The organism is Shewanella sp. SM55, from assembly GCF_025654025.1.
Lineage (GTDB): Bacteria > Pseudomonadota > Gammaproteobacteria > Enterobacterales > Shewanellaceae > Shewanella > Shewanella oncorhynchi.
Genome location: NZ_JAKKRS010000013.1, coordinates 115,343 through 160,258 on the forward strand (window position 1 = coordinate 115,343; position 44,916 = coordinate 160,258).

45 protein-coding genes, 1 tRNA gene and 1 rRNA gene (1 of these 47 running past the window's edge) are annotated in these 44,916 nt (G+C 46.7%); 19 read left to right on the top strand and 28 right to left on the bottom strand.

The annotated features are described in order from the left end of the window. Window positions 1-1,600: the 3' portion of a glycerophosphodiester phosphodiesterase gene (locus tag L5L91_RS16145; protein ID WP_263237114.1), read on the top strand. The gene continues 224 nt to the left of window position 1, outside the view; only the last 1,600 of its 1,824 coding nucleotides appear in the window; its start codon lies off the left edge, out of view; its stop codon occupies window positions 1,598-1,600. A 7-nt stretch (window positions 1,601-1,607) separates the two neighbouring features. On the opposite strand, the gene L5L91_RS16150 is transcribed toward L5L91_RS16145, so the two are convergent. Then, entirely contained in the window at window positions 1,608-2,039 is a 432-nt protein-coding gene (locus L5L91_RS16150) for a hypothetical protein (protein ID WP_263237116.1), read from the bottom strand. 381 nt (window positions 2,040-2,420) lie between these two features. Here L5L91_RS16150 and mtnC point away from each other — a divergent pair, with 381 nt between their 5' ends. Then, window positions 2,421-3,101 (top strand): acireductone synthase, encoded by a 681-nt coding sequence (mtnC, locus tag L5L91_RS16155; RefSeq protein ID WP_263237118.1) that lies wholly within the window; start codon window positions 2,421-2,423, stop codon window positions 3,099-3,101. Window positions 3,102-3,199: 98 nt separating this feature from the next. Here the strand turns inward: mtnC and L5L91_RS16160 are convergent, their stop codons facing one another. The 6 genes from L5L91_RS16160 to L5L91_RS16185 all read right to left on the bottom strand — a co-directional run bounded on the left by L5L91_RS16160 (window position 3,200) and on the right by L5L91_RS16185 (window position 6,939). Beyond that, a complete protein-coding gene (locus L5L91_RS16160) occupies window positions 3,200-4,291 on the bottom strand; it encodes a hypothetical protein (RefSeq protein WP_263173715.1) in 1,092 nt (363 codons plus the stop codon). Window positions 4,292-4,560: 269 nt separating this feature from the next. Then, entirely contained in the window at window positions 4,561-4,947 is a 387-nt protein-coding gene (locus L5L91_RS16165) for a carboxymuconolactone decarboxylase family protein (protein WP_263237119.1), read from the bottom strand. Between the two features lie 211 nt (window positions 4,948-5,158). Continuing rightward, window positions 5,159-5,509 (bottom strand): MerR family transcriptional regulator, encoded by a 351-nt coding sequence (locus L5L91_RS16170; RefSeq protein ID WP_263142256.1) that lies wholly within the window; start codon window positions 5,507-5,509, stop codon window positions 5,159-5,161. A 3-nt stretch (window positions 5,510-5,512) separates the two neighbouring features. Further along, a complete protein-coding gene (locus tag L5L91_RS16175) occupies window positions 5,513-5,908 on the bottom strand; it encodes a GFA family protein (protein ID WP_263142257.1) in 396 nt (131 codons plus the stop codon). 25 nt (window positions 5,909-5,933) lie between these two features. Next, window positions 5,934-6,512 carry an NAD(P)H-dependent oxidoreductase gene (locus tag L5L91_RS16180; protein WP_263142259.1) on the bottom strand — a complete coding sequence of 193 codons (579 nt, stop codon included), beginning with the start codon at window positions 6,510-6,512 and terminating at the stop codon, window positions 5,934-5,936. A 67-nt stretch (window positions 6,513-6,579) separates the two neighbouring features. Further along, window positions 6,580-6,939 (bottom strand): MerR family transcriptional regulator, encoded by a 360-nt coding sequence (locus tag L5L91_RS16185; RefSeq protein ID WP_263142261.1) that lies wholly within the window; start codon window positions 6,937-6,939, stop codon window positions 6,580-6,582. Between the two features lie 197 nt (window positions 6,940-7,136). On the opposite strand from L5L91_RS16185, the gene L5L91_RS16190 reads away from it, so the two are divergent. Together L5L91_RS16190 and L5L91_RS16195 are read left to right on the top strand one after the other, a co-directional pair. After that, window positions 7,137-7,565: an acyl-CoA thioesterase gene (locus L5L91_RS16190; RefSeq protein ID WP_259528795.1), complete on the top strand. Its 429-nt coding sequence runs from the start codon at window positions 7,137-7,139 to the stop codon at window positions 7,563-7,565. 61 nt (window positions 7,566-7,626) lie between these two features. After that, window positions 7,627-7,890: a GNAT family N-acetyltransferase gene (locus L5L91_RS16195; RefSeq protein WP_263237121.1), complete on the top strand. Its 264-nt coding sequence runs from the start codon at window positions 7,627-7,629 to the stop codon at window positions 7,888-7,890. A gap of 21 nt (window positions 7,891-7,911) precedes the next feature. Here L5L91_RS16195 and L5L91_RS16200 read toward each other — a convergent pair whose 3' ends face one another. From L5L91_RS16200 to L5L91_RS16230, 7 genes are all read right to left on the bottom strand, one after another. Next, the gene (locus L5L91_RS16200; RefSeq protein WP_105250927.1) at window positions 7,912-8,460 is read right to left on the bottom strand and encodes an HPP family protein; all 549 of its coding nucleotides are present in this window, start codon (window positions 8,458-8,460) and stop codon (window positions 7,912-7,914) included. 123 nt (window positions 8,461-8,583) lie between these two features. Continuing rightward, the gene (locus L5L91_RS16205; protein ID WP_173497266.1) at window positions 8,584-8,994 is read right to left on the bottom strand and encodes an acyl-CoA thioesterase; all 411 of its coding nucleotides are present in this window, start codon (window positions 8,992-8,994) and stop codon (window positions 8,584-8,586) included. A 125-nt stretch (window positions 8,995-9,119) separates the two neighbouring features. Next, complete coding sequence (locus L5L91_RS16210; protein ID WP_263237123.1) at window positions 9,120-11,576, bottom strand: toxin-antitoxin system YwqK family antitoxin; 2,457 nt, start codon at window positions 11,574-11,576, stop codon at window positions 9,120-9,122. Window positions 11,577-11,718: 142 nt separating this feature from the next. Continuing rightward, entirely contained in the window at window positions 11,719-13,527 is a 1,809-nt protein-coding gene (locus tag L5L91_RS16215) for an AMP-dependent synthetase/ligase (RefSeq protein WP_263237125.1), read from the bottom strand. 192 nt (window positions 13,528-13,719) lie between these two features. Continuing rightward, window positions 13,720-15,036: an ABC transporter permease gene (locus L5L91_RS16220; protein WP_263142265.1), complete on the bottom strand. Its 1,317-nt coding sequence runs from the start codon at window positions 15,034-15,036 to the stop codon at window positions 13,720-13,722. Next, window positions 15,033-15,896 carry an ABC transporter ATP-binding protein gene (locus L5L91_RS16225; protein WP_263237129.1) on the bottom strand — a complete coding sequence of 288 codons (864 nt, stop codon included), beginning with the start codon at window positions 15,894-15,896 and terminating at the stop codon, window positions 15,033-15,035. Before L5L91_RS16225 ends, L5L91_RS16220 begins: the two co-directional genes overlap by 4 nt. A gap of 42 nt (window positions 15,897-15,938) precedes the next feature. Next, window positions 15,939-16,310, bottom strand: coding sequence for a GntR family transcriptional regulator (locus L5L91_RS16230; protein ID WP_168826852.1), 372 nt, complete (start codon window positions 16,308-16,310; stop codon window positions 15,939-15,941). Window positions 16,311-16,403: 93 nt separating this feature from the next. On the opposite strand from L5L91_RS16230, the gene L5L91_RS16235 reads away from it, so the two are divergent. From L5L91_RS16235 to L5L91_RS16250, 4 genes are all read left to right on the top strand, one after another. After that, complete coding sequence (locus L5L91_RS16235) at window positions 16,404-18,035, top strand: alpha/beta hydrolase (RefSeq protein WP_263237130.1); 1,632 nt, start codon at window positions 16,404-16,406, stop codon at window positions 18,033-18,035. Between the two features lie 3 nt (window positions 18,036-18,038). Further along, window positions 18,039-18,773, top strand: a complete 735-nt coding sequence (locus L5L91_RS16240; RefSeq protein WP_063881864.1) for an ATP-binding cassette domain-containing protein — start codon at window positions 18,039-18,041, stop codon at window positions 18,771-18,773. A 94-nt stretch (window positions 18,774-18,867) separates the two neighbouring features. Next, a complete protein-coding gene (locus L5L91_RS16245; RefSeq protein WP_263179449.1) occupies window positions 18,868-20,016 on the top strand; it encodes an ABC transporter permease in 1,149 nt (382 codons plus the stop codon). A gap of 79 nt (window positions 20,017-20,095) precedes the next feature. Continuing rightward, window positions 20,096-20,344 carry a hypothetical protein gene (locus L5L91_RS16250; RefSeq protein ID WP_263142283.1) on the top strand — a complete coding sequence of 83 codons (249 nt, stop codon included), beginning with the start codon at window positions 20,096-20,098 and terminating at the stop codon, window positions 20,342-20,344. A 73-nt stretch (window positions 20,345-20,417) separates the two neighbouring features. Here L5L91_RS16250 and mog read toward each other — a convergent pair whose 3' ends face one another. The 6 genes from mog to L5L91_RS16280 form a co-directional block, all read right to left on the bottom strand. Beyond that, window positions 20,418-20,951, bottom strand: a complete 534-nt coding sequence (gene mog, locus L5L91_RS16255) for a molybdopterin adenylyltransferase (RefSeq protein WP_106648670.1) — start codon at window positions 20,949-20,951, stop codon at window positions 20,418-20,420. 318 nt (window positions 20,952-21,269) lie between these two features. After that, window positions 21,270-21,734, bottom strand: coding sequence for an NlpC/P60 family protein (locus L5L91_RS16260; RefSeq protein WP_105250911.1), 465 nt, complete (start codon window positions 21,732-21,734; stop codon window positions 21,270-21,272). 135 nt (window positions 21,735-21,869) lie between these two features. Then, window positions 21,870-22,607, bottom strand: a complete 738-nt coding sequence (locus tag L5L91_RS16265) for a sulfite exporter TauE/SafE family protein (RefSeq protein ID WP_198573895.1) — start codon at window positions 22,605-22,607, stop codon at window positions 21,870-21,872. Between the two features lie 231 nt (window positions 22,608-22,838). Then, window positions 22,839-24,083 (bottom strand): MFS transporter, encoded by a 1,245-nt coding sequence (locus tag L5L91_RS16270; RefSeq protein WP_198573896.1) that lies wholly within the window; start codon window positions 24,081-24,083, stop codon window positions 22,839-22,841. 107 nt (window positions 24,084-24,190) lie between these two features. Continuing rightward, window positions 24,191-24,922, bottom strand: coding sequence for a LytR/AlgR family response regulator transcription factor (locus L5L91_RS16275; RefSeq protein ID WP_006083764.1), 732 nt, complete (start codon window positions 24,920-24,922; stop codon window positions 24,191-24,193). After that, complete coding sequence (locus tag L5L91_RS16280) at window positions 24,916-26,589, bottom strand: sensor histidine kinase (RefSeq protein ID WP_006083765.1); 1,674 nt, start codon at window positions 26,587-26,589, stop codon at window positions 24,916-24,918. The genes L5L91_RS16275 and L5L91_RS16280 overlap by 7 nt, the downstream gene beginning before the upstream one ends. A gap of 585 nt (window positions 26,590-27,174) precedes the next feature. Here L5L91_RS16280 and L5L91_RS16285 point away from each other — a divergent pair. The 7 genes from L5L91_RS16285 to L5L91_RS16315 all read left to right on the top strand — a co-directional run bounded on the left by L5L91_RS16285 (window position 27,175) and on the right by L5L91_RS16315 (window position 34,776). Further along, window positions 27,175-28,098, top strand: coding sequence for a pirin family protein (locus L5L91_RS16285; RefSeq protein ID WP_263237131.1), 924 nt, complete (start codon window positions 27,175-27,177; stop codon window positions 28,096-28,098). Between the two features lie 268 nt (window positions 28,099-28,366). Beyond that, complete coding sequence (locus tag L5L91_RS16290) at window positions 28,367-29,413, top strand: ATP-binding protein (RefSeq protein ID WP_113941211.1); 1,047 nt, start codon at window positions 28,367-28,369, stop codon at window positions 29,411-29,413. After that, window positions 29,414-30,097, top strand: a complete 684-nt coding sequence (locus L5L91_RS16295) for a response regulator transcription factor (RefSeq protein ID WP_263180213.1) — start codon at window positions 29,414-29,416, stop codon at window positions 30,095-30,097. It begins immediately after the preceding gene. A gap of 32 nt (window positions 30,098-30,129) precedes the next feature. Beyond that, entirely contained in the window at window positions 30,130-30,831 is a 702-nt protein-coding gene (locus L5L91_RS16300; protein WP_263237132.1) for a potassium channel family protein, read from the top strand. Window position 30,832: 1 nt separating this feature from the next. Continuing rightward, a complete protein-coding gene (locus L5L91_RS16305) occupies window positions 30,833-32,197 on the top strand; it encodes a TrkH family potassium uptake protein (protein ID WP_263237133.1) in 1,365 nt (454 codons plus the stop codon). Between the two features lie 431 nt (window positions 32,198-32,628). Further along, window positions 32,629-34,407, top strand: coding sequence for an LA2681 family HEPN domain-containing protein (locus L5L91_RS16310; protein ID WP_263237135.1), 1,779 nt, complete (start codon window positions 32,629-32,631; stop codon window positions 34,405-34,407). Window positions 34,408-34,503: 96 nt separating this feature from the next. After that, window positions 34,504-34,776, top strand: coding sequence for a hypothetical protein (locus L5L91_RS16315; protein ID WP_263198644.1), 273 nt, complete (start codon window positions 34,504-34,506; stop codon window positions 34,774-34,776). Window positions 34,777-34,981: 205 nt separating this feature from the next. Here L5L91_RS16315 and L5L91_RS16320 read toward each other — a convergent pair whose 3' ends face one another. From L5L91_RS16320 to L5L91_RS16335, 4 genes are all read right to left on the bottom strand, one after another. Continuing rightward, window positions 34,982-36,166: an NAD(P)/FAD-dependent oxidoreductase gene (locus L5L91_RS16320; protein WP_263237136.1), complete on the bottom strand. Its 1,185-nt coding sequence runs from the start codon at window positions 36,164-36,166 to the stop codon at window positions 34,982-34,984. 310 nt (window positions 36,167-36,476) lie between these two features. Further along, window positions 36,477-37,493 carry an NAD(P)H-dependent glycerol-3-phosphate dehydrogenase gene (gene gpsA / locus L5L91_RS16325; RefSeq protein ID WP_173497252.1) on the bottom strand — a complete coding sequence of 339 codons (1,017 nt, stop codon included), beginning with the start codon at window positions 37,491-37,493 and terminating at the stop codon, window positions 36,477-36,479. 4 nt (window positions 37,494-37,497) lie between these two features. Next, on the bottom strand, window positions 37,498-37,983 hold the full coding sequence (gene secB, locus L5L91_RS16330) for a protein-export chaperone SecB (protein WP_006083777.1): 486 nt from the start codon (window positions 37,981-37,983) through the stop codon (window positions 37,498-37,500). Between the two features lie 295 nt (window positions 37,984-38,278). After that, a complete protein-coding gene (locus L5L91_RS16335; RefSeq protein WP_105253030.1) occupies window positions 38,279-38,713 on the bottom strand; it encodes a rhodanese-like domain-containing protein in 435 nt (144 codons plus the stop codon). Window positions 38,714-38,980: 267 nt separating this feature from the next. Here L5L91_RS16335 and gpmM point away from each other — a divergent pair, with 267 nt between their 5' ends. The 4 genes from gpmM to L5L91_RS16355 are packed head-to-tail and all read left to right on the top strand — an operon-like array spanning window position 38,981 to window position 43,675. Continuing rightward, window positions 38,981-40,525, top strand: a complete 1,545-nt coding sequence (gene gpmM, locus L5L91_RS16340) for a 2,3-bisphosphoglycerate-independent phosphoglycerate mutase (protein ID WP_105250842.1) — start codon at window positions 38,981-38,983, stop codon at window positions 40,523-40,525. 10 nt (window positions 40,526-40,535) lie between these two features. Continuing rightward, on the top strand, window positions 40,536-41,669 hold the full coding sequence (locus tag L5L91_RS16345; protein WP_113941204.1) for a murein hydrolase activator EnvC family protein: 1,134 nt from the start codon (window positions 40,536-40,538) through the stop codon (window positions 41,667-41,669). A gap of 32 nt (window positions 41,670-41,701) precedes the next feature. Continuing rightward, window positions 41,702-42,910, top strand: a complete 1,209-nt coding sequence (locus tag L5L91_RS16350) for a S41 family peptidase (protein WP_263237138.1) — start codon at window positions 41,702-41,704, stop codon at window positions 42,908-42,910. Between the two features lie 9 nt (window positions 42,911-42,919). Further along, window positions 42,920-43,675, top strand: coding sequence for a divergent polysaccharide deacetylase family protein (locus L5L91_RS16355; protein WP_263237140.1), 756 nt, complete (start codon window positions 42,920-42,922; stop codon window positions 43,673-43,675). On the opposite strand, the gene L5L91_RS16360 is transcribed toward L5L91_RS16355, so the two are convergent. From L5L91_RS16360 to rrf, 4 genes are all read right to left on the bottom strand, one after another. Continuing rightward, window positions 43,650-44,105 (bottom strand): Rrf2 family transcriptional regulator, encoded by a 456-nt coding sequence (locus tag L5L91_RS16360; RefSeq protein WP_105250838.1) that lies wholly within the window; start codon window positions 44,103-44,105, stop codon window positions 43,650-43,652. The genes L5L91_RS16355 and L5L91_RS16360 overlap by 26 nt on opposite strands. 22 nt (window positions 44,106-44,127) lie before the next feature. Beyond that, window positions 44,128-44,382 (bottom strand): YkgJ family cysteine cluster protein, encoded by a 255-nt coding sequence (locus L5L91_RS16365; RefSeq protein WP_113941201.1) that lies wholly within the window; start codon window positions 44,380-44,382, stop codon window positions 44,128-44,130. 336 nt (window positions 44,383-44,718) lie between these two features. Further along, window positions 44,719-44,795: transfer RNA gene (locus tag L5L91_RS16370), tRNA-Asp, on the bottom strand. 36 nt (window positions 44,796-44,831) lie between these two features. Beyond that, window positions 44,832-44,916, bottom strand: a 5S ribosomal RNA gene (gene rrf / locus L5L91_RS16375); the annotation flags it as partial.

Genomic DNA, 44,916 nt, shown 5'->3' on the forward strand with positions numbered 1-44,916 from the left:
TATGGTCATTACTCTATTCAGCAGCTTTACCGTGTTTTTTACCCAACGTGCTGGAGTCACTATTCTCGCAGCATCTGGCTTATACGATATTCCCATTGGCCCAGTGCGGGCGCTGATTTTCGCGACAGCGCGCTTACCCGTATTTATTCGCCTTGGTAGCATTTATGCAGCTTGCTTATTGCTGCTCAGCGTACCTTTTATCGGGTTAGGATATCTGATTTTCAGCGTGTTTCTACAGGGACACGACATCAATTACTACTTGTATTTCAAGCCTATAGACTGGTATCTCGCCTTAACGAGTATGGCGTTCTTAGCGATAATCTATGTCCTTGTTGCCTTATATCTGTGGGCCAAAGCGGCCTTTTCACTAACAATTATTGTGAGTGAAACGACCGATGCTTTGACGGCACTCAAACGCAGTTGGCAATTAAGCGCAGGCAATGAACGCCCGATTATGTGGCACGCTGCGGGTTGGTGGTTGAGGATAGGTGCTTTGGTGTATCCCTTAATACTGCTGATCTCCTGGGGTGCCGATAGCTTACTCGATAGGGTTACGCTGACACTTTCGACAGAATTAGCCATATTGGCCCTCGTCTCTGCACTGATTTTTATGCTCAGCGCGGCATGGTCCTTACTCGGAATGTTTGGGGAAGCCTTTATCATATTGCTGTTATACCGCCAACTGGGAGAAAAACCCGCAGGGTTAGAACGCCTTGGGCGACAAACGGTAAAAAGAACGTCTGAACTGTCGATTTATACGATAAGCGGGGTGTTGATCGGCACTTTTTTAATCATGTTGGGGTTAGGGGTATATGCCCTCAATAGTGAACCACAAAGGGATGACATCCTGATTACTGCCCACCGTGCTGGCGCTGCTAGGGCACCAGAAAATACCCTTGCGGCTTTGCGTTTAGCGATTGCAGAAAAGGCGGATTATGCCGAAATCGATGTGCAAACGGCATCCGATGGCACCTTAATGGTATTGCACGATGCTGATTTAATGCGCATAGCGGGCGATTCTAGGCGAGTTGCCAACCTCAGTGCGAGTGAAATACAACAACTCGATGCGGGGAGTTGGCACAGTGCCGCCTTTGCAGGTGAATCCGTACCAACACTACTAGAGATGCTTAATGAGGCACGCAACAAAATCGGTTTGAACATTGAGCTTAAATATAATCAAGCCGATCCCAGCTTGGCACAGGCCGTTGTCGCCTTATTGCAACAAGAGAAAATGACACAACAAGTCGTCATTACATCACTCGAAGCAAGAGCCATTGAAGAAGTGCAACGACTCGACCCTTCCATTCACACAGGCCTTATCGTAACTCAATCCATTGGCGATCCCATTAAGGCGAATACACAATTCTTAGCGGTCAATCAATCGATTACTAACGAAAAATTTATCGCCCGTGCACACAAAGGAGGTAAGCAAGTGCATGTATGGACAGTAAATAATCCGCGGCAAATGCTGCGCATGTTGGCGCTGGGAGCCGATGTGCTCATTACCGACTATCCGCAGGAAGCCGTGGAAATCCGAGAACAGTGGCTCGCGTTATCCCCTGTTGAACAAACGGCGCTGCGCCTACGCTATGTTCTGTAAATTCTGCTTATTTACTCAACCTCGCCTCGAAGCGCTTAGCTCTGCGTTGAAGCAACCAAAAGAGGCTTAACACCCCAAATGAAGCGGCTAAAGTGGTCAACGTTAGAGCAAAACCTTTGAATGAAAACAGGTTTAAAGTAAAACCATCTAACACCAGTACCGCCAAGCCAAGGGGCATTTGGATAAGCACAGCGGTAAACCAATCGAAGGGAAGTTTAGGAAAGATCCTGTGGTAAGCATAAAGCACTAAACCTGCAAGCAATATCAGCAAACTCGCATCGTGAGCCGCCAACAAAAGATACTCCACACTGTTATGCGAGATGTGAGGCACCGTACTCAACATGTCCAACATATAACCCGCGCTGGCGACCAATGAGAAGCTGATAAAACTCAATAAGGCTAATAGGATACCAAAGCCAAGTGCGGGTAAATATTTCATGTAAGGTCTCTCTATTCACAGGTGAAATATACTGTCTCGTCTCCCGAAAACCACAGCATGCAAGGTATAAAGGAGTAAAGAGACTTTAACTACAATAGCAGCCTAAATTTCCCTTAGCTATTAAGACCATAGTCTTATGTCTACCACAAACTTGTGCGCAATAAACCAGATGAAATCCAGTAACAAGTTAGTGTTTTCTCAGATAATCAGTGGATAAGCTTTTAAAATTACTAGATTAATCAAATTTCAATCTTATCGCTTAGTGATATTACCCACAATTTGCCCATGTGTTTGGGTGAAATAGACTAGCCAATTTCACCAATAACGCTTAGGATCGGAGTTGCATTTTTTAGCCAACATATTGTGGAGTATCAAAACATTATGGGTATCAGAGCCATAGTCGTAGACACAGCAGGCACCACGACAGACCTAAACTTTATCCAAGATGTACTATTCCCCTATTCTGTCAAAGCCTTGCCAGACTTTTTAGAACAGAACCAACACAATGTATTGGTTGAAAACTGTATTTGTGACACTAAAGATATCGCCCTAGAGCCCGAGGCTGACTTAGCGCGTGTAACTAAGATCCTGCAACAGTGGGTCAACGAAGACCGTAAAGCTACGCCACTTAAAACCTTACAAGGGTTAATTTGGAAACAAGGCTATGCCCATGGCGAATTTAAGGGCCATATCTTCCCGGACTTTATTGAAGCGGTGAAACGTTTTAGCGCACAAAACCTGCGTATTTACAGTTTTTCATCCGGCTCAGTCGACGCGCAAAAACTGTTGTTCGGCCACAGTGACGGCGGCGATTTAACTGAAATGTTTAACGGCCATTTCGACACCCGTACGGGCAACAAATTAGATAAGCAGGCTTACTGCAATATCCTCAACACTATCAGCTTAAGCCCCAAACAAGTGCTGTTTGTGTCTGATGTTATTGAAGAATTAAAGGCTGCTGACGCTGCGGGTATGATGACCTGCCAAATGGTTCGCGACAGCAAGCAACGCACTGGCGAGTTCCGCAAAATCAGCAGCTTCGATGAGCTGCTGATTGAATAATGCGATTATTGAATAGCACGATAGTCGACTCAGTCAGCTCAAGCTGATTTAGCCGATAAAACGAAAGCGACCTTGTGGTCGCTTTTTTATTAATTGGCTCAATTGCCCTTCACCGCCAGCGGAAACGCGGCCGAGATACATTTTTCCACCTCAAAACGATAACCATAATCCGCATTCTTATCGGGTGTGATCAACAAAATCTCGTAATCATTTAATTCAATCACATTCGACTCGGCAGGCTTTTTACAACGCGAGCGGCCATTGGCTTCAAGTGAAAATGCGAACGTAGCTAGCCATTGCCGCACTAAGTACTGATATTGAGTTCGCACTGAGGCGTAGGCCTTTTTGCGATCTTCCTCTTCCAGCTCGCTGTCATCATTACTATTCTCAGCCTTGCTCGATTTATCGCTTTCAGAGTCAAGAGCAGTCTGAGTTAGCTCTACAATCGGTACCGTCAGCACATCGGTCGCATCCGGCAACCGTCCCGATTTAGGCTCGCGAGGCGCATGCTTAGCGGCTTCTTGGGGAGAGGTAATAAAGCTGCCAAATGAGGTTTCAATGCGAGTCTCTAAATCAATTAACAGGCTCAAGTGATACAAAACCACAGTCGCTAGCACGATACGGATCAAAAAAGTCGTTTTACGGAATGAAGTATGCGAGGTAAGCCGTAACGACTTGACACCCAAAGGTTTAAGCAAAAAAATCAATATTAAATAGATAGGAATAATCAACTGCAATGCCAGCAGCACGATCGCGCTTACCATCAAAAACCAAGCGGGCATATAGAGTAGAATCGCTAAGTTATGGGTGTAATTGAGATCGCTTGCTGAGACCCCAACCACTTCGTTGACTATCGCGCCAGACCAGCCCAAAGCAAAGTTGGCAATCATCGCATAAAACAGCAACAACACAGCTTTGCCCGCCAAACTGTGCCAAACCCGCTCGAACACAGGCCAAAACTCGATGGCCATAGCGATTACGGCAATCACAGCGACCAACCCCATTAACTCGCTACTAAAAGCCAATATCAAAGCAATAAGATACAGCTTTTGCGCAAAGGATAACTTAGCAACCCCTAGGATAAGACAGCGCCAGAACTTGCCCAAACCTAAACGGATGTCACTCAGTGATGGTAAACTGAGCTTTCGCAAGTATTGGCGAGCCGCCCCAATGTAACCGATTAAATTCATTATTATTTTACATTCCATTGAAATAGTAAGACGGGCAACATTTGCCACTGTAATGTGCAAAGCACAGTGATGGCAACTGTGCCACTCAATCTCGGTACATTGGTCACTTTGGCTATCTCTAGCCAAAGTCGAACGCTCTGCTTAGAGTCGAATGAAAGCCCTGCAACACCCAAACGCCAGTTTAAATCCAATTAAAATGAACTTGAGAGAGGAAATCAGAGCGGCCTTATGGTCACTTTTACAAATCGATAAACCTGACTCAGGATTAACTATACGACACTTAACTTCTGCTCGGAAAATACGGTTTTAGCGACAAACATGCCATTAAGTGCAGCAGGAAAGCCAGCATAAACCGACATTTGCAATATCACCTCAACAATTTCCTGCGGCGTACAACCGACATTCAATGCGCCATTAATATGTACGTTTAACTGTGGCTGGCAATGCCCTAGCGCCGTGAGTGCGGCAACTGTCACTAGCTCCCGCGTCTTAAGGTCGAGCCCTTCACGCTGATAAATATCCCCAAAAGGATATTCAATAATGTACTTGCCTAAGTCAGGGCAAATATCGGCAAGACTGCGGATGACTTTCTCCCCCGCCTCACCGTCGATTTCAGTCAGTTTAGCGAGGCCCTGCACATATCTTTGATTACTCATTTTTAGCTCCTGTTGGATTAAATCACAGTAAGCAGCCTAAACCTTAGAGTTAACTCTAAGTCAATGGTTCATTGATGGATGACACAGGCAATGCGGATCAGTAAAACTAACCCTCTGTTTAACTCGCCGACTAGAGGCGCAAGCAAATAGAAAAGTAAATAATATTAGCTTTTTAGCATTTAACCAAAATGTTAGCGACTGAGCTTAGCCACTAAAAATGAGTTTGGTAATAGTGAATTTTTTGCTTAAGGGCAGCCAAATGCTCCTGCTCTTGGCGAATACGCTCAGCCAATTGTGTTGCATGTTGCTCGAGCAACTGCTGTCGCTGGCCAGCGGTTGCATCGCCTTGGACACGCAACTCGGCATAGGTCAATATCTGCTTTAACGACATGCCCGTTTCTTTTAAGCGATTGATAAACCCAATCCATTCCGCTTCTTTCGCCGCATAATCACGATGCCCGCTGCCATTTCGCACGACAGACTGCAGTAGGCCAATTTTCTCGTAATATCTGAGCGTATGCGCCGACAGCCCTGTGAGTGCAGCAAACTGACCTATGTTCATAATCTAACGATCCGCAGGATGGTTAACGCCATCATTCGTGGGCACATTTTCGAGATCGAATGGATTGACCCCTTCGAGGCAACCAATGTTGTAACCATACTCATGGGGATTGGAACGCCGCTGGTGATGGGTGTAAATACCGCAGATAGAGCAGAAGTAGTGTTTGGCAGTTTTGGTATTGAATTCATAGAGTTTCAGCACTTCCTCACCCTTGAGGATCTTAATCCCCGCCAGCGGCACAGAGCCAACCATTGCGCCCTTACGACGACAGATAGAGCAATCGCAACGGCGTGGATTTTCGATGCCATTAGGCAATGACAACTCCAATACCACGGCACCGCAATGGCAAGACGCTCTGTGTTTTGGCTGAATAAGAGTATTGCCCACTTGTTTAATCACACCCCACTCCTTGTTTCACTAGATTCTATAAACCTAAATTCCCCAGCCGCTGCACCAACGCTCGCCATTGTTGCAATTGCGGCTCCTTAGCACTCATCACTGGCCCCAACATATTGGACTTAGCCCGCTTAAAACCACTAAATACTAAGGTGGCGGTATCAAGCTGTTTGAGCGCGGGAGCACCTTGAAACCACTTGTAATACCAAGGCGGCGTGTCCATAGTCATGATAATTCGCGAGGTTTTATGGCGCAGCAACTTAGCGGGTATCAATTTACCTTTCTCATATTTAAATGCAAACCCAGATAAAAATGTCCTATCGATTAAGCCTTTAAACTTAGCAGGAATACCGCCCCACCAAATCGGGGTGACAATCACCACATGCTCCGCCCACTGGATATTCGCTTGAAACGTCTGCAAATCGGCTTCGAGTGGCTGAGGTTGACGATAACCATAGCTCAGATTCGGGTCAAAATTCAGCTCAGCTAGTTTGACGATTCTCACTGAGTGTTTATCTGCCGCCGCTTGGGCATAGGTTTCAGCCAGATGCTCACAAAAACTCTGCGCCTTAGGATTACCACAGATCACTAAAATCTTTTTTGCCACGATGAAACTCCATAACAGTCACTGTGACAAATAGCATAAACTCTGCCCCTAAGGGGAGAGTCAAGACCTAAGGTAACAGCTGCGACTCACAGGAGGTGAGCCCATCAATACAGGCATCTAACTGAGTGACTTTATGTTCTAACTCACTTATCTGGCGTAAAAAATCTGCTTTTATACCCAACAAAAAAGCCTGTACTGTGGCTAACTGAGCATGCTTATCGCCTTGTTCGAGTAAATCTTTTAGTTGGACAAGCTTAATGCCGAGGGCTTTGGCCTCTTTGATCAGCAACAACAGCCTAATATCCGCCGCACTATAAATACGATAACGCCCCTGACGTGCGGGAGTGTCAATAAGCCCCCACTCCTCATACAAGCGAATCGCTTTTATCGACAGCCCAGTTTGCTTTGCCACTTGTCCAATATACATAGCTCAACCTAACCCTTTAAAGACATTACTCATATCTGCATTGCTTGCCATTATCAGCCACAGTATCAGCTTAGGCCAAGACTTGTCGCAGCAATCTTATGCTGCTAGTCTGGCCGCTTAAACGAGCGTTTTAACTTGGGATTTTTATCATGGGATTTAAACAAGAACAGTTGCAAGAAGGTGTACAAGAACAGGCAATGGAAAAGTTTCTCGCACAGCACCCCATAGTCACAGAAATCCCCGTTGCATGGGGTGAAATGGATGCCCTACAACACGTAAATAATGTGGTGTATTTCCGCTATTTTGAAACGGCACGTATCGACTTTTTCAATCGCCTCTTCCCGCTAGATACTCTGTATAAATCCGGTATTGGCCCCGTAATCAGCGAAAATCAGGCTCGCTATAAACGCCCAGTGACTTTCCCCGATACTTTATTGGTGAGTGTCAGTATTAGCGATATTCACAGCGATAGATTTACCATGCATTATCAGGCTTTTAGTAAACAGCAGCAGGCAGTGACCACCTTAGGTACTTCAGTCGCGGTGATGTTTAACTTTAAAACGGGTAAAAAAGCCGAGTTACCGACAGAACTGCTGGCGATTCTCAAACAGCACGAAGTCGCTTAAGCTATTCAAATCGATAACGAATTGCCATCACACTTTAGGCCATACCTTGAGGGAAGCATGTATGTCAGATAACGAAAATATCGAAATAGCCATCGAACATCAACAGGATAGACAGCGTTTTATTATCCCTGTCGACGGCTATGAAGCCGTGTTGGGATACCGATTATCAGGCAAGGATATCGATTTTAGCCGCACCTTTGTCCCCAACGAACTGCGCGGTAAAGGCCTTGCCGAACGCTTAGTACGCCACGGCTTAAAGTGGGCTAAAGGCCAAGACTTTACTATCCAAGCCAGCTGCTGGTATGTACAGAAGTTTTTAAAATAGGCAGATTTAAAAACGAGTTCGCTAAATCCAATACACAGGGTAATGGCGCTTGGGATCGGTGGAAAGGTTATTGACCACCAGCGCGACCAGTAAGAGTAATACTGAGCCGAGGAACACTGGCATTAACGCGTAAAGAAAGCCGAGTTGATGCACGTTTTCACCGCCAATCACGGCAATCAATGCCGTTGCGCCGCCCGGAGGATGAAGAGTCCGAGTCAGGTACATGAATGCGATAGATAGGGATACCGCTAAGGCGCTGGCCAGCACCACATAATCGCCACACACTTGGTACACTGCGACCCCAATTAAGGCCGATAACACACTGCCACCAATCAAGTTACGCGGCTGAGAAAACTCCGCTAGCGGTGCACCGTAGACTAGCACAGCCGACGCACCAAACGAGCCAATGACAAACATAGTGTCGACGAGGTTTTCACTCATATAATTTGCGAGACTCGCGACCAAGTAAATGCCACAGAAAGCCCCAATCCATGACCACACAATCTTTTTAAGTGGCTGTCTTGGTGGACAAATGTCTTTCGATCGCATGCGGGTAAAATAGAATCTCATGGTTAATCCGAACCGATAAAAATTAAGCGATACAGACAAGTGATCTGCATCACAGTTAGCGGGTCGACAAATTAACCCTTCAGCAGCGCAATTGCAATTACGCTGACCGAAAGAGTAAGCAGACTAAGCGCTTTCACCACTCAGATTAGCGAGCATTTCGCGGATATCTTCAGGAATCGGGCGGCTTTTTTCACTGCTGTAATCGTAATGTACGAGTGTGGTTTTTACTTCGGCGGTCTTGTTGCCCGCTTGCCAACAGGTTTGGGTCAGCTCGAAGCTGCTATTACCGATACGGCTGACATAGGTTTTTACTGTGACACTCTTGCCATAGTAAGTCGGCGCGATAAATGCCACGGTAAACCCCGCGACGATTAAGTTCCACTGATGCAAATCTAACTCGGGATTAAAAATCTCAAAGATTGGCGTGCGCGCCGCTTCGCACCATACGGGGATCACAGTGTTGTTGATATGACCTAGGCCGTCGGTTTCAGTAAATCTTGGATTGATTTCGAGACTGTATTCTGTGGCTGACATGCAAACTTCCTTTTTATTATTTTATGAATGGAAGAGCGTGGTGATTAACGTAATTAAACCAACCACCAAACTCATCCATTATCCTAAGCCAAACAGGTTCTAGCCACTAGCCCAAACCTAGCATTTTAAAACTGACAACTCGCCGTTTCTGGGGTTTGCTTGCCGTTAGCATCGTACTTTTTAAGGCATCCAGCCTTACCCATATCATACATTTTCTCGTATTCTAACTTGCCATTTTTATAAGACTTATACACCCCATGAGTTTTTGGGTTCTCTAAGTGATAAATCTTACGGCCCTTAGTGATATGTGAGTAATCGGCAAAACCCGGCTCTTCGGAATAGATAACACCGTTAATGTAGCGCTTGTGGATCACATGCTGTTCATCGATACGCAGCATTTCATTCGCTATCTTGCCATTCATGTCGTAACACACTTTATCCACGGCATAATTGCTATCGAGGTCTTCAATACAACTCACGGCACCATTATCAAAGTACTCGCGCTGTATACCGCAGCGCGCAATGGCGTTATCCCAGAAATAAGGTTCACCGTTCCAGGTTTCGCCTTCTTGCTGGCAGTAGTTCCACAGGCTTCTTAATTGCCCATTAGGATAGAAACTATAATGGGGGCCAGAGACACGGTTATTCACTTGGTGACCATATCGGGAGAGTGAGTAACCACCATCAGTGGAATAACTGATACTTGGGCCGTATTCCTTACCCGCTTTGTACGTTTTTAAATTTAATAAACGGCCATTGGAATCAAACTGATATTCTTTATCTACAGCGCCATTGGTGTAATAAGCCAATTTATACAAGGAGCCGCTGCTATGATATTCGCGCTGCTCACCGTGTTTTATCGATGAAATTGCTTCATTTTTGCCATTAATCACCCCTTCACAATCATCTGAGTAGGGATTCTCACGCATAATACATTCATCGTGCGAAGGCTTAAGCGTCACCGCTTCATTGAATTTATAACTCGTTAGTTCAGTCAGCTCACCGTTCTGGGGATTAAAGCGCATTTGCTGGCCATCCAACTCTCCTTGGCGGTAGTTAGCGATATCCACCACGACATTCGGACTTGAATACCAAATACTCTGACCATTAAGGCGACCCTGCTCATAATGGCGGGTATTAAACATCAGATTATTTTTGTCGAATGATTTAGACTCTCCTTGACGTAAGCCATTGACATAGCTCACTTCGGTACGAGTCCCATCTTCGGCTTTAAATACCCAAGGGCCAGTGCGTTTTCCTGCAAGATAGGCACCTTCACCAACTTGATCACGGAAATGTCCGCTCGTCACTTTATCGACCCAAGGACCTTGTTTGACACCCTTTTGATACTGGCCTTTGCTGCCATCAGCCTCAAGCCACTCGCCATCTTTTACGCCATTAAGATAAATACCTTTTGCCACTAATCGCTTATCGCCTTCTGCACTGGAGTCATAATCGGGCTCATAGACTTCGTAGGGGCCGTCGAGCACATCCTGATTGTAATGGGCAAAACCAAAGTTATCGGCCTCATCGAACATCGACTGTGCAATCCATTTACCTTGCTTTTTACCGTCAAGATATTCGCCTTCCCAATAAATGGCTTGGTTCTCTGTCTCCATCCACTTACCGACTTTTTTGCCCTGTTTGTAGTTACCAGAGTAAACCACGCTACCATTGCGACCATCGTAGGCCGCATACGGGCCATCAAGCACGCCTTGGGCATAATGACTTTCACTGGCAAGCCCTGCCCAAGTACTCGCCATGCTCATACTCATAAAATCGTAGGATGGGCCAGTTTTAGGGATCACGGCACCACCACTTTTAAGCCAATCAAAGTCATCGGCCTCAAAGGCCACGCTCACCAATACAAAACTGCCATCTTCTTCACTATATCCACTGCGATCAAAGGTGGTCACAAGGCTATATTGATGCTCATTACCTTGGGCATCTTTATCTTTACGAGTGAGTGGATAACGTAATTTATATTCGACGGCTGTCTTCACATCGACGGGGGAACCTTCGGAATTACGATAACCCACTAAGGTCGGCTTGAGCTTAGTAGAACCATCGACAATCGCTTTAATGGCGGGATCTTCAATCGCGTCAACATCATAGGTCATACGATATTGTTGCGGCGGAATTTGGCTTAACACTTTACGAACGCTACCCACGGTAAACGAGGTTAAGGTTGGTGCGACTTCATCGAGCACAACCTGTAGACGGGGAAGTTTTGTGAGATCATCCCCTTCAAAACCATAGCCCCGTAAATGCTGACCATCGGCATCTTTAAGCATGACAACCACTTCTTTGGTGCCACCTTTATCAAAATCGAGGTAAAAAACCGCAACCACTTCAGCAGAACCATAATCATCAAGACGCACGCCGGGCGCATCGCCATAGAGCATTTCGCCCCACACTTTATGATCTTTTTGATAGAAATTGAGCCATTGCCCGTTAGGCAAGTCCACTGGGCCATGGACGATTTTGTCGTAATCCTCAGCGTCAGCTGCAGGAATGACAGTTAAAGAAGATAACAACACCGCACTCGCTGCAGTGAATAAACTACGAATCGAAAGTTCCATTTAACTACACCTTTTATACCGACGCCTCGCGCCTCATGCGCACCAGTAAACGGGGCGAATTTTAAGCGAAGAAAAGCACTTCAGGAAGTAGTAGATAAAAAAAAGGCCGCTTCTGCGGCCTTTAGCAACAACAAGTTAACAATTAGTTGTTGTACATAGCATTTATTTCATGGGCATATTTATGGTAAATCATCTTGCGGCGCAGCTTGAGCGTTGGGGTGATTAAACCCGCTTCCATCGAAAACGCTTCAGGCAACAGAGTGAACTTTTTAATCTGTTCAAAACCGGCCAACTCATGCTGTAACTGCTTTAAGCGTTGCTCAAAATGCTCAACCACATGACTATGGCGCAGCAATTCTAAAGGTGACTCATACTTCAGCCCTTTGTCCTTCGCCCACGCTTCCAGTGACTCAAACGCTGGCACAATCAAGGCGGTCACATAATTACGCGCATCGGCAATAATCGCCACTTGCTCGATAAAAGGACAACAGCCTACGGCGCCTTCAACCCTTTGCGGCGCGATATATTTACCGTTGGAGGTCTTCATCAATTCTTTAATACGATCGGTAATAAATAAATTGCCATTCGCATCGAAACGCCCTGCATCGCCGGTTTTTAACCAACCATCTTCAAACGCAGCGGCGGTATCTTCAGGACGATTGTAATAGCCGCGCATCACAGTCGCGCCGCGGACTAAAATCTCATCGTCCTTACCTAGCTTAATTTCGGTTTCCAGCAAAGGTTGTCCATTGGAACCCGGCACTCGATTACCTAAGGTATTGCAGGTCACAGTCGCGTTAGTTTCTGTCATACCGTACCCACAAAGTACTGGAATATTAATCGCATGGAAGAAACTACCGACATTCACATCTAAGGCTGCGCCACCGCAAGGCATAAACTTCAAACGGCCACCTAGCACAGCCTGCAGCTTGCTATACACCAGCTTGTGCGCCAAACGCCATTGCAGCGACAACCACAATCCACCCTTAGCACGACCTTGGCCAACTTCGAACTGACGTTGGCCAACGCGCATCGCCCAAGCAAACAACTTCTTACGACCGTCGGCTGATTTGGCGACTTTATCTTGTACGGCGCTATACACTTTTTCGAGGAAACGCGGCACCACACACAAGGTATGTGGACGCACGGCGCTAATCGCCTCTTTCACTCTTTGGGTATTTTGCAGATAGACGTTATGGCCGCCACGGCACAAGACGTAGAAACTCCAACTGCGCTCAAATACATGGCTCAATGGCAAAAATGCCAAAGACACATCGCCAGAATGGAAGGCCAGTTTTTGATCGTGCTGGCGTATGGTAGACGCCATATTACGGTAATCCAGCATCACGCCCTTAGGATCGCCAGTTGTGCCGGAGGTATAAATTAAGGTCAGTAAATCATCGAGATTTGCAGCGTGTAAACGCTGATTAAGCTCGGCTTCTTGCTCAATGTTTAACTGAGTGTCACCCGCCAGTAGGGCATCTAGATGCCAATGCTGATTGGCCTTATCGGCAGCGAGTGTCACGCTGGAATCGAATACAATCACATGCTCTAGGCTTGGGCATAAGGCTTGCAACTCACACGCCATGGCGTATTGCTTAGCATCGTCAACAAAAATCACTTTAGCGGTGGCGTCGTTAACGATAAAGCTCGCCTGTTCGACGGTACTGGTGGGATAAATTGGCACTACAACGGCACGAGTTTTGAGAGTGCCGACATCGGCACAAGTCCACTGCGGGCAGTTTTGCGCCAGAATAACGCAACGGTCTTGCACTTGTACGCCAAGTTCGATCAACACTTGTGCAATTTTACTGCTGATTTGGTCGAAGGCTTGCCAACTCACCTGATACCAAGGAGCGGCCATTTCAAAACCTTCCAGCGCTACTGCGTCTTTTAAAGACTCGCTCTGCCGCTGTAGTAGTCGAATAACATGATATTGATCGAGAGACATAAGAGACTCACCTTTTTAGCTTACAAGTGTACCGCTTTTGCAGCATTCTACCTGAAGGCCAAATAAAAACTAAGAGTTTTTGCTCTAATGTTGTGCAAATGTCGCCCAAATCACGCTGTAAATAGCCTTTAGCGGCGTACCACTCTTGGTTTCACTTACTTGCCAGAGCGAACAAAATTTAATTTCGAAACGTCAACATGCCCTCATAACATCGCCCTTCCAGAGGATTTTCTTGCCCCAAATCAGCACCGCTTGCCCAAGCAGTATTAAGAGTAGATCCCATAGCAACCAATTAGTTAAATTGCCGCCATCACTTAAAGACGTAAGGCTGATGGACACCCACAGGGAATGCCCCGCGACGACCATCATAGTGAGCGTGATATGCAAAACTCGGCGACACATACAGCCAAAACCTAACGTCAAGGCGCAGGCCCAGTAAGTGCTGAGCACCAGATGACCCACTAACTGCATATTCAGATCACCATTGAGCCAGCCCAACAGCAAACTACACGCCAGCATAATGCCGACGACCACATTCAGGAGTCTTTGCTGTCCAAGGCAAAATGCTGCTATGAGTCCTTTTCGACCATCAAACCCTGGCATCAACAATAAGGTTTCTGTCGAGCGCGAGCGTTGCACTCGGCTCCAATGCACCAGCGAACAACTAATCACGCTGAACTGCGCCAAAAACAATAATACAGGGATATTCAAATGAAATTGATGCGACAACAGCCCAAGCACTAAGCAGACTACGGGCAATAGCAGCAGTAAAATCGTCAACATAGGGCCGATAAAAAAATTGGTGGGATGCAAATAACGCTCGAAGCGACTCAAGATACGCATCGATTGCAGATTCGGCAGCCAAAACCACCCCATTTCGAGACCATTAAGATATACCGTCCTCGCCTCAGCACGCCAAGGTAAAACACGGCATGCACGCGCAATCAGCATACCTAAAATCAGCAGGGCAATAGCACTTAGCCAAAGGGGAATGTGCTCTGCAATCAATGGGATAAATGGCATTAAGACAAAGAGCAAAAACGAAGCATAAAACCACTGAGTACAGAGTAAACAAAGCCAAATAAAAGTTAAACTCATCACCAAAGCCAGCACTAAGCTCGCTAGGCTAGCCGTCAAACCTAAAGCCAAACAGAACAAGACTCCTATGCCAAAAACGCTAGCTAAAACAGTGACACTTTGAATGTAGATATGGCGACGATAATGGGGAATTAAAGGTGCGCACTCATTCGCCATCAGACGTATGAGTTGCCATGCAACCGCCGCCGAGCTTGAGATAATCCCCATAGAAAATAACAGTTCAGCACTATCATTTTTACCATAAACTGCGGCGATACAAGCTAAGATCACCCCCAGTATAGCCGTACCTAAAAAGCTCACACTGCCGATATCAAAACACCAAAAGCGCAGCATGCCCTTGAAAGGATTCATTCGTGGACTCGTTCTTTCGCCCTTCGCGACTTGTATCTGCTTATGGTGCGCCACACTCATCTGTGTAGCTCCATAAACAGCTGCTCCAAGTTTAAGGCCTCATTCTTTAACACACCTGATATTGACGCGCTGTGCTCACCTAAATCCACCAGCACTAAATCGCCAACACGGTTCAGCACTGTAATTGACTCGGGCAACACAGTTTCGGGAGCGAGTGTTAACAAACGCACTTCTTCACGCAGGGCATCAATTTCCTTAAACAGCACTAACTCACCCTGTTTTATCAGTGCGACATGGCTAGCGACACGCTCTAGATCTGAGGTGATATGGGATGAAAACAGCACGGCAGAGCCAGATTCGAGGGCGAGATCGAACAAATCAACCATAAACTTGCGCCGGACTATAGGGTCGAGGCTGGCAACGGGTTCATCGAGGATTAACAACTCAGGGCGATAGGCCATCGCCATAATTAACGCTAGTGATTGCCTTTGCCCAACCGATAAACGTTGCACCTGTTGGGTCACATCTAACTCGAAACGCACCAACCAATCTTGCTCTAATTGCATGTCCCAATTGGGATAAAAGCTGCGGTGTAAATCGAGGGCGCGTTCAATAGTAAAACCTTCATAACCAAAAGGTTGCTGCGGTACATAACCTAAACGCTCCTTTGCCTTTGAAGTTAAGTTTTCGGGCGTTTCGCCTAAGGTAACAATACTGCCAGAATCCGGTGTGAGCACACCCAAGGCACAGCGCATTAGGGTCGATTTACCCGCCCCATTTTGCCCCAATAACCCCACCACCATACCCGCCGACAAAGTTAACGATAAATCCTTAAGCGCCCACTTTTCACCCGCGCCTTTACCGCGAAAGATTTTATTCACTCGGTTAAATTCAAGTATTGGCGTGCGCTCTTGGTCCATCGAATTTCATCCTTTTTATGCTATTTATCGGTACATTACTTTCTAATCTTGCCAGCGCTCATTTAGCAGTTGCAGCAACTCGGGCAAGCTAACACCTAACTGCTTTGCCTGCGACAACAGGGCATCGAGCTGGGGTTCGAGCAGACTAATACCCGATGCCATAGTCTCAGTTCGCAACGCAACTTTTGTCGCTTGGCCGCGGCGACGTTCGAGCCAACCTTGGTCAACCAGCTGTTGAATGGCGCGGGAAACTGTCATGGGATTTACCGCTAAATGCTCGGCAATCTGGCGCACTGAGGGTAATACGTCTTCCACTTGCAGTTGACCGCCCACAATTAAACGCACGACTTGTTCGTGTAATTGTTTGTAAATGGGTTCACCACTGCTGGGGTTGACATTTAAAAGTTCTAACATTAGCCTTTACACACTGTATTAATACATTGATACACCGATACACTGGTATTTAAATTAACACACTCGTCCTGAAATGCAAAAAGGAAAGCGCGCATGATACATAGCATGACACACAGGAAGTTAAGCAACACAGTTCAACGCCTTGTGCCAACTCAGCCACGGCATGGTGCCACATGGCGCACGCGTACTTTGAGAATGAGCGCCCTCATACTGGCAATGGCAAGTACGGCGACGTGGGCGAGTGATGTTAAAAGCCAAGAGACACAAGCAACAGCTGATATAGCTAGGAACATGGCGAATGACACCGACACTTGTTATGTGGAAGGCGTATCCGATCGCCTAAACTGCGGTTTTGTGACTGTGCCAGAAAACCCTAACAAACCCGATGGCAAACAGATCCAAGTGCATTACGTTGTTTTGCCTGCGGTGAAAAATGCCAACCATGAAGAAGCCTTGCTAGCGATTGCCGGCGGCCCAGGACAATCGGCCATAGAGAACGCGGCAGGTTTCGATGCCATGCTGAGCAAAGTTCGCCAACAGCGGGATATTTTACTGATCGATCAAAGGGGCACTGGCCGTTCGAATGTACTGGCCTGCGATGAAGGAGCTCAATCTCCTCTGTCCTTCGATGACGATAATGTCGATACCTTAGCCGAAACGCAAAAATGCTTAGCCAAAATTGATGCCGACGTGACTCAATACGGTAGCCTCAATGCGATTAAAGACTTCGAAGCCGTACGAGCGCACTTAGGCTATAAAAAACTGCATATTTACGGCATCTCCTACGGCACTCGTATGGCGCAGCTTTACATGCGTTTATACCCGGCACACTTAGCCACAGTGACCTTAGACGGCATAGTGCCGATGCAGCAAAGCGTATTAGAAATTGGCTCTGCGATTGATCGTGGCTTCGACTTATTGTTTAAGGATTGCCAAGCAACCGCCGCCTGTAACAGTCAATTCCCCGAGTTAAAAGCGGACTTTGAGCGAGTCGACGCTATGCTCGCCACAGGCCCTGTGATGGAAAACGTTTACGATCCCGTCACGGGCGAAAAAACCATGTTAACCATGACGCGCGGTAAATTCTCTGGCTCGATCCGCATGGCACTGTATCAAGCCAATGTGCGCGCCCTCTTGCCCCATGCGATTCATCAAGCATCGAAAAACAACTTCCAACCCATACTCGGCCTATATGCCCTCACTATCGACAATGCTGGCATGGCGATGGGCATGCACGCCTCAGTGGTCTGTGGCGAAGATATGCACCGCATTACCCCAACCATGCGCGAGCAGGCCAAAAAATCCTTTATGGGCAGAACCATGCTTGAAGGCTTAGAGGCGACTTGTTCAGTATGGAAAGTCCCTGCGGTCGATAACAGCTTTAGCGAGCCCATCAACAGCAACATTCCGACCTTGTTGTTATCCGGCGAAATCGACCCCGCCACCCCACCAAGCTGGGGCGAGTTAGCCATGGAAAAACTCACCAATGCCAAACACTTTGTCGCTCCTTATGCGACCCACGGCGTGGCCTATCAATCCTGCGCCAATAACCTGATTGCCGATCTCGTCCGCTCGAGCTCAGTCAACGATCTCGACGGCGAGTGTTTAAACAAAGATGTGCGCCGCAGCTTTTATTTAAATGCCAGCTCGGTGGAACCGCTTAATGCGACCAGCACAAAAACCACGACAACAGATGATCACGCCAGCACTGGAGCTAAGGAATAAGCCATGATTAAAGTATCCCATCTTTCCAAGCGCATCGGTGACGTGCAGGCGCTGAATGACTTAAGTTTCGTCGCACAAAACGGCCAAATCACAGGATTACTCGGCCCGAACGGGGCAGGTAAAACCACCTGTTTACGCACTATCTTTGGCCTGCTGAAACCCGATAACGGCAAGGCTGAAATCGAAGGCATAGATGTCGCCATCGACCCTATTGGCGCTAAGCAGCAACTCGGGCTATTCCCCGACCCTTTTGGTCTGTATGAACGCTTAACACCACGGGAATACATTCGCTATTTTGCCGAGCTGAGCGGCTTATCATCCAAGGAGGCCAAAGAGGCCACCAGCCAAGTGATTGCGAAATTGCGCCTCGAAGACATTAGCGATCGCCGCTGCAAAGGCTTCTCCCAAGGACAAAGAATGAAAACCGCCCTCGCACAGGCAATCGTCCACAGCCCGAGCAATATTATCCTCGACGAGCCGACCCGTGGGCTGGATGTGATGAGCACTCGCCTACTGCGTGACATTCTTATCGATCTTAAAAATCAAGGACATTGCGTGCTGTTCTCTAGCCATGTGATGCAGGAAGTCGCCGCTCTGTGTGACCAAGTGATCGTCATGGCCCAAGGCAGAGTCGTCGCCATTGGCAGCCCAACTGAGCTTTGCATTCAAACAGGCAAAGACTCGCTCGAAGAAGCCTTTATTCAACTTATCGGCACGGATGAAGGGATAGCGGCATGATGACTCAGCAAAGATTACGCCCGCAGGTTTTAACCTTTAAGACCTTGATATATAAAAGCGTGGCATTTAAGAACATGGTTAAGGGAATGACAGCATGAATAAAATAATCGCTATGGTTCGTAAAGAACTCATCGATGCCGCCCGCGATAAGCGCTCTGTGATGGCGGGTCTCTACTACGCCATAGGCACGCCGCTGATCATGTGCGGCCTATTTATGGTGTTAATTGGCCAGCTAACCAGTCCTGATGATTTGAAAATCACCATTAAAAATCCCGATAAAGCACCGGATTTAGTAAGATTTTTATCAAATAAGGGCATCACTCAAGGCGCAGCCGATGGCTCTGACGCCAAAGACCTTAAAGCAATAGAACTGATCATCAGCACCGACTATGCCGCGCAAATGAACCAAGGCAAAAGCGCCGAAATCACTATCGTGGCCGATAATTCAGAGGAGAAACTGCAGAACTCGATTCGCAGACTCGAGAAACAACTGCAGGCCTACAGCGCTGAAATGGGCAGTTTACGTTTAATCGCCCGCGGTATCGACCCGCGCGTGGTGCAGCCGCTTAAAGTGAATGTGCAAGACAAAGCCACTACAGACTCTAAGGGTGGGATGATCTTAGGTATCGCCATTTTCACTATGATCTACTCGGTATTTATCTCGGGGATGAACCTAGCTATCGACACCAGTGCCGGTGAGCGCGAACGCAACTCCTTGGCCCTGCTATTGAGCCATCCGCTGACCACTCGCCAATTAGTGCTGTCAAAAATAATTGCGGTAAGCCTGTTCGCTTTGCTCGGTTTAGTGCTGATCTTGCTGGTGTCTAAAATCGCCTACGCCTTTGTGCCATGGCAGGAATTAGGCTTTAGCGTCAACATCACCACGGAATTTATGGCACTGATGTTAGTGGTCGGCATCCCCGTCGCGTTAATGGCCGCTTGTCTGCAACTTTTTGTGTCTTTTATGGCGAAAACCTTTAAGGAAGCTCAGTCCTATCTGACTATGGTGCTGTTTGTGCCCTTAGCCCTGTCGATGGCCGCCAGTTACAACATAGCGCCAGATATGCTGCAGTGGTTGCCAGTCTCGGGTCAGCAACAGGCATTAATGGACTTTATCAAAGGTAAAGACTTGCCCATGTTGCAGTTACTGGTTTCGACCTTAGGCACACTCGCCATTGCGGTATTGCTCGCCTTTGGCATGGAAAGGTCACTCAAGAGTGAAAAAGTGATCTTCGGTTTGTAAGGTGCTCTTCTCGATAAACTTGGGAACGGGTTATCTCTCGTTCCAAAATTAAAAATCTCAATCAAAACTGGAGGTTATTATGGAAAAAGAATATATCTTAATGGTGATTATGGTCAGCTTCATTATTGGCCTCAGCGCTACTGAGATGTTTAAGCACTATTTAAAGGCGCGCCAACTTGGAGTGGGTACCGCAGACGATAGGCACCTTGAGGATAAAGTGACTCAACTCAGCCTACAAAACCAAACACTAATCGAGCGAGTACAAATACTTGAAAAAATAGTGACAGAGCCAGAGTACGAGCTAAAGCAGCAGATTAATCAGTTATGAACCCTAAGCTCCTCAAACAACAAAGCCACTGGATTTTCAGTGGCTTTATTTTTTTACAGGCTCGATAGCAAGATTACTTAGCCTTAGGCCTGAATGGTTTGATAACCGACTCATTGCACTCTAAATACGGGCCTTCCATCAAGTCGATACAGTAAGGGATAGCGGGGAACACGGCATCTAAACATTCGCGAATCGATTTTGGTTTGCCGGGTAAATTCACAATCAATGAATCGCCACGTAACCCTGCGGTTTGACGAGACAAAATGGCGGTAGGCACAAATTTTAATGACTCGGCGCGCATCAACTCACCGAAGCCTGGCATCATGCGATCGCAGACGGCTTCTGTCGCTTCTGGGGTGACATCGCGTTTCGCTGGGCCAGTGCCGCCCGTAGTGACAATCAAACAGCAATCCTGCTCGTCGGCCATTTTGATCAGCGTCGCTTCAATCACATCCTGCTCATCGGGGATCACTTGATAAATCGGCTCCCACTCGCTGGTGAGATAGTCGTTGAGCGTGTCGATAATCGCCTTGCCTGAGATATCTTCATAAATTCCCGCGCTGGCGCGATCGCTGACCGTCACAATACCGATTTTTGCTTTGCTCATAGGAAATCCCCAATGATGTTAAAATGAAACATGCCGAAGTGAAAATTGTCGACATCAAGCATGGAAGAAGCCGCGACAGCTTCGACCTTAAGCCGCAGCTAAAATAGCATAAATGCCTAACCAATGGAGCGACTAAAACGTGATGGGGTTCGCGCAACACCGTTTAAACACTCGGAATTTAAAAATTGTTCATTGATGACAAACGTCTTCCCCAAAGCAAAGCAGCATTGGGCCGATAAAAACATGCCATAAAGGGAGATTGGCTCAGGCACTCTCACTGCAAGTTGAGCCATTCAAAAGATAAAAACGATCAAAGGGCTAAATCCGCCGTGCATTCCAATACTTAGACGCCCAATAACTGTTATGCAGGCTCGAAATCTTCACCCCTTGGCTAGTGGAAACGTGGAGAAAATTATCACCTCCTACATAAATGCCGACATGGTGTGTACTCCAGCCTGTCTTGAAAAATACCAAGTCACCCTTGCGCAGTTGATTTCTCGGCACGGGTTTACCTAAGGCTTGTTGCTCTTCGACTGTGCGCGGTAAGGTCATACCCAACATCTTCTGATAGGCGACAGACACAAAGGCCGAGCAATCTATGCCACGCTTAGTGCCACCACCAAGGCGATAAGGTACTCCACGCCATTCAGAATGCAGTTCGGAGATATTGCTATCATTCCAAACCGTGGCGGGTTCAACTTGCTTTACCACAGGCTTAGGTTCTGGCGCGCTAGCACAAGCGCCAAGGCCTAAAGCTAAGATAACTATCAGTAATCGTTTCATAGCTTCAAACTCATTGCAGGCAGGTTTCACAGTAACGTAATTTTGAGTTTTTATCAGGTAAATTCAGGCGGCTGGGGATCAAAACGCCCCAACACCCGCGTACTCTAGCAGACTAATATAACCTAAAGCTTAAAACTATAACGACGTCCACAATAAACGCACACCCACCAGCACCATTAAAATCAATATGATGCGTTTAAATAACCTATCGTCAATTTTATCTTGAATGAACAAACCTAACTTTACCCCTAACCATGCAAGCGGTACCAACAGCAGAGAAACGATAATATTCTCTTGGTTAATCTGCCCAAGCAAACTGTAAGGAACAAGTTTAACCAGATTCACCACCGCAAAAAACACCACAGCAGTGGCTAAAAACTCTGCCTTGGCCAAGCGCAACGGCAACAAATAAGCATTGAGTGGCGGCCCGCCCGCATGGGCAACAAAGCTCGTAAATCCGGCGGTTAAGCCACACAAGCGCCCAACCAGAGGTGAAGGTGATGCTTGAGTTTTATCCCCAAGGATCAAACCATACAAACCAAAACCTAAGGACACACAGCCTAGAATCGCCCGTAAGTAATCTTCGTTTAATCGTTCGAACAACAGATAAGCGATAAAAATTCCCACAATCGCCGCGGGTAAGAGGATCCATAAATGACGCGGATTATGTTGCCCCCACCAAGAACGTACACTTAAAAAATCCATATAAATCAGCAGTGGTAACATGACTGCCGCCGCTGTAGCAGGGCTAATGGCCAGCGCCAATAGCGGGACAGTTAAGCCGCCCACGCCACCCGCAAAACCGGATTTAGAAATTCCAGTAATCAATACTGCAGGTATCGCCACCAACCAAAAAAGAGGGTCCGTTAACATCAACACATCCTGAATAACGCTTTAAGGTTATCAAGTTACCTGTTGTTGGTGTGATAAAAAAGAGGCAGCACAGAGCTAACATCAAAAGTGCAATCACATAGATAAGTCAGTGAGCCTTAAATGAATAACAACCTCACCCATAAAACACGGGATAAAAAGTAAAAAATCCGCAGCCATTTAGCTGCGGATTTTTGTTTTAGCTTTTGGCTAGGCCGGACTAAGAGTTTGTGCTTACGCCGATTCTGCCGTCATGTTCACTAAGCGCGGTGTACTCTTAGTCGCTTTCTTGGCTGACACAGGGGTTTTAGGCTCTGGCATACGTATGGTTAATGACATCACTAACGCCACCACCAGCAGCACTAAAATCACGTTGAAGGTCGCAATAAAGCCACCGAATAACGAGGCGACAATCGAGCCGATAATACTGCCGACACCAAAACCTAAGTAGATAACCCCATAGTTTTTAGTCAAGTTATTCAGGCCGAAGAAGTCGCTCACCAATGATGGATAAACAGTGATAGTACCGCCAAAACTAAAGGCAACGCAGGCGACCGCGACGAAGAACAGGTTAGCATTCAAAGGAATGAACAACAGTAACACCATACCGACTAAGGTGATGATCTGCGCCAGCGAAATAACGCGAATGCGGGGGATTTTGTCCGACAGAATACCCAGCACTAAACGACCACTGAGGTTCGCCATAGCAATCACAGCAACAGCATTGGCGGCGACCAGTACAGGCAAGTCGACCATCTTCTCGCCGATATCTTTAGCCACACCAATCACATACAAACCACTCATACAGGCCGACAGGAACATCAGCGCCAGCATCCAGTATTGTGGCTTACGCATGGCTTCTGCGAGGGTGAAGTCGCGGCTTTCGGCTTGCTGACTTGCGGCTGATTGTGCAGGCGCATCTTTCATCAACATACCGCCACACAAGACCAACGCCATGGCGATCAGGCCCCACAGTTGGAAGGTGGTTTCAAGGCCAGTGTTTTCGAGTAACAGCACGTTAATGTATTTAAATCCGAGGCTACCTAGACCATAAGCGCCAATCGCTAACGCCGAAATCAGCCCTTTGCGTTCGGGGAACCACTTCACGCAGTTAGACAAGGTCATCAAGTAGCCAGTGCCATCGGCAAAGCCCACTAAAATCCCTGCGCACAGGTAAAGCATCATCAAGTTACTGGCTTGAGCAGTGAGTAAGAATCCAACGCCGAGTAACAGGCCTGCGCCTAAGGTGACATTACGTACGCCAAAGCGTTCCTGTAATTTGCCCGCCATGGAAGATGCCACGGCCAAAGACAAACTCAGCAAACCAAACACAAATGCCACTTGGCTGACGGGTTCGTCGAGCTTAACGGCCAACTGCGCATTGAACAGGCTCCAAGTGTAAACTGAGCCGAGTGCAAACTGGGTGATAATAGTACCAACTAAGGTCAGGTACCGAGTACGGTTCATCTCTTTAGTCATGATGCATCTCGCTTTAGGGGATCAGGAATTGAGCCCACTATAAGAGAGATGCGATTCGCGCCGATCAATTAAGGCATGAAATACAGATCTGCAGGAATGAATGACAATTACAGCCTCATCAGCTGTCGAAAAGCCTTAATATTACTACGGCTAACGGGCACCTCGAACGACAAATCATGCAACCTAATCAGGTAAGTGCTATTGAACCAAGGAACGATTTCGCGGATCTTGTTGATATTGACGCAATAGGAACGGTGACAGCGGAAAAAGCCTTCAGCAGGCAAGCGGCTGACAAACTCGCTAATGGTCATTTGCATCACATAACGGTCGGTGCGGGTATAGACATAGGTGAGTTTTTCATCAGCCTCGGCGTAATAAATTTGCTCGCAAGGCGTGACGATAATCCGCTCACCCTTGACTAAATTCACGGTACGACTGGCATTACTCGCCGCTTCATGTTGCGGCTTTGGCGCTTGTCGCCCCGCCTGTTCAATCTTCTGCAATAAGCTGATGATCCGCGGCTCATTGTAGGGCTTGAGAATATAATCGAAGGCTTCAAGCTCAAACGCTTCTACCGCAAATTCTTTATAGGCAGTCACAAACACCACATGGGGTGGATGGGTCGATTTATGCAGATTCTTCGCCAACAACAGGCCATCGATGGACGGAATTTGGATATCCAAAAACACCACATCAACCTCATGATCCTGCAGATATTTAAAGGCCTCCAAGCCATCCTCAAAGCTTGCCACTATGTCTATTTCACTGTGGCTCTTTACTAAATACTCCAGCTCCTCACGGGCCAGATATTCATCTTCAACTATGATGGCTTTTAACATACTTGCGCCTCATTTTCCGGTAAATAAAAGCTGACTTCAGTCCCCGGTTCCAGCCGTTTAAGCTGTAAACCTTCGCCGTACAATAACTTCACCCTCTGGTGCACATTCATTAGCCCAATACTGCTGCTTTCTATGCGACCCGCGGCGACGCCATCTATCACCTCTTGGCTGATGCCATAACCTGTGTCACGCACGGCCACGCGAATGCCAGAATCGAGTTTTTTCACTTCTATGGTCACTCTGCCCGGCGCACTGCGCGGCTGAATGCCGTGCAAAATGGCGTTTTCCACCAGCGGCTGCAACAAGAGGCAAGGCACGCAAAAATGCACATCGTCGACATCGAACACCACTTCAAGCTTGTCGCCAAAGCGCGCCTGCTCGATCGCCACATAATCGCGTACTTGTTTGACTTCCTCTTGGATATCAATCAGCTCATCGCCCTTGGCTAGGTTATAGCGCAGATAATCGGCCAGATTGGCAATCAACTCCCGCGCCTGCTGTGGCCGAATACGGATCAGTGAAGAAATCGCATTGAGGGCATTAAACAAAAAGTGCGGATTAATCTTGCTCTGCAGCGCAGTAAACTCCGCCTTACGGGTCATCTCTTGCAGTTGCTCGATACGCGACACTTCCATCTGGGTCGAAATCAGCTGCGACAAGCCCACCGCCATCTCTCGCAGCGAGCTGGTAATCCGATAGTTATTGCGATAATAAATCTTCAGCGTACCGCTTACCGTGCCGTTTTCACGCAGCGGGATTATGATGACCGAATGAAAATCCGATAAATGATATTGGCGTAAGTCGTTGTTAATAATGTTTTGATCTAGCTCTATCGCCCTTTGAGTCATCTCGCTAATCGCTTGATGACCATCGACCTCGTAGTAATCTTTGCCTACGCCCATATAGGCTAATACATCGCGAGTATCGGTAATCGCCACGGCATCGGCATGGATTTCATTACGGATCACGCCGCACACTTGCTCTAAGGCATGGCGATCAATCTTGCGGAAAAAGGGTAAGGTTTTATTGGCAATATCCAGCGCGAGCTTAGCCTGCTTGGCGGCAATGAGCTCTTTCTCATCGTCGAGGTCTTGCACTAGCTTGATAATCAGTCCGATACACACAGTGCCCGCAATCATGGGATAGGCAATGTGACTCACAATCTCAACGCCCACTTGGTGCGGCTCTGTCAGTAGCCAAATCAACAACATGGTCAGTGTTTCGCACAACATGCCCGCCACAATGCCATAAATCCATAACTTAGATTTGGGGCATTTGTAGTAAATCCACGTCGCCATTAGACCGGCAATGATGCTGGCGATTAAACACGGAATCGAGGTATCACCATCCATATCAATCAGATATCTATGCAGCCCCGACAGCACGCCCGCGGGAATACCAACCCAAGGGCCAAATAATATCCCGCCGGAAATAATCGCGATAATCCGCACGTTGACCAGCGCGCCTTCAACCTCAATACCGGTATAGGTACTGAACACCGCAAATAAGCAAAATATCGCCGCCACAGAGACCAGCTCTGCGGGGGTGTGATTACGCTTTTGGAATAAACGCTGGAACGGTCGAGTGCGGGTTAAAAAGAACAAGGTCATCAGCATCAAGGCCGCCCGTTCAAATACCGCCAGTAACATCATTTGATTTTCGAGCACGCTTTCTCCTTGATCTATCACGCTGAATCACAGCCCAACGTTATATTTACCAATGATATATTTATGAGTGTTAAGCCTGTACGCTGAATGGATTAGGGTGAAGACAGGCTTTGCCGCCAACACAAGCTCCCATAAAAGATAGACTCGATTTTGCAGATCCAACGTAAGACATGGATGATAAAAATCACCGAGCCCCAAACTTGTCAAACACTCGTATTTAGGCTCGAGTAAAACATCAAACGCTAATGCCCACATAAATACAGGCTTGCTAAAGTAAAGGACAGATAAAAGTCCCATTCACGCGGGCTCAGTCACACATTCGTACTTGAATTAGGCTATCAAAGTGTATCGAAGGGCAATTTGAAGATCCTAAAACACGTTAAGTTAACCACTAAAAAGTGCAGTTGCCCTCTATCAGGTCACTGCCACAATTTGCAAAATCGACCGGAATACCCGAAGCTAAAACCTTCGGCTCGAATGCAAGATGAGATCTGCCCCCATGCGAGATTCTAGGTTCACACTTAGCTGCGCTGAACCGAGCCAAGCTGAACTGAGCATGCCCTAGTAATGGAATAAGGAGCGAACATGAGTGAACTACAAGCACAGTTTTATGGTGGCCCTAAGGAATGTCCTATTGAAAATGGCCGCATTCAAGCTCAACGGATTGCCCCAAAAATCAGTGATGTCGGCGGCATTCCCGTCGCACGGGCTATCCCACAAAAAGAGCGTCGTCTTATCGGCCCTTGGTGTTTCCTCGACCATATTGGCCCAGTCACCGACGGCCCTGAGCTAAACGTTGGCCAGCATCCGCACATTGGGCTGCAAACTTTTACTTGGATGCTCGAAGGCGAAATCATGCACAGGGACAGCCTCGGCAGTGCTCAAGTGATCCGCCCAAAACAAGTTAACCTGATGACTGCCGGACACGGCATAGCCCACACCGAAGAGTCGATAGCGGGCCATCACACTATGCACGCAGCCCAACTATGGATTGCCTTACCACTGGAACACAAAGATACCACTCCGAGATTCGATCACTACCCAGAGCTGCCGACTTGGCACGAGTCAGGCGTCGAATTCACCCTACTGATTGGCAGTTGGCATCATAAACAGGCGCCCACATTACACTTCTCACCTATCGTTGCCATAGATCTGTTTGCCGCCCATGACGCTGAACTCACTCTGAATCTCGACCCTAGTTTCGAATATGCCCTCATGCCACTGGAAGGCCGCTTCCAAATCGAGGATGACAGTTTCGATAATAACCACCTCGCCTACCTTGGCATGCTACGCGAAACCATCACCATAAAACTCGAAGCGGGTTGTCGCATACTGCTGATTGGCGGCGCGCCACTGGCTGATCCTGTCAGCATTTGGTGGAACTTTGTCGGCCATAGCAAAGATGAAATAGTCAAAGCACAGGCCGATTGGGAAGCCGAAGATCCCCGCTTCGCCACCGTTACTGGCTATAGTGGCAAACGCTTAGTGCCCCCGCCAATACCTTGGTGATGCTTAGCTCAATGACTCAGGGTTAGTGGTTGGATAGGCACTTTGGCATCTTACGTAATGGCCAGTGCCAGGGTTAAGGCTTACAACATAAGTGTATGCGGTAAGCCTTATCATTTACCCAAAGTGTGATGTGAACAAGCTCGATTTGCCTAAGCTAAGTGCAAGCTAAGCCACTAACAAGGTTACAAATTTTACGGCATTTTTACGCGCTATCTTAAAATGCCTTTGCTAAAGTACAGGCACTTTCTTTATATGCGTCTTTCTATTCATGACTTCATCCATAGCGGCTCCCATGACACAATACTGGCGTTCGCACCCGACTTTATTTACCTTCATAGTGCTAGTGACGGCCATTTTCAGCAGCGCCTTTATCGATCACTTTTCAAACTCGACTATCGCCGTACTGCTGATTTTACAATTGGCCGTAGTGGCCGTAGCCCTACAATGCAACGCCAACTTGGCCTATTTTGCGGCAGTATTTGAGGCGACCAGCTTTAATTTTCTATTTACCACACCACGTTATTCACTCCAGATGTTTAATCTTGAGGACATTCTCAATCTCAGTGTGTTTCTGCTTGTCGCCCTCACCACCAGCAAATTAGCCGAACACTATCGACGTCAGCAAGATGCTCTCGAACAAGCTCAGTTACGCAACAGTATTTTGCTGTCGGTTTCCCACGATTTACGCACCCCACTCGCCACTATCATAGGCACGCTCACCACCTTAAAGGAATACATGCCTAAGCTCAGCCCAGACCAAAAGGATGAGCTGATTGATAGCGCGGCGGCCGAAAGCCATCGCCTGCACCAATATATCGAAAACCTGCTGCAAGCCACTAAGTTACAACACGGCGCACTCAAGTTTAGCTTGAGTGAAGACGCAATAATGAATGTATTGCACCAAGCTATTGCCCGTTTTCCAGCCACGCAGCCGCGCATTATCATCAAGAGTGACGCCGATCTACCGTCACTGATGATATGCAGCTCATTGATTGAGCAAGCTATTTTTAATGTATTGGATAATGCACTGCGCTATTCGCCTTCTGATAAGCAAGTCATAGTAAAGGCGTATCAGCAGGGCGATGCGTTACTGTTAGATATCCAAGATGAGGGTCTTGGCATTGAACCCGCTCAAGCGCAGGCAATTTTTGAGCTCTTTTATCGCCAACATCCCTCAACCGATAGCGGCTCGGGCCTTGGGCTTGCTGTTGCTAAGGGCATAATTACCGCCCATGGTGGCCAGATCAGCGCCGAACCTGTCGCTCATGGCAGCCTTATTCGTATCGCATTGCCGATAAAAAAGGGAGAGGAATAAATGGCTTATAAGGTGCTGGTCGTCGATGACGAAGCGCAAATCCACACTTTTATGCGGATATCGTTAGAAGCGGAAGGATTCGAATATCATGGCGCCGCCTCGATTGCGTCAGCCCTAGCGCAATATCATGCGCAGCAGCCACACGTGTTAGTGCTCGATCTTGGCCTACCCGATGGTGATGGCATCAGCTTGCTGCAAACCCTACGTCAGAGTGACAAAGTGCCGGTGCTTATCTTAACCGCCCGCGATCAAGAGGAAGAAAAAATTCGTCTTTTAGAAGCTGGCGCCAATGACTATCTCAGCAAGCCATTTGGGATTAGGGAGTTAATCGCGCGCATCAAGGTTTTAGTCCGCGACTTAGTCGATGAACCGCCATTAAATGATTTACTGCAATTTGGCGCACTTAAGTTGCAAAAAAGTACCCACCAGCTTTGGCTCGATCAGCAAGAAATCGCCTTAACCAAAAAGGAGTTTGCCCTGATGGAGACCTTAATGTCTCACCCTGGTCAGCTCGTTAAACAAACTGAATTACTGCGGGATATTTGGGGTAAAACCCATCAAGAAGACAGTCATTATCTGCGGATCTTAGTCAGTCAGTTACGTAAAAAACTCAATGACAGCAGCGAGCAGCAGCTCATTAAGACAGAAGCGGGCCTAGGTTATCGCTTAACAAACAATAGATAAGCATTTGTTATAAAATAGAAAAGGATATTTTAATGGCACATTTTACCGTTATTGGCTTAGGGCGATTTGGTGTCGCCGCTAGCCTAGAATTGATCCACTTAGGCCACACGGTCACTGGCGTGGATAGTGACCCTAAAATGGTGGAAAAATACGTAGAAGACTTAACCGAAGCGGTTATTTGTGATTGTTCCGACGAAGCCGCACTTCGTGAGCTAGACCTCGCAAACAGTGAAGCCGTACTGGTCGCAATTGGCGAAGATATGCAATCAAGTTTGCTGTGCACCTTGGCACTGAAAAATCTAGGTGTAGAAGTCATTTGGGTCAAGGCCAGCACTAAAGCCCATCACACTATCGTCTCTAAACTCGGCGTCGCCCGCATCATACATCCAGAGGAAGAAATGGGCATACGTGTCGCCCAGTCACTCAACTATCCTATGGTGAACAATTTCCTGCCGATTGGTGATGGTCTCTATGTGGTCGAGATCCATATCAAGCCTCACCTTGATCAAACCACTGTCAGCCAACTCCTCGGTGCTGCGCAGGATGATGTTAAAGATGATTTAAAAAGCAATGTGATACGCAATCCTAAAGGCAAAGTCGCCGCCATTATGGTTAAGCGGGATCTGACGGTTTTCAGCAAAATTGATAGTCAATTTATCCTGCAAACGAATGACGCCTTACTGCTCTGCGGTAGCCGTACTGAGCTCAAATACCTAGCGCCAAGGTTGGTGTAACTTGGTTCAATGGCATCCCTCCATCATGGCGATTGAGCATAAACCCAAATCGAGTAAAAAGTTGTTAGGCGCACCGCCCTTTATCCTAAGCGTGAGCTTTGCATTGTTGATCATCTTAGACACTTGCTTACTCAAACTGCCGATAGCAACCGAATCTTCTATTACTTGGCTACAAAGTCTGTTCACGGCCACCTCGGCAGTAACAGTGACAGGACTTGTCGTTGTCGATACTGGCACTGTTTTTACGCCCTTTGGGCAAATCGTTATAGCGCTGTTAATCCAATGCGGTGGACTTGGGCTGATGACCTTCGCCATTGTCACCTTGATCGCGATTGGCGGTAGAATTGGTTTTTTACACCAAACAGTCGCAAAAGAGGCTTTTAATCAAACAGATACATCGACTCTAGTGTCAACGGCAAAATCAGTGTTAGTGTTTTCCTTACTGGTTGAAGCCGTAGGCATGGCCATTCTTTCCGTGTACTGGAGTCAGGAACTTGGTTGGCAAACCAGCTTATTCCACGGTTTTTTCTACACCATCAGCGCCTTTAACAACGCAGGTTTTGCCCTCAGTGCCGACAGCCTAATGCCCTATGTTGCCGATCCTGTCATTAATCTCACCATCACGGGCCTGCTCATCATAGGTGGCCTCGGATTTTCGGTGTGGATAGATCTTCGTAGGAACAAGCGTTGGTCAAAACTCAGCGTTTACAGCCGCATGATGATCACAGGCACTATGATTATCAACGCCGTCGCCGTGATTGCGATTTACTTTATTGAGTACAACAACCCCAATACCTTGGCGCCCTTAAGCGAACTCGGTAAATGGTTAGCCTCATGGTTTCAAGCCGTGACACCGCGCACCGCAGGCTTTAATACACTAGCAATTGACCAACTCGAAGATGGTACAACGCTACTCATGCTGGTATTGATGTTTATTGGCGGCGGCTCATTAAGCACCGCCAGTGGCATTAAGGTGGTCACCTTTATGGTGCTGATTTTGGCAACTTATGGCTATTTACGCCGCGATGAAGCTATTTATGTATTTAAGCGCGAGATCCCCAAAGACACTGTCAGCAAAGCCTTGGCACTAACCATGATCTCCATTGGTGTCACTTGGCTAGCCATCTTCGCACTGGTATTAAGTGAAAACGCACCGTTAATTGATATCGTCTTTGAGGCAGTATCAGCACTGGGCACAGTCGGTTTGTCCCGAGGTTTAACAGGCAACTTAACGACTCTAGGCCAAGCCATCATCATTTTTATAATGTTCATGGGTCGCCTCGGCCCACTCGTACTCGCCTACTTCCTCGCCAGCCCAAGGACCAAGAAACTGCGCTACGCAGAAACCAAATTAGCAATTGGGTAAGGATTGATTGGTGGGTGGGTTACACACCAAATTTACTGATCATCAAATAGGAATGATGTTGAGCAAGCGAGGTAATTGAGTTGGCTCTGAAAGCGCTGAATTATAGGCGAGCCATGGTATTTGCTCGACGACACGCAGCTAGTCCATCCGTGGATGCTCGACCGCCCCGTCCATGGGGCGGACGGTCGTCTCGCTAATCACCATGGCTCTCCTGTTTAACATCGGTGTAGCCTATTTGTTTTAAAGAAGATATGTGACTCGTTTTGGGACAAGAAATTGGTTAGGCTATTTACTCTATTCAGACTTTTACGTATTAGATAAAGTATGGATTTCATCCGATAGACAAGCACAAAAAAAGACTAAGTGTATAGACCATGAAGCAATACTATGGTTTCCTGCTTGATGTAATTTTTGTCTATGGTCTCATATATATGGAAAAAGAGAATACAAACGTTCTAATCGATAGTGCAGCTATTGGACTATTTGAATCTAGAGCTGATGAGTTGATTATTGACGCGACAAACACTAATACACAAGAAAAGTTATTAGGCTTTACAAAATCAATTGATCAAGGGAAATTTGTTTTTGATGACGCATTTATCGAGGCTAGGTATTTCTACACGTTAGCAAACTGCTACTCCGAACTCTATAGATACCATACTAGTGCATGGTACTCAGAAAATCTTGGTATTGCGATAGTAAACTATCGCAAAGCTTTATATGTAGTTATGTCGATTGAGTACCCAAACGCTAATCATCAAAATCTAAGAAGTAGAATCGAGACTAACTTAGCCAATTACTTAAGTCGTCAAGGAAGAGTTATATGTGCTTTAGAACATTGGGACAATGCATTAGATATTGATTTAAACCCAGTTGCAATGATTGCCAAAGCAACTAACGCCCTCTTTCTTGCTGAGAATATATATGACGAATACCATGTTAAGTATCACTATTATGAAGCGTATAAACTTATTTGCTTAGGTCTTGAACACATTGAAACACTAGAAGAAAACCATAAGTCAGTGTTTGACAAAAATAGTAATTTCATGCGTTTTAAAATATGGTTTGAAGAACGTAGTGACGAAAAAGATTTTGCAAATATTCAGAGCTACAAAGAAGACTTTAAGTCACAAAAACAAAAACAATATCTCAAATGGTGTGGTGACAATCGGCTGTTTCTTAATGAACTAAATGATTATTACACTACTGAATTAGTTTACACTGATTGCTTCACCCTCCCTAGCTTTACCCAAGCAATTAATCGTGCATTAACGCAACATGAAGATCTTGTTTATCATGGTAATTTTGATGAAATTAAGAATGATTACTGCTATGCAAGATACCTATTTTTTTCATCAATTAACATCCCTAATGAACAAGAACACTTTTTCAATGAAACGTATGAGAAAGTAGATGACTTCTCTCATTCATTGACTAATTTAAAGGCGCAACATTACAAAAGCTCATTCAAGGCACTGTACTCTATATTCGATAAAATAGCGTATTTTCTAAACTCATTCTACGATCTGAATAAAATCGACTCAAAAGTCTATTTCCACAATATTTTCGGTCAAATGAAAGATGGAAAGCTTAAACCACATAGAGATTTAGCTAATAGTGACAACTATTTTTTGCACGCCTTATTCTACATTCTTAAAGATATTCGAGATTCAAACCCCAAAAGCACGGAGCGTAACTCAGAAGCTTATTGGTTAGACCCTGATGCTGTTGCATTTGCCAAGATAAGAAATGCAATGGAACATTGCTCGTTAAAGATCGTTGATGATTTTGGTAATAGTTTATCTAAAAGTGACATATTATTTCATCAACATTACCTTGATGAGTTGATAGAGAAAAAAAGCGTGTTAGAGAATCAACTCACAGAGCTTTACTCTGAGCTTAGTAAAGCTAAAAAGGAGAGAGATGTTGCTGCTAAAGCATCTCTTGAGGAAGAGATGCTAAAATTAAATAAAGATTTAACCAAAACAGATAGCGCTATTTCCGATAAAGAGAAACGCTCGAATCATTCCCTACTGATTACAGATAAAAAATTTGAAGAGCGACTACTGGATCTCATGAAGTTAGTCAGAAGCTCAATAGTCTATCTATCATTAGCCATAAACCTAGATGAGAAGCGTAAACCCAAAAATGGTGTAATCGCTATGCCAATGTCAGTCCCATTAAAGAGCGACCAAATAAATATCGAGTGATTAGATTTAGTAAGGAAAAAATAATCGTCCAAAGTGGTAGTAGCTATCTGGATAACTTAGAAAGGGGCAAAAGCTTTTAGCCAGATGAACAGTTCAATGGTCGTAAAGATTGGCATTGTGGCAACTGTGACCGTTGGCGGCATGGATGCCGCCGTCGAGCCCTCAGGGATGAGTTTATGGCGTGTCACAGGGGAAACAATGACAATTCATCCTGTACACCTGACGACAAACTTATCTAGTTTTGGGGCAATATCTTTTAGCCAGATGAACAGTTCAGTGGTCGTTAAGATTGCCACCGTTGCAACAGTGATCGTTGGTGGCATGGATGCTCATTTACATCTATGTGATCGCAACATTCGATTCTTGTAATCAAGAGCCATATACAGCAGATGCCGCTGTCGAGCCTATAGGGCTACTTCTTGTGAAATAAAAGGGCGGCGTGTCACTGGGGAAGCAGTGGCAATGTATATAACGCAATATACGATTCAGCCGCCTTGCTGATTTAGCTAGAAGATTGGCTTTGATGAGTTCAAACAGTCAGGGTTTTAAACTCATTACTCTTGCAAGTTAGAGACTAAGCCGCTTGCCCAGCGGCGACGCCGGATGCCCAAGCCCATTGGAAATTAAACCCGCCTAACCAACCACTTACGTCCATGACTTCACCGATAAAGTAGAGCCCTGCGACTTTGCTGGCTTCCATGGTTTTGGATGACAACTCATTACTATCAACGCCACCTAGCGTCACTTCGGCGGTACGGTAGCCTTCGGTGCCGTTCATCAATACTGTCCAGCGGTGTATATCATCGACCAGTATTGCGCGCTCGGCGTGAACTAGCTGATTTAACGCTTTATTTAACAGGGCTTCATCGAATAACACTTCCACCAACCGCTTAGGCAACCATTGGCTTAAGGTATTACGCAAACTCTGTTTAGGATGCGTGGCGAGCTGTTGCTCTAGCAATTGCGCCAAATCCATATTCGGCAAGAGATCGATTTCTATGGTTTCGCCCGCTTTCCAATAGTTAGAAATCTGCAAAATTGCGGGGCCAGATAAGCCACGGTGAGTGAATAGCAGCGCTTCGCTAAATGCAGTGCCATCTTTGGCGGTAATGCGGCTCGGAACCGCTATACCCGACAAGGGTTCGAAACGAATTTTATCTTCACTGTGCCATGTAAAAGGCACCAGACCCGCGTGAGTTGGCAATACTTTTAGGCCAAACTGCTCGGCCAGTTGATAGCCGTAAGGCGTGGCGCCTAGTTTAGGCATGGATAAGCCACCCGTGGCGATAACCAGTGAGTCGCAGCTCAGTTCGCCGTTAGAGGTGTTGAGCTCAAAGCGCCCAGCCTCCGTCTTTTTAACGGCCAGAATATCGCTGCGCAGCTTAATCGTCACGCCCGCCCATTCACACTCGGTCAATAGCATAGTGACTATCTCTTTGGCCGAGTCATTGCAAAACAGTTGGCCGTGATCGCGTTCATGGTATTCAATGCCGTGACGCTCGACCATTTCAATAAACTGCTGCGACGGATAACGCGCGAGTGCCGATTTAACAAAGTGAGGATTGCCACAGAGGAAATTAGCGGGCTCGACTTTAAGGTTGGTAAAGTTACAACGCCCGCCGCCGCTGATGAGGATTTTACGCCCGGCTTGCTTGGCATTGTCGAGTACGAGTACATCACGGCCTCGGTAACCCGCGGTCGCTGCACACATCAATCCCGCGGCGCCGGCTCCGATAATAATGACATCATGATGTTTCACGCTCTTACTCCACACAGATAAATTGATTGGTATTGACTGCCAACGGGCAATTTGCTGACTCGCGAACCTTTAGCAAGCAAATCATGCAACAGCTAAACGGAGCAAAGATAAGCTCAAACGCTAGGCACAAATCCCCTCTTTCACCACCTGACCTCCAGGGATGGAGGAAATGCTCGTCTGATGTCGGGAACATCAAGGGCCTTGGCGACCGGGGATACATCTTGCACACCAGAAGTCCGGGCACAAAAAAGGGCGCTATTTTAGCACCCTTTCCTTTATTCGGCATTACAGCATCATCACGGCTCGCGGTTTATTGCGTAGGCGTTTCTGATTTCTTTTCTCTGCTGAGCAATTCTTTCGCAGCATCGACCGGCGCTTTGCCTTGATACAAGACTTGGTAAATCTGCTCAGTGATTGGCATTTCAACCCCGAGGCGTTTCGCAAGCGTAAACACTTCTTTGGTATTGCGATAACCTTCAACCACTTGGCCAATTTCAGCCTGTGCTGTCATCACATCACAGCCTTTACCTAAGGCTAAACCGAAACGACGGTTACGGGATTGGTTGTCGGTACAGGTCAACACTAAGTCGCCTAACCCCGCCATGCCCATAAAGGTGGCGGCATTGGCACCTAAGGCTTCGCCTAAACGCGTCAATTCGACTAAACCACGGGTAATCAAGGCTGTTCTGGCATTGGCACCAAAGCCGATACCGTCGGACATGCCCGCGCCAATCGCGATCACGTTCTTTACCGCGCCGCCAAGTTGCAGTCCGGTAAAGTCGTCGTTGGCGTAAACCCGCAAACGTTTAGGGCTGTGTAACAGCTCAACGAGATCGTTGGTGAATTTAGGACAAGTGCCCGCGACCGAAATGGCCGTAGGTAAACCCATGGCTAATTCTTTCGCGAAGGTCGGCCCAGATAACACCGCCAGCGGATATTGCTCACCTAACACATCACGGGCCACATCTTGCAGCAAACGTCCGGTTTCAGGCTCGAGCCCTTTCGTTGCCCATACGATGCGCGCATCGCTACGGAGTAACGGTTTAGCTTGCTCAAGCACAGTACCAAACACATGGCTTGGTACGACCACTAACACATTGTTGCTGGCGGCTAAGGCTTTGGCTAAATCGGCTTCGATCTGTAAACAATCAGGAAACGCAATACCAGGCAAAAAAGCTTGGTTGCACTTGTCTTGAGCGAGCGTTTGCATGTGGACAGGATCGTGTCCCCATAACAAGGTCTTATGACCGTTGCTGGCTAAAGAAATGGCAAGGGCGGAGCCATAAGAGCCCGCCCCTAATACCGTGATATCGGCAGAGTTTTTCATGTAATTAAGCGTTAGCTTCTTCGGCAGCTGGTGCAGTCGCAGCAGCTTGACGTTGTTGCACGTATTGGGCAAACAGCGCGTCGAAGTTAACAGGTGCTAAGTTCAGTTGTGGGAAAGTACCACGACCGACTAAGCTGCCCACGGTTTCGCGAGCATATGGGAATAGGATGTTAGGGCAGTATGCACCTAATGAATGGGCCAATTGTGGCTCAGTCAGACCAGTGATAGAGAAGATACCGGCTTGTTGTACTTCACATAGGAAAGCGGTGTCGCCACCATTTTGTGCAGTCACAGTTAAAGACAGGACAACTTCATACACATCATCAGCTAATTTAGCGCTGCGCGTGTCTAAATCTAACTTAACTTCTGGGTTCCATTCTTTTTGGAATACCGCTGGGCTGTTAGGCGTTTCGAAAGACACATCTTTAGTGTAAACACGTTGGATGTTGAATTGTGGGGCTTGTTGTTCGTTGTTTGCTACTTCAGCCATAATTTCCTACCTATCCTATCAATGTTGTATCGGCTTTTCGTTGAAAGCCAATTATTATTTGAAAGCCAATTACTATTTGAACGTAAATTGGCTCGGGGCTTATGTTACTCAAGGCCTATATCAGATCTCGGTATCATCCCAACTTGTACCCATATTCGGGTATCGATCGAACCAGTCTAAAAACTTACATTAAGCCCTTAGCGACCGTAGGATCAGTATGCCAAACAATGATGACTTTATTACTGCACTATCCTGTGGATTGAGTACAGCTTAAATCATAACTGCCGCCGACAACTTATCTTTTGCTTTTTGAAACAGGCATATTTGCTGCCTGCCATTCACCCATACCACCTTTCAAGTTGTACAGGTTTTCAAAACCTTGCTTACTCAAAAGCTGAGCGGCTTGAGACGAGGTCATGCCAGCATTGCATACCAATATAATGGGACTGGCTTTATACTTTTCAAGGGCTGATATCTGATTATTTTTAATATCGGCGAGCGTAACATTAAGTGCATCAACAATATGGCCCTTGCGGAACTCGTCATTCGAGCGCACATCAACCACTTTAGCATCCTGTCTATTCACCATAATCGTTAATTCTTGATGAGAAATACTTTTGATTTTTGACATGCTCGATTTGATGATACTCGCGACAAGCACAACAAATAATCCCACCCAAGCCAGACTGAGCATTGAGTGAGCTTTAAAAAATTCGATATATTCTTGCATGATGATTGCCCGCATAAATGGCGAAAATTCGATAAGGGCACAGAGTATACCGATTGCCTTGGCAGAATGCAGCAGTTTAGTCACAGTTCGAGATCGCACTTTTAGTGCAATTGACTCTGTACTTGTCACAAGCCACTCACAGAATCGGGCGAATTAGTGATTCGATGACCTTAATCGGGGTAAAGCGCTTTTTCATACCCCGCTAACGTAGTAATATTTGACCAATTTCAGATTTCTATCGCTTCTATAAAACTTAAAGGTATCACTATGACGACAGCTAAACGTCCGCTCGCGTTGTTGATCCTCGATGGCTGGGGCTACCGTGAAAACACGCATAATAATGCGATTTTCCACGCCAAGACTCCGGTACTCGACCGTCTCAACGCTAAATATCCCCATAGTTTGATTTCAGGTTCTGGCTTAGATGTTGGCTTACCTGATGGCCAGATGGGAAATTCTGAAGTTGGCCATATTAACTTAGGCTCTGGCCGTGTGGTTTATCAAGAACTCACTCGTATCAGTAAAGCCATTGCAGATCATGAGTTTGAAAAAAATCCTGCACTATGTGATGCGGTAGACTCAGCCATCAAAGCTGGCGGAGCAGTACACATTATGGGCTTGCTTTCCCCCGGCGGCGTCCACAGCCATGAAGAGCATATCGAAGCTATGTGCCGTATGGCCGTTGCTCGCGGTGCTACTCAGGTTTATCTGCACGCTTTCCTCGACGGACGCGATACGCCACCGCGTAGCGCTAAGGGTAGCCTGAGTCATTTTGATGATCTGTTTACTACATTAGGCCATGGCCGTATCGCATCGATTATCGGTCGTTACTTTGCTATGGACAGGGATAATCGTTGGGATCGCGTGTCACAAGCCTACGATTTAATCACCCAAGGTAAGTCAAAATTCCAATACGACAATGCCGTTACAGCATTAGAAGCGGCTTACGAACGTAACGAAAACGACGAATTCGTCTCTTCATCGGCGATCACAGATGCCAACGGTCAAGTTGCGACCTTAAAAGACGGCGATGCCCTGATTTTTATGAACTTCCGTGCTGACCGCGCCCGTCAAATCACCCGTAGCTTTATTCACCCAGACTTCGATGGTTTCGAACGCGCTGTTATGCCGAAAATGCACTTCGTCACTTTGACTGAGTATGCTGGCGACATCACAGCACCTATCGCTTATCCATCTGAAAACTTAGTGAATACCTTAGGTGAAGTGCTGCAGAAACAAGGTCGTACTCAGCTGCGTATCTCTGAAACTGAGAAATACGCCCATGTGACTTTCTTCTTTAACGGCGGTAAAGAAGAGCCATTCGAGGGAGAAGATCGCATCCTAATCAACTCGCCTAAAGTGGCAACCTACGATCTACAGCCTGAGATGAGTTCAGCTGAGCTAACTGACAAGTTAGTCGCAGCAATTGAATCAACCAAGTACGACGTGATCATCTGTAACTACCCCAATGGTGACATGGTTGGCCACACGGGTAATTTCGATGCCGCCGTTAAAGCTTGTGAAGCTGTCGACGCTTGTATCGGCCGTGTGGTTGATGCGCTGGCGAAAGTGGGCGGAGAATGTATTATTACCGCCGACCACGGCAATGCCGAGCAAATGACCGACGAAACCACAGGTCAGGCTCACACGGCCCACACCAGTGAACTCGTGCCTTTCGTCTTTGTTGGACGCGATGCGACCATAGATGAAGGTGGTAAACTCAGCGATGTTGCACCAACCATCTTGACCTTGATCGGCGAAGCCATTCCAGCTGAGATGACGGGCAAACCCTTAATCCACATAAAAGAGTAACCGTTACCTAGTGAGCACTCGACTCCTTGTTAAAGCCAGCATTATTGCTGGCTTTATGATGTTATCTTTCTCGGCACACGCTTCTGATTTGGAGAAGCGTAAGTCCGAGTTAAAATCAATCCAAACGCAAATAAATCAACAACAAAGCGCATTAAAAACCACCAGTAAACAAAGAGAAAAGCTGCTGTCATTGCTGCGTAGCGATGAAGAAGCGATTGCGTCAGCTGCCAAAAAAGTCAACAGCACCAAAAATAGCTTAGCGCAAATCGACACTAAACTTGCCGAGCTAAAACAACGTCAAGATGAGTTAGAAACGCTTAAAGTGACTCAACAACAAACACTGTCGAAACAGCTGTCGAGCGCCTATCTTGCCGGTAATCACGATTACACTAAGATGATGCTTAATCAGCAAAGTCCCGCCACTATCGAGCGTATGTTGGCTTATTACCAATACCTCAATAAAGCGCGGATGAAGTCGATCAACGAATTAAAGCAAACCTTGACCGAGCTAGATGAGATCAAGGTGTCGCAAACGAGTAAACAAAAGCAATTAACGAAACTCGTAGCCGAACAACAAGTACAAGCTAAACGTTTGAGCCAAGAGCAAGATCAGCGTCAACTGACCATCAAAGAGCTGCAACGCACCTTAAATTCTAAGGGTGCAGAGCTTGAGCAGTTGCAAATTGAAGAGGCCAGCTTAAAGCGCGTCGTTGAACAAGCGCTGCGGGCCATGAAAGATAATCCCTCGATGGAAGGCTTTGGTAAACAAAGTGGAAAACTTAAATGGCCAACAAAAGGTCGTGTGAGTGCTAGCTTTGGTAGCCAACGTTCCGGTCAAGTAGTGTGGAAAGGCACTATGTTGTCTGCACCAGAAGGGCAAAATATTCGAGCCGTTTCAGGTGGTAAAGTCATTTATGCCGACTGGTTACGCGGTTTTGGTCTTGTCATGGTCATCGATCACGGTAAAGGTTATATGAGTCTTTACGGTCACGCTCAAACCCTACTAAAAAGCCCTGGTGAGATGGTAAAAAGCGGTGAAGCGATTGCTTTAGTCGGACGTTCAGGTGGACAGAGCGAGCCTGGCCTATACTTTGAAATAAGGCATAAAGGGCAAGCCGTCGATCCAGCGAAATACTGTCGCTAATCATAACGGTCCCCTTATCACAGGGGACCGTTATGAAATACATGATCCGCTATATCAGTTGCGTTGGATTAGGTCTCACTTTAGGCCTATCCATCAGCCTCTCCAGCCAAGAGAACGCGAAATCCTACCGCGACAACTTTGACTATCCATTACTACAAGATGTACTTGAAACGGTTGAAACTTACTATATCAAAACCGTTCCCAAAGAAGAGCTAGTGCAAGCCGCCATCAAAGGCATTTTTGAACATCTCGACCCCTATTCCAGCTTCTTGAATCATCAAGAATTACTCGATCTTAAAGATTCTAATCGCGGCGAGTATTTTGGTTTCGGTTTCGAAGTCGCGGCCCAAAAAGACCACATCAGCATCATAGCCCCCTTTGCCCATTCTCCCGCAGAGCAAGCGGGAATACGTGCGGGTGATATTATTATTAAACTTAACGACACCCTGGCGACTGAAACGAATCTAGCCGATATCCTTACTGAAATAAAAAGACATAGTCTCAATAATCAGAGTATTAACTTAGAGCTAAAACACAGTAATGACGATGCCATCTTTAAAGTGTCACTCAAGCCAAGCAATATCACTATAGAGTCGGTCAGCACTCAACTGCTTGATGGCAATATTGGCTATGTCAGATTAAGCAACTTCCAAGAAAACTCTACCGAAGATATGGTGCGCTCGCTCAGCCAATGGCAAAAGAAACCACTCACAGGACTTATCTTAGACCTACGTAATAATCCCGGCGGCCTACTCGACCAAGCGGTTAAAATTGCGGATCTCTTTCTCGCCAAAGGACGCATAGTCTCGACCTCTGGCCGCTTCTTCGACGCCAACTCTGACTACTATGCCTCACCGCAAACCATGTTAACTAACGTGCCTATGCTAGTGTTAATCAACAAAGGCTCGGCCTCTGCATCCGAAGTTCTCGCCGCCGCATTACAAGAAAATGGTCGTGCAAAACTCTTAGGTGAGACCAGTTTTGGCAAAGGTACAGTACAAAGCCTGATCCCCATCTTAGAAGATGGTAACGCGATTAAACTCACAATTGCCCAGTACAATACTCCTAGAGGTGAAAACATTCACAACATAGGGATCATCCCCGACATAAAAATTGCCGCCGAAACTGGTTCCGGCGTTGGTAATTTAGCTATAATCGACGCCCTATCAGCCCATGCATCACTGGCCCAAGATCATCAAGTGACCTCTGCCATTGCATGGATACAGCACCATGACGAATAAGAAGAAATTGTGCGCTTACTTAATTCCTTGGCCCTATTGGCCCTAAGCATTTCTCAAAGCTATGCAGCCCAGCTTGCACTCATTATTGATGACATAGGTTATCGTCATACAGATAAAGCCGTGCTGGCACTGCCCAATACAGTAACACTCGCTGTATTACCTCATACCCCACTTGGCAAAGAACTCGCTAACGCAGGACACCAAAAAGGCCACGAAATTATGCTACATCTTCCCATGCAGGCGCTTAATGGTAAGACATTAGGGCTGGGGGGGTTAACCAATACGATGACTGAGGCACAAATTCGCACCAGTGTTATTGATGCGATTAACAGCGTTCCCTTTGCCAAAGGTGCCAATAACCACATGGGGAGTCTATTAACTCAACTAGACGATCCCATGCTCTGGGTCATGGAAACACTCAAACAAAAGCAGCTGTATTTTGTCGATAGTATGACAACACGATTCACTAAGGCAGGGGATAACGCAGATAAGCTAGGCATTCCTTTATTAAAACGCCAACTGTTTCTAGACAATGATACTAGTGCCAATGCACTCGAGAGACAATTTAACTTAATGATAAGTCAGGCACATACCCAAGGTAGCTTGGTGGCGATTGGCCATCCTTATCCAGAAACTATGCGCTTCTTAGAGGCTAACCTACACAGACTTAAAACCGAGGGGATTGATCTGGTGCCAGCATCGAGTTTGCTCCCCATCGGTATTGCACTTAAAAGTGGTACTAATCCAGTTGCAGTACTGAAATAGAAAAGTCTGGCAGCAAGGCGACTAACTCATCACGGTTACTCACAATATCCAGCAAAGTATATTGATCCAGCACATTCAAATAAGCTTCAACAGCCTGGGCTAACACGCCTTTAAGCTTACAGGCTGGTGTAAATCGGCAGTAAGGTTTGCTGCAATCAATCGGGGCGAGTGAGTTTTCTAACACTCGAACTAACTGCCCTAGGTTAATCTCACTCGCAGGCTTACCCAAACGGAAACCACCCATCTTACCGCGGATGGTTTCAAGGTAACCCATCTTGCCTAAATGATGCACTATCTTAGAAACATGATTTGGTGACAGATCAAACACCTGCGTAATTTCAGCAATCCTAAATAAAGTTGTTCTATCTGGCTGAACCGCTAAATACATCAGGGTACGAACGCCAAAATCGGTATAACGAGTTAACTGCATATTTCACCTGTCAGCGATAAACTTAATGAGAGGTCTGAGATTCGAGTTGGGTAATCAACCAAATCGCCTCTTCGTTTGAATGACCACAAACATCATCAGATGCATCGAAATCACTACAAACCGCAGGACGATCAGGCGAGCCGAAAATCAAACATAAATTGGCATCGCTCAATTGCACACAACGTTCACCCGCCGCCTTACCCTTTGGCATACCCGGAATACTGCTGCTTATTGAAGGCGCAATACAGCAAGCACCACACCCAAGACGACAATTCATTCTCGTTACTCATGAAAGACATAAGGCATTATACCGTTTAATTTGTCCGAGATCAGTGTCACAGGTCAATACTGCCAAGTCGCGCACAGGAGGTTTTCAGAACGTGAAAGAAACAATATTGATAAAGTGGAATAAAGATCGGCAAAAAAGTAGGTTTTGATTTTTAACATTGAAGCGAAAGCGTCATATTCTGGTAAGGATTTCATCTACATGATGCCCGAGTATGACGATAACCACATGCTTCGAACCCGAAGCATTAGCGTCACTGACACGAAAATATCAGCAACGCCATAACGAAAAAAGCCTCATCTTTCGATGAGGCTTATCTCTTAATGTTGGCGGAGCGGACGGGACTCGAACCCGCGACCCCCGGCGTGACAGGCCGGTATTCTAACCAACTGAACTACCGCTCCTTTAGCTTAACGTCTACACGTTAACCTAAATTAGGCGCTTGGCGATGACCTACTCTCACATGGGGAGACCCCACACTACCATCGGCGCGTTTGCGTTTCACTTCTGAGTTCGGGATGGGAT

Excerpts from the sequence above, each read along its gene's own strand:
- L5L91_RS16300 (WP_263237132.1), top strand. The coding sequence starts at position 30,130 with ATGGCACATTTTACCGTTATTGGCTTAGGGCGATTTGGTGTCGCCGCT.
- L5L91_RS16290 (WP_113941211.1), top strand. The coding sequence starts at position 28,367 with ATGACTTCATCCATAGCGGCTCCCATGACACAATACTGGCGTTCGCAC.
- L5L91_RS16285 (WP_263237131.1), top strand. The coding sequence starts at position 27,175 with ATGAGTGAACTACAAGCACAGTTTTATGGTGGCCCTAAGGAATGTCCT.
- L5L91_RS16205 (WP_173497266.1), bottom strand. The coding sequence starts at position 8,994 with ATGTCAGCCACAGAATACAGTCTCGAAATCAATCCAAGATTTACTGAA.
- L5L91_RS16315 (WP_263198644.1), top strand. The coding sequence starts at position 34,504 with ATGGTCGTAAAGATTGGCATTGTGGCAACTGTGACCGTTGGCGGCATG.
- L5L91_RS16250 (WP_263142283.1), top strand. The coding sequence starts at position 20,096 with ATGGAAAAAGAATATATCTTAATGGTGATTATGGTCAGCTTCATTATT.
- L5L91_RS16310 (WP_263237135.1), top strand. The coding sequence starts at position 32,629 with ATGGAAAAAGAGAATACAAACGTTCTAATCGATAGTGCAGCTATTGGA.
- L5L91_RS16200 (WP_105250927.1), bottom strand. The coding sequence starts at position 8,460 with ATGAGATTCTATTTTACCCGCATGCGATCGAAAGACATTTGTCCACCA.
- gpmM (WP_105250842.1), top strand. The coding sequence starts at position 38,981 with ATGACGACAGCTAAACGTCCGCTCGCGTTGTTGATCCTCGATGGCTGG.
- L5L91_RS16360 (WP_105250838.1), bottom strand. The coding sequence starts at position 44,105 with ATGCAGTTAACTCGTTATACCGATTTTGGCGTTCGTACCCTGATGTAT.
- secB (WP_006083777.1), bottom strand. The coding sequence starts at position 37,983 with ATGGCTGAAGTAGCAAACAACGAACAACAAGCCCCACAATTCAACATC.
- L5L91_RS16260 (WP_105250911.1), bottom strand. The coding sequence starts at position 21,734 with ATGAAACGATTACTGATAGTTATCTTAGCTTTAGGCCTTGGCGCTTGT.
- L5L91_RS16195 (WP_263237121.1), top strand. The coding sequence starts at position 7,627 with ATGTCAGATAACGAAAATATCGAAATAGCCATCGAACATCAACAGGAT.
- L5L91_RS16220 (WP_263142265.1), bottom strand. The coding sequence starts at position 15,036 with ATGAGTGTGGCGCACCATAAGCAGATACAAGTCGCGAAGGGCGAAAGA.
- L5L91_RS16170 (WP_263142256.1), bottom strand. The coding sequence starts at position 5,509 with ATGAACATAGGTCAGTTTGCTGCACTCACAGGGCTGTCGGCGCATACG.
- L5L91_RS16190 (WP_259528795.1), top strand. The coding sequence starts at position 7,137 with ATGGAAAAGTTTCTCGCACAGCACCCCATAGTCACAGAAATCCCCGTT.
- L5L91_RS16235 (WP_263237130.1), top strand. The coding sequence starts at position 16,404 with ATGATACATAGCATGACACACAGGAAGTTAAGCAACACAGTTCAACGC.
- L5L91_RS16215 (WP_263237125.1), bottom strand. The coding sequence starts at position 13,527 with ATGTCTCTCGATCAATATCATGTTATTCGACTACTACAGCGGCAGAGC.
- L5L91_RS16270 (WP_198573896.1), bottom strand. The coding sequence starts at position 24,083 with ATGACTAAAGAGATGAACCGTACTCGGTACCTGACCTTAGTTGGTACT.
- L5L91_RS16230 (WP_168826852.1), bottom strand. The coding sequence starts at position 16,310 with ATGTTAGAACTTTTAAATGTCAACCCCAGCAGTGGTGAACCCATTTAC.
- L5L91_RS16275 (WP_006083764.1), bottom strand. The coding sequence starts at position 24,922 with ATGTTAAAAGCCATCATAGTTGAAGATGAATATCTGGCCCGTGAGGAG.
- L5L91_RS16265 (WP_198573895.1), bottom strand. The coding sequence starts at position 22,607 with ATGTTAACGGACCCTCTTTTTTGGTTGGTGGCGATACCTGCAGTATTG.
- L5L91_RS16240 (WP_063881864.1), top strand. The coding sequence starts at position 18,039 with ATGATTAAAGTATCCCATCTTTCCAAGCGCATCGGTGACGTGCAGGCG.
- L5L91_RS16185 (WP_263142261.1), bottom strand. The coding sequence starts at position 6,939 with ATGTATATTGGACAAGTGGCAAAGCAAACTGGGCTGTCGATAAAAGCG.
- L5L91_RS16150 (WP_263237116.1), bottom strand. The coding sequence starts at position 2,039 with ATGAAATATTTACCCGCACTTGGCTTTGGTATCCTATTAGCCTTATTG.
- L5L91_RS16350 (WP_263237138.1), top strand. The coding sequence starts at position 41,702 with ATGAAATACATGATCCGCTATATCAGTTGCGTTGGATTAGGTCTCACT.
- mog (WP_106648670.1), bottom strand. The coding sequence starts at position 20,951 with ATGAGCAAAGCAAAAATCGGTATTGTGACGGTCAGCGATCGCGCCAGC.
- L5L91_RS16210 (WP_263237123.1), bottom strand. The coding sequence starts at position 11,576 with ATGGAACTTTCGATTCGTAGTTTATTCACTGCAGCGAGTGCGGTGTTG.
- L5L91_RS16335 (WP_105253030.1), bottom strand. The coding sequence starts at position 38,713 with ATGCAAGAATATATCGAATTTTTTAAAGCTCACTCAATGCTCAGTCTG.
- mtnC (WP_263237118.1), top strand. The coding sequence starts at position 2,421 with ATGGGTATCAGAGCCATAGTCGTAGACACAGCAGGCACCACGACAGAC.
- gpsA (WP_173497252.1), bottom strand. The coding sequence starts at position 37,493 with ATGAAAAACTCTGCCGATATCACGGTATTAGGGGCGGGCTCTTATGGC.
- L5L91_RS16295 (WP_263180213.1), top strand. The coding sequence starts at position 29,414 with ATGGCTTATAAGGTGCTGGTCGTCGATGACGAAGCGCAAATCCACACT.
- L5L91_RS16365 (WP_113941201.1), bottom strand. The coding sequence starts at position 44,382 with ATGAATTGTCGTCTTGGGTGTGGTGCTTGCTGTATTGCGCCTTCAATA.
- L5L91_RS16225 (WP_263237129.1), bottom strand. The coding sequence starts at position 15,896 with ATGGACCAAGAGCGCACGCCAATACTTGAATTTAACCGAGTGAATAAA.
- L5L91_RS16160 (WP_263173715.1), bottom strand. The coding sequence starts at position 4,291 with ATGAATTTAATCGGTTACATTGGGGCGGCTCGCCAATACTTGCGAAAG.
- L5L91_RS16165 (WP_263237119.1), bottom strand. The coding sequence starts at position 4,947 with ATGAGTAATCAAAGATATGTGCAGGGCCTCGCTAAACTGACTGAAATC.
- L5L91_RS16245 (WP_263179449.1), top strand. The coding sequence starts at position 18,868 with ATGAATAAAATAATCGCTATGGTTCGTAAAGAACTCATCGATGCCGCC.